Source organism: Burkholderia sp. MSMB1826, assembly GCF_001526325.1.
Classification (GTDB): Bacteria; Pseudomonadota; Gammaproteobacteria; order Burkholderiales; family Burkholderiaceae; genus Burkholderia.
Window position 1 is genome coordinate 55,560 of sequence record NZ_LOYN01000055.1, and the last position, 55,466, is coordinate 111,025.

At 66.7% G+C, this 55,466-nt stretch carries 56 protein-coding genes, 1 tRNA gene and 1 riboswitch (1 of these 58 only partly in view); of the genes, 50 read left to right on the top strand and 7 right to left on the bottom strand.

The annotated features are described in order from the left end of the window. From WS95_RS29405 to ugpQ, 9 genes are all read left to right on the top strand, one after another. Positions 1-675: the 3' portion of a type IV pilus secretin PilQ gene (locus WS95_RS29405; RefSeq protein WP_059827561.1), read on the top strand. It extends 957 nt beyond the left edge of the window; 675 of the gene's 1,632 nt are visible here — the last part of the coding sequence; its start codon lies beyond the left edge, outside the window; the stop codon is at positions 673-675. Between the two features lie 40 nt (positions 676-715). Further along, positions 716-1,270: a shikimate kinase gene (locus WS95_RS29410; protein WP_059827562.1), complete on the top strand. Its 555-nt coding sequence runs from the start codon at positions 716-718 to the stop codon at positions 1,268-1,270. After that, positions 1,267-2,346: a 3-dehydroquinate synthase gene (aroB, locus tag WS95_RS29415; protein WP_034209749.1), complete on the top strand. Its 1,080-nt coding sequence runs from the start codon at positions 1,267-1,269 to the stop codon at positions 2,344-2,346. Before WS95_RS29410 ends, aroB begins: the two co-directional genes overlap by 4 nt. A 40-nt stretch (positions 2,347-2,386) precedes the next feature. Continuing rightward, positions 2,387-3,595 (top strand): deoxyguanosinetriphosphate triphosphohydrolase, encoded by a 1,209-nt coding sequence (locus WS95_RS29420; protein WP_059827564.1) that lies wholly within the window; start codon positions 2,387-2,389, stop codon positions 3,593-3,595. An 88-nt stretch (positions 3,596-3,683) separates the two neighbouring features. Further along, positions 3,684-5,018, top strand: coding sequence for a sn-glycerol-3-phosphate ABC transporter substrate-binding protein UgpB (gene ugpB / locus WS95_RS29425; RefSeq protein ID WP_059827566.1), 1,335 nt, complete (start codon positions 3,684-3,686; stop codon positions 5,016-5,018). A gap of 97 nt (positions 5,019-5,115) precedes the next feature. Then, on the top strand, positions 5,116-6,000 hold the full coding sequence (gene ugpA / locus WS95_RS29430; protein WP_034209752.1) for a sn-glycerol-3-phosphate ABC transporter permease UgpA: 885 nt from the start codon (positions 5,116-5,118) through the stop codon (positions 5,998-6,000). Next, positions 5,997-6,842, top strand: a complete 846-nt coding sequence (gene ugpE / locus WS95_RS29435; protein WP_034209753.1) for a sn-glycerol-3-phosphate ABC transporter permease UgpE — start codon at positions 5,997-5,999, stop codon at positions 6,840-6,842. The genes ugpA and ugpE overlap by 4 nt, the downstream gene beginning before the upstream one ends. A gap of 32 nt (positions 6,843-6,874) precedes the next feature. Next, positions 6,875-7,960, top strand: coding sequence for a sn-glycerol-3-phosphate import ATP-binding protein UgpC (locus tag WS95_RS29440; protein WP_034209754.1), 1,086 nt, complete (start codon positions 6,875-6,877; stop codon positions 7,958-7,960). 27 nt (positions 7,961-7,987) lie between these two features. Beyond that, the gene (gene ugpQ / locus WS95_RS29445; protein ID WP_059827568.1) at positions 7,988-8,758 is read left to right on the top strand and encodes a glycerophosphodiester phosphodiesterase; all 771 of its coding nucleotides are present in this window, start codon (positions 7,988-7,990) and stop codon (positions 8,756-8,758) included. A gap of 188 nt (positions 8,759-8,946) precedes the next feature. Here ugpQ and WS95_RS29450 read toward each other — a convergent pair whose 3' ends face one another. Continuing rightward, positions 8,947-9,678, bottom strand: coding sequence for an OmpW/AlkL family protein (locus WS95_RS29450; RefSeq protein WP_034209756.1), 732 nt, complete (start codon positions 9,676-9,678; stop codon positions 8,947-8,949). 193 nt (positions 9,679-9,871) lie between these two features. Between WS95_RS29450 and WS95_RS29455 the strand changes: the two genes are divergently transcribed. The 3 genes from WS95_RS29455 to WS95_RS29465 all read left to right on the top strand — a co-directional run bounded on the left by WS95_RS29455 (position 9,872) and on the right by WS95_RS29465 (position 17,129). Beyond that, positions 9,872-10,585, top strand: coding sequence for a transposase (locus WS95_RS29455; RefSeq protein WP_027783329.1), 714 nt, complete (start codon positions 9,872-9,874; stop codon positions 10,583-10,585). A 288-nt stretch (positions 10,586-10,873) separates the two neighbouring features. Then, complete coding sequence (locus tag WS95_RS29460; protein WP_034209757.1) at positions 10,874-15,577, top strand: glutamate synthase-related protein; 4,704 nt, start codon at positions 10,874-10,876, stop codon at positions 15,575-15,577. A gap of 85 nt (positions 15,578-15,662) precedes the next feature. Continuing rightward, positions 15,663-17,129, top strand: coding sequence for a glutamate synthase subunit beta (locus WS95_RS29465; RefSeq protein WP_034209758.1), 1,467 nt, complete (start codon positions 15,663-15,665; stop codon positions 17,127-17,129). 123 nt (positions 17,130-17,252) lie between these two features. Here WS95_RS29465 and WS95_RS29470 read toward each other — a convergent pair whose 3' ends face one another. After that, positions 17,253-17,627: a hypothetical protein gene (locus tag WS95_RS29470; RefSeq protein WP_059827569.1), complete on the bottom strand. Its 375-nt coding sequence runs from the start codon at positions 17,625-17,627 to the stop codon at positions 17,253-17,255. A gap of 889 nt (positions 17,628-18,516) precedes the next feature. On the opposite strand from WS95_RS29470, the gene WS95_RS29475 reads away from it, so the two are divergent. Beyond that, entirely contained in the window at positions 18,517-20,007 is a 1,491-nt protein-coding gene (locus tag WS95_RS29475) for an alanine/glycine:cation symporter family protein (RefSeq protein ID WP_059827571.1), read from the top strand. Then, positions 20,004-20,570: an RNA 2',3'-cyclic phosphodiesterase gene (gene thpR / locus WS95_RS29480; RefSeq protein ID WP_059780312.1), complete on the top strand. Its 567-nt coding sequence runs from the start codon at positions 20,004-20,006 to the stop codon at positions 20,568-20,570. The genes WS95_RS29475 and thpR overlap by 4 nt, the downstream gene beginning before the upstream one ends. A gap of 105 nt (positions 20,571-20,675) precedes the next feature. Here thpR and WS95_RS29485 read toward each other — a convergent pair whose 3' ends face one another. The 4 genes from WS95_RS29485 to WS95_RS29500 form a co-directional block, all read right to left on the bottom strand. Beyond that, positions 20,676-22,064: a D-amino acid dehydrogenase gene (locus tag WS95_RS29485; RefSeq protein WP_059827573.1), complete on the bottom strand. Its 1,389-nt coding sequence runs from the start codon at positions 22,062-22,064 to the stop codon at positions 20,676-20,678. Positions 22,065-22,089: 25 nt separating this feature from the next. Continuing rightward, a complete protein-coding gene (locus WS95_RS29490; RefSeq protein ID WP_059827575.1) occupies positions 22,090-23,352 on the bottom strand; it encodes an MFS transporter in 1,263 nt (420 codons plus the stop codon). A gap of 213 nt (positions 23,353-23,565) precedes the next feature. Continuing rightward, positions 23,566-24,342 carry an SDR family NAD(P)-dependent oxidoreductase gene (locus WS95_RS29495; RefSeq protein ID WP_059827577.1) on the bottom strand — a complete coding sequence of 259 codons (777 nt, stop codon included), beginning with the start codon at positions 24,340-24,342 and terminating at the stop codon, positions 23,566-23,568. Then, positions 24,339-26,108, bottom strand: a complete 1,770-nt coding sequence (locus WS95_RS29500) for an ABC transporter ATP-binding protein/permease (protein WP_034209765.1) — start codon at positions 26,106-26,108, stop codon at positions 24,339-24,341. The genes WS95_RS29495 and WS95_RS29500 overlap by 4 nt, the downstream gene beginning before the upstream one ends. Positions 26,109-26,378: 270 nt before the next feature. Beyond that, positions 26,379-26,502, top strand: a riboswitch (TPP riboswitch). A gap of 224 nt (positions 26,503-26,726) precedes the next feature. Here WS95_RS29500 and WS95_RS29505 point away from each other — a divergent pair. From WS95_RS29505 to tatC, 29 genes are all read left to right on the top strand, one after another. Then, complete coding sequence (locus WS95_RS29505) at positions 26,727-27,863, top strand: FAD-dependent oxidoreductase (RefSeq protein WP_059827648.1); 1,137 nt, start codon at positions 26,727-26,729, stop codon at positions 27,861-27,863. Between the two features lie 32 nt (positions 27,864-27,895). Next, complete coding sequence (gene thiS, locus WS95_RS29510) at positions 27,896-28,093, top strand: sulfur carrier protein ThiS (protein WP_006488534.1); 198 nt, start codon at positions 27,896-27,898, stop codon at positions 28,091-28,093. A 37-nt stretch (positions 28,094-28,130) separates the two neighbouring features. Beyond that, positions 28,131-28,946 carry a thiazole synthase gene (locus WS95_RS29515; protein ID WP_059499745.1) on the top strand — a complete coding sequence of 272 codons (816 nt, stop codon included), beginning with the start codon at positions 28,131-28,133 and terminating at the stop codon, positions 28,944-28,946. Continuing rightward, the gene (thiE, locus tag WS95_RS34365) at positions 28,943-30,067 is read left to right on the top strand and encodes a thiamine phosphate synthase (protein WP_082747028.1); all 1,125 of its coding nucleotides are present in this window, start codon (positions 28,943-28,945) and stop codon (positions 30,065-30,067) included. Before WS95_RS29515 ends, thiE begins: the two co-directional genes overlap by 4 nt. Before the next feature lie 84 nt (positions 30,068-30,151). Further along, on the top strand, positions 30,152-30,973 hold the full coding sequence (locus WS95_RS29525) for an ABC transporter ATP-binding protein (RefSeq protein WP_006477138.1): 822 nt from the start codon (positions 30,152-30,154) through the stop codon (positions 30,971-30,973). Beyond that, on the top strand, positions 30,970-31,737 hold the full coding sequence (gene mlaE / locus WS95_RS29530; protein WP_034209767.1) for a lipid asymmetry maintenance ABC transporter permease subunit MlaE: 768 nt from the start codon (positions 30,970-30,972) through the stop codon (positions 31,735-31,737). The genes WS95_RS29525 and mlaE overlap by 4 nt, the downstream gene beginning before the upstream one ends. A 24-nt stretch (positions 31,738-31,761) precedes the next feature. Further along, entirely contained in the window at positions 31,762-32,349 is a 588-nt protein-coding gene (mlaD, locus tag WS95_RS29535; RefSeq protein ID WP_059827580.1) for an outer membrane lipid asymmetry maintenance protein MlaD, read from the top strand. Between the two features lie 30 nt (positions 32,350-32,379). Then, on the top strand, positions 32,380-33,342 hold the full coding sequence (locus tag WS95_RS29540; protein ID WP_034209769.1) for an MlaA family lipoprotein: 963 nt from the start codon (positions 32,380-32,382) through the stop codon (positions 33,340-33,342). Between the two features lie 111 nt (positions 33,343-33,453). Beyond that, complete coding sequence (locus WS95_RS29545; RefSeq protein ID WP_034209874.1) at positions 33,454-34,083, top strand: MlaC/ttg2D family ABC transporter substrate-binding protein; 630 nt, start codon at positions 33,454-33,456, stop codon at positions 34,081-34,083. Beyond that, complete coding sequence (locus WS95_RS29550; protein WP_034209770.1) at positions 34,080-34,355, top strand: STAS domain-containing protein; 276 nt, start codon at positions 34,080-34,082, stop codon at positions 34,353-34,355. Before WS95_RS29545 ends, WS95_RS29550 begins: the two co-directional genes overlap by 4 nt. A gap of 192 nt (positions 34,356-34,547) precedes the next feature. Continuing rightward, positions 34,548-35,474, top strand: a complete 927-nt coding sequence (locus WS95_RS29555; RefSeq protein ID WP_034209771.1) for an ABC transporter ATP-binding protein — start codon at positions 34,548-34,550, stop codon at positions 35,472-35,474. After that, positions 35,471-36,292 carry an ABC transporter permease gene (locus WS95_RS29560; protein WP_230624984.1) on the top strand — a complete coding sequence of 274 codons (822 nt, stop codon included), beginning with the start codon at positions 35,471-35,473 and terminating at the stop codon, positions 36,290-36,292. Before WS95_RS29555 ends, WS95_RS29560 begins: the two co-directional genes overlap by 4 nt. A gap of 55 nt (positions 36,293-36,347) precedes the next feature. Next, positions 36,348-36,587, top strand: coding sequence for a BolA family protein (locus WS95_RS29565; protein WP_006477131.1), 240 nt, complete (start codon positions 36,348-36,350; stop codon positions 36,585-36,587). A 14-nt stretch (positions 36,588-36,601) separates the two neighbouring features. Continuing rightward, positions 36,602-37,951, top strand: coding sequence for a UDP-N-acetylglucosamine 1-carboxyvinyltransferase (gene murA, locus WS95_RS29570; protein WP_059827582.1), 1,350 nt, complete (start codon positions 36,602-36,604; stop codon positions 37,949-37,951). Next, positions 37,948-38,601 (top strand): ATP phosphoribosyltransferase, encoded by a 654-nt coding sequence (gene hisG / locus WS95_RS29575; protein ID WP_006477129.1) that lies wholly within the window; start codon positions 37,948-37,950, stop codon positions 38,599-38,601. Before murA ends, hisG begins: the two co-directional genes overlap by 4 nt. 24 nt (positions 38,602-38,625) lie before the next feature. Continuing rightward, positions 38,626-39,942 (top strand): histidinol dehydrogenase, encoded by a 1,317-nt coding sequence (hisD, locus tag WS95_RS29580; protein WP_034209774.1) that lies wholly within the window; start codon positions 38,626-38,628, stop codon positions 39,940-39,942. Positions 39,943-40,083: 141 nt separating this feature from the next. Continuing rightward, the gene (gene hisC, locus WS95_RS29585) at positions 40,084-41,157 is read left to right on the top strand and encodes a histidinol-phosphate transaminase (protein WP_034209775.1); all 1,074 of its coding nucleotides are present in this window, start codon (positions 40,084-40,086) and stop codon (positions 41,155-41,157) included. 65 nt (positions 41,158-41,222) lie between these two features. Next, positions 41,223-41,810, top strand: coding sequence for an imidazoleglycerol-phosphate dehydratase HisB (gene hisB / locus WS95_RS29590; protein WP_011546606.1), 588 nt, complete (start codon positions 41,223-41,225; stop codon positions 41,808-41,810). Positions 41,811-41,871: 61 nt separating this feature from the next. Next, complete coding sequence (locus WS95_RS29595; protein WP_034209776.1) at positions 41,872-42,492, top strand: YchE family NAAT transporter; 621 nt, start codon at positions 41,872-41,874, stop codon at positions 42,490-42,492. Then, on the top strand, positions 42,489-43,130 hold the full coding sequence (gene hisH / locus WS95_RS29600) for an imidazole glycerol phosphate synthase subunit HisH (RefSeq protein WP_027783354.1): 642 nt from the start codon (positions 42,489-42,491) through the stop codon (positions 43,128-43,130). Before WS95_RS29595 ends, hisH begins: the two co-directional genes overlap by 4 nt. 163 nt (positions 43,131-43,293) lie before the next feature. Next, the gene (gene hisA, locus WS95_RS29605; protein ID WP_059827584.1) at positions 43,294-44,049 is read left to right on the top strand and encodes a 1-(5-phosphoribosyl)-5-[(5-phosphoribosylamino)methylideneamino]imidazole-4-carboxamide isomerase; all 756 of its coding nucleotides are present in this window, start codon (positions 43,294-43,296) and stop codon (positions 44,047-44,049) included. 106 nt (positions 44,050-44,155) lie between these two features. Next, a complete protein-coding gene (gene hisF / locus WS95_RS29610; RefSeq protein WP_059499735.1) occupies positions 44,156-44,929 on the top strand; it encodes an imidazole glycerol phosphate synthase subunit HisF in 774 nt (257 codons plus the stop codon). Beyond that, positions 44,929-45,345: a phosphoribosyl-AMP cyclohydrolase gene (gene hisI, locus WS95_RS29615; protein WP_011546604.1), complete on the top strand. Its 417-nt coding sequence runs from the start codon at positions 44,929-44,931 to the stop codon at positions 45,343-45,345. The genes hisF and hisI overlap by 1 nt, the downstream gene beginning before the upstream one ends. Continuing rightward, complete coding sequence (locus WS95_RS29620) at positions 45,342-45,707, top strand: phosphoribosyl-ATP diphosphatase (RefSeq protein ID WP_011546603.1); 366 nt, start codon at positions 45,342-45,344, stop codon at positions 45,705-45,707. Before hisI ends, WS95_RS29620 begins: the two co-directional genes overlap by 4 nt. 70 nt (positions 45,708-45,777) lie before the next feature. After that, the gene (locus tag WS95_RS29625; protein ID WP_034209778.1) at positions 45,778-46,170 is read left to right on the top strand and encodes a DUF4870 family protein; all 393 of its coding nucleotides are present in this window, start codon (positions 45,778-45,780) and stop codon (positions 46,168-46,170) included. A gap of 31 nt (positions 46,171-46,201) precedes the next feature. Next, the gene (locus tag WS95_RS29630) at positions 46,202-46,567 is read left to right on the top strand and encodes a histidine triad nucleotide-binding protein (protein ID WP_059827586.1); all 366 of its coding nucleotides are present in this window, start codon (positions 46,202-46,204) and stop codon (positions 46,565-46,567) included. Between the two features lie 94 nt (positions 46,568-46,661). Beyond that, a complete protein-coding gene (tatA, locus tag WS95_RS29635; protein ID WP_034209780.1) occupies positions 46,662-46,892 on the top strand; it encodes a Sec-independent protein translocase subunit TatA in 231 nt (76 codons plus the stop codon). Between the two features lie 26 nt (positions 46,893-46,918). After that, positions 46,919-47,452 (top strand): Sec-independent protein translocase protein TatB, encoded by a 534-nt coding sequence (tatB, locus tag WS95_RS29640; protein ID WP_059780300.1) that lies wholly within the window; start codon positions 46,919-46,921, stop codon positions 47,450-47,452. Between the two features lie 41 nt (positions 47,453-47,493). After that, positions 47,494-48,282, top strand: a complete 789-nt coding sequence (gene tatC / locus WS95_RS29645) for a twin-arginine translocase subunit TatC (RefSeq protein WP_034209782.1) — start codon at positions 47,494-47,496, stop codon at positions 48,280-48,282. A 207-nt stretch (positions 48,283-48,489) separates the two neighbouring features. Here tatC and WS95_RS29650 read toward each other — a convergent pair whose 3' ends face one another. Further along, a complete protein-coding gene (locus WS95_RS29650; protein ID WP_034209783.1) occupies positions 48,490-49,695 on the bottom strand; it encodes a Do family serine endopeptidase in 1,206 nt (401 codons plus the stop codon). A gap of 21 nt (positions 49,696-49,716) precedes the next feature. On the opposite strand from WS95_RS29650, the gene WS95_RS29655 reads away from it, so the two are divergent. The 7 genes from WS95_RS29655 to WS95_RS29685 all read left to right on the top strand — a co-directional run bounded on the left by WS95_RS29655 (position 49,717) and on the right by WS95_RS29685 (position 54,857). Next, a complete protein-coding gene (locus WS95_RS29655; protein WP_034209784.1) occupies positions 49,717-50,463 on the top strand; it encodes a Nif3-like dinuclear metal center hexameric protein in 747 nt (248 codons plus the stop codon). A gap of 218 nt (positions 50,464-50,681) precedes the next feature. Then, the gene (petA, locus tag WS95_RS29660; protein ID WP_034209785.1) at positions 50,682-51,302 is read left to right on the top strand and encodes a ubiquinol-cytochrome c reductase iron-sulfur subunit; all 621 of its coding nucleotides are present in this window, start codon (positions 50,682-50,684) and stop codon (positions 51,300-51,302) included. Continuing rightward, positions 51,302-52,684 (top strand): cytochrome b, encoded by a 1,383-nt coding sequence (locus tag WS95_RS29665; protein WP_034209786.1) that lies wholly within the window; start codon positions 51,302-51,304, stop codon positions 52,682-52,684. Before petA ends, WS95_RS29665 begins: the two co-directional genes overlap by 1 nt. A 21-nt stretch (positions 52,685-52,705) precedes the next feature. Then, positions 52,706-53,464 (top strand): cytochrome c1, encoded by a 759-nt coding sequence (locus WS95_RS29670; RefSeq protein ID WP_034209787.1) that lies wholly within the window; start codon positions 52,706-52,708, stop codon positions 53,462-53,464. Positions 53,465-53,558: 94 nt separating this feature from the next. Continuing rightward, a complete protein-coding gene (locus WS95_RS29675; protein ID WP_006400565.1) occupies positions 53,559-54,170 on the top strand; it encodes a glutathione S-transferase N-terminal domain-containing protein in 612 nt (203 codons plus the stop codon). A gap of 71 nt (positions 54,171-54,241) precedes the next feature. After that, complete coding sequence (locus tag WS95_RS29680) at positions 54,242-54,763, top strand: ClpXP protease specificity-enhancing factor (RefSeq protein WP_027809263.1); 522 nt, start codon at positions 54,242-54,244, stop codon at positions 54,761-54,763. Between the two features lie 18 nt (positions 54,764-54,781). Then, positions 54,782-54,857 (top strand) — tRNA-Thr (locus tag WS95_RS29685). Positions 54,858-55,466 lie beyond the last annotated feature (609 nt).

Here is a 55,466-nt window from a genome sequence, read left to right on the forward strand (position 1 = left end):
AACGCGCTGGATCTCGCCGCGCGGCCGCTCGGCGGTTTCGACGCGGCGACTGCCGGCTTCACGCTGTTCGCCGCGCCGCTCAGCCGCGTACTCGACATCGAACTGAGTGCGCTCGAGGCACAGGGTCGGGGCCAGATCGTTTCGCGTCCGCGGGTGGTGACGGCGGACCGCGTCAAGGCCATCGTCGAACAGGGCTCCGAGCTGCCGTACCAGGCGAAGGTCGGCAATGGCATGAGCGGCGTGCAGTTCCGTCGCGCGACGCTCAAGCTGGAGGTCGAGCCGCAGATCACGCCGGACGGGCGCGTGGTGCTCGATCTCGACGTGACCAAGGACAGCGTCGGCGAGCCGACCGCGGCCGGCCCCGCCATCCATACGAAGCACGTGCAGACGCGAGTCGAGGTCGAGAATGGCGGGACGGTCGCGATCGGCGGCATCTATGAACAACTGAACCGGAACGATGTGACGCGCGTGCCGCTCTTGGGCAAAATACCGTTTCTGGGCGCGCTTTTCCGGCACCGCGCGCAGCGTGACCAGCGCAACGAACTGGTCGTCTTCATCACGCCGACCGTCGTCGACGCGCGTTGCGGCGCATCCGACATGGGTGACGTGGACGCCGAGAAAACGGGGCCGGAAGCCGCCGGCGCAGGCTCGACAAGGCAGCCGCTTTGCCAGTAAGCTGCGCCACACACCAGCAAGATTGAAGCAGAGGAAGCCGTTGCAAGCGCGGGACCCACATGCAAACGTATTTTTCGTCGGCCTTATGGGAGCGGGTAAGACCACCGTGGGCCGTGCGGTCGCGCGTCGTCTCGACAGGACGTTCTTCGACTCCGACCACGAAATCGAGGCCCGTACGGGCGCGCGCATTCCGGTGATCTTCGAGCTGGAGGGCGAGGCCGGGTTTCGCGATCGCGAAACGCAGGTCATCGCCGATCTCGCGCAGCGCGAGAACATCGTGCTCGCGACGGGCGGCGGCGCGGTGCTGCGTCCGGAAAATCGCGTCAGCCTGAAATCCCACGGCATCGTCGTCTACCTGCGCGCCAATCCGCACGATCTGTGGCTGCGCACGCGCAAGGACAAGAACCGCCCGCTGTTGCAGACGGAAGATCCGAAGGGGCGTCTCGAAGCGTTGTACGAAGTGCGCGACCCGCTGTACCGCGAATGCGCGGATTTCGTCATCGAGACCGGCCGTCCGTCGGTCAACGGTCTCGTCAACATGGTGCTGATGCAACTCGAACTGGCCGGCGTGATCGCCAAGCCGCTACAAGCATGATTACTGTCAACGTCGATCTGGGCGACCGCGCCTATCCGATTCATATTGGCGCCGGCCTGATCGGCCGCACCGAGCTGTTCGCTCCCCACATCAACGGTTCGTCCGTCACGATCGTCACGAACACGACGGTCGATCCGCTCTATGGCGACGCGCTGCGCGCGGCGCTCGCGCCGCTCGGCAAGCGCGTGTCGACGGTCGTGCTGCCGGACGGCGAGGCGTACAAGAACTGGGAAACGCTGAACCTGATCTTCGACGGCCTGCTCACCGATCACGCGGATCGCAAGACGACGCTCGTCGCGCTCGGCGGCGGCGTGGTCGGCGACATGACGGGCTTTGCCGCCGCGTGCTACATGCGCGGCGTGCCGTTCATCCAGGTGCCGACGACGCTGCTGTCGCAGGTCGATTCGTCGGTCGGCGGCAAGACGGGCATCAATCACCCGCTCGGCAAGAACATGATCGGCGCGTTCTACCAGCCGCAGGCCGTGATCGCGGACATCGGCGCGCTGACGACGCTGCCCGATCGCGAACTGGCGGCGGGCGTCGCCGAAGTCATCAAGACGGGCGCGATCGCCGATGCCGAGTTCTTCGACTGGATCGAGGCGAACGTCGGTGCGCTGAACCGTCGCGAGCCGGCTGCACTCGCGCATGCGGTGAAGCGTTCGTGCGAGATCAAGGCGAGCGTCGTCGCGGCCGACGAGCGCGAAGGCGGCCTGCGCGCGATCCTGAATTTCGGCCACACGTTCGGCCATGCGATCGAAGCCGGGCTCGGCTACGGCGAATGGCTGCACGGCGAGGCGGTCGGCTGCGGGATGGTGATGGCGGGCGACCTGTCGGTGCGGCTCGGTCTCTTCGACGAAGCGTCGCGGCAGCGCCTCGATGCGGTGATCGCGGCCGCGCATCTGCCGACCCGCGGGCCCGCGCTCGGCGACGCGCGCTACATGGATCTGATGCGCGTCGACAAGAAGGCCGAGGCCGGCGCGATCAAGTTCATCCTGCTGAAGCGATTCGGCGATACGCTGATCACGCAGGCGCCGGACGAAGCGGTATTCGCTACACTGGCGCAGACGACCCACTAACGGCGGCGCGGATGTGCCGGCGCCCTGACATGGAGGAGACGTGAGCGAGACATCCAGCCGCACACTGCCCGAAGCCGGCCGCGCATCCGCCGCGCCGGTGGCCGAGCCGCCGACGCTGGCGGCGCTGGAAGCCCATCTCGCTCCGTATGCCGCGCACGCGTCGCAGTCGCGCGGCCGCCGCCATCCGGAAACCCCGCCGGCGGCGCGCACCGAATTCCAGCGTGATCGCGACCGCATCGTCCATTCGACCGCGTTTCGCCGGCTCGAATACAAGACGCAGGTCTTCGTCAATCACGAAGGCGACCTGTTCCGCACACGTCTCACGCACAGCCTCGAGGTCGCGCAGATCGCGCGCTCGGTCGCGCGCAACCTGCGCCTGAACGAGGATCTCGTCGAAGCGATCTCGCTCGCGCACGATCTCGGCCATACGCCGTTCGGCCATGCCGGGCAGGACGCGTTGAATGCGTGCATGCGCGAGCACGGCGGCTTCGAGCACAACCTGCAAAGCCTCGCCGTGGTCGACGAGCTCGAGGAGCACTACGGCGCGTTCAACGGATTGAACCTGTGCTTCGAGACGCGCGAAGGCATCCTGAAGCACTGCTCGCGCGAGAACGCGCGCAAGCTCGGCGCGCTCGGCGAGCGCTTCCTGCAGGGCCGCCAGCCGTCGCTCGAAGCGCAGCTCGCGAACATCGCCGATGAAATCGCGTACAACAACCACGACGTCGACGACGGCCTGCGCTCCGGCCTGATCACGATCGAGCAGCTCGCGGAAGTCGAGCTGTGGCAGCGTCACTACGAAGCGGCGCTCGCCGAATTCCCGCATCTCGAAGGCCGTCGTCTCGTGCACGAGACGGTGCGCCGCATCATCAACACGCTGATCGTCGACCTGATCGACGAGACGACGCGCAATCTCGTGCGCGTCGCGCCCGCGTCGCTCGACGACGTGCGCGACGCACCGCCGCTCGTGTCGCACAGCCCCGAGGTCGCCGCGCAGGCAGCGGCCCTCAAGCGCTTCCTCTTCAAGAACCTGTATCGCCACTACAAGGTGATGCGCATGGCGAGCAAGGCGCAGCGCGTGGTCACGGGCTTGTTCGACGCGTTCATCGACGATCCGCGCCTGCTGCCGCCGCCATACCAGTCCGACGACGTGGCGCAGCAGCCGCGTCTCGTCGCGCACTACATCGCCGGCATGACCGACCGCTTCGCGCTGAAGGAATACCAGCGCCTGTTCGTCATCAACGACAACTGACTGTCACAAACGATCACTAGACTTCGCCGGTTCAATGGCGACGGGAATGTTGCACACGCTGTTGGTAACGTTTTCATAGGAGAGGTCGATGAAGAAGAAGCCTGCGGGGACACTGGTTCGGTCGATCGCGCTCGGCGGCGCGTTGATGTTCGGGGCGCAGCACGTCGCGCTCGCCGCGACGGAAATCCAGTTCTGGCATGCGATGGAGGCCGCGCTCGGCGAGCGGGTCAATGCGATCGCCGACCAGTTCAACGCGTCGCAAAGCGACTACAAGATCGTGCCGGTCTTCAAGGGCACCTACGACCAGGCGCTCGCGGCCGGCATCGCGGCCTATCGCAGCGGCAACGCGCCGGCGATCCTGCAGGTGTACGAAGTCGGCACGGCGACGATGATGCAGGCGAAGAAGGCGGTCGTGCCCGTCTACGACGTGTTCAAGCAGGCCGGCGTGACGCTCGACGAAAAGGCGTTCGTGCCGACCATCGCGAGCTACTACAGCGACGCGAAGACGGGCCACCTGGTCTCGATGCCGTTCAACAGCTCGACGCCGGTGCTGTACTACAACAAGGACGCGTTCAAGAAGGCGGGCCTCGATCCGAACCAGCCGCCGAAGACGTGGGCCGACGTGAAGGCGGATGCCGAGAAGCTGCGCAAGTCGGGGATGGCCTGCGGCTTCACGACCGGCTGGCAGGGCTGGATCCAGCTGGAAAACTACAGCGCGTGGCACGGGCTGCCGTTCGCGAGCCGCAACAACGGCTTCGACGGTACGGACGCCGTGCTCGAGTTCAACAAGCCGCAGCAGATCGCCCATATCGCGTTCCTGCAGCAGATGGCGAAGGACGGCACGTTCACGTACGCGGGCCGCAAGGATGAAGCGTCGGCGAAGTTCTACAGCGGCGACTGCGGGATCCTGACGACGTCGTCGGGGGCGCTCGCGAACGTGCAGAAATTCGCGAAGTTCAGCTACGGCACGGGGATGCTGCCGTACGACGCGGACGTGAAGGGTGCGCCGCAGAACGCGATCATCGGCGGCGCGAGCCTGTGGGTGCTGGCCGGCAAGGATCCGGCGACCTACAAGGGCGTCGCGAAATTCCTCGCGTACCTGGCAACGCCTGCCGTCGCCGCGAAGTGGCACCAGGATACGGGCTACCTGCCGGTGACGACCGCCGCGTACGACCTGATGCGCCAGCAGGGCTTCTACGCGAAGAACCCGAGCGCCGAAACCGCGATCAAGCAGATGTTGAACAAGCCGCCGCTGCCGTACACGAAGGGGCTGCGGCTGGGCAACATGCCGCAGATCCGCACGATCGTCGACGAGGAGTTCGAACAGGTCTGGGCGCAGAAGAAGTCGCCGAAGGACGCGCTCGACTCGGCCGCCTCGCGCGGCGACGAACTGCTGCGCCGCTTCGAGAAGTCGGGCGGCTGAGCGCGCATCGCGTTCGTGCCGCCGGCGGCGCCGCGCGTCAGCGCGTGCCGTCCGGCGGCGCGGTTCCCCTTCCGTTTCGCCTGACCGGACACCCGCGATGCAATCCCGTTCCCGTTTCGGTACGAGCCCGGTGCCGTACCTGCTGATCGCGCCGCAGCTCGCGATCACCGCCGTGTTCTTCCTGTGGCCGGCCGGCGTCGCGCTGTGGCAGTCGACGCAGACGCAGGACGCGTTCGGCACGTCGAGCGAGTTCGTCGGCTTCGCGAACTTCGCGCACCTGTTCGCCGATCCGCTGTATCTCGATTCGTTTCGCACGACACTCGTGTTCAGCTCGCTCGTCACGGTGAGCGGGCTCGTCGTGTCGCTGCTGCTCGCCGCATGCGCCGACCGCGTGATCCGCGGCGCGCGCGCGTACCGCACGCTGCTGATCTGGCCGTACGCGGTCGCGCCGACGATCGCGGCCGTGCTGTGGGCGTTCCTGTTCAACCCGAGCATCGGCCTGATCACGTACGCGCTCGCGAAGGGCGGCATCGTATGGAACCACGCGCTGAACGGCGGTCAGGCGATGTTTCTCGTCGTGCTGGCGTCGGTATGGAAGCAGGTGAGCTACAACTTCCTGTTCTTCTACGCGGGGCTGCAGGCGATTCCGCGCTCGCTGATCGAGGCGGCGGCGATCGACGGCGCGGGGCCGGTGCGGCGCTTCTTCAACATCGTGCTGCCGCTGCTGTCGCCGACGAGTTTCTTCCTGCTGGTCGTGAACCTCGTCTACGCGTTCTTCGACACCTTCCCGGTGATCGACGCGGCCACCGGCGGCGGCCCGGCGCAGAGCACCAGGACGCTGATCTACAAGATCTTCGCGGAAGGCTTCCAGGGGCTCGACATCGGCAGCTCGGGTGCGCAGTCGGTCGTGCTGATGATCATCGTCGTGGGGCTCACGGTGATCCAGTTCCGCTTCGTCGAACGCAGGGTGCAATACGCATGATCGAGAATCGCAAGGGCTTCGACCTGTTCTGCCACGCGGTGCTGATCGCCGGCGTCGTCCTGATCGTGTTTCCCGTCTACGTCGCGTTCTGCGCGGCGACGATGAACGCGCAGGAAGTGTTCACGGTGCCGCTATCGCTCGTGCCGAGCACGCACCTGTTCGAGAACGTCGCGTACATCTGGGGGCACGGCAGCGGCGGCACGACGGCGCCGTTCGGCCGCCTGCTCGTGAACAGCTTCGCGATGGCGCTCGGGATCGCGGTCGGCAAGATCGCGGTGTCGATCCTGTCCGCGTACGCGATCGTCTATTTCCGCTTCCCGTTTCGCAACACGGCGTTCTGGCTGATCTTCGTCACGCTGATGCTGCCGGTGGAAGTGCGGATCTTCCCGACCGTGCAGGTCGTGTCGACGCTGCATCTGACGAACACCTATGCGGGGCTCGCGATGCCGCTGATCGCGTCGGCGACCGCGACGTTCCTGTTCCGTCAGTTCTTCATGACGCTGCCCGACGAACTGATGGATGCGGCGCGCATCGACGGCGCGGGCCCGCTGCGCTTCTTCTGGGACGTCGTGCTGCCGCTGTCGAAGACGAGCATCGCCGCGCTGTTCGTGATCACGTTCATCTACGGCTGGAACCAGTATCTGTGGCCGATCCTGATCACGACGGAAGCGTCGCTGTCGACGGCGGTGGTCGGCATCAAGACGATGATCGCGAGCGGCGACGCCGCGACCGAGTGGCAATACGTGATGGCGGCGACGCTGCTGGCGATGATCCCGCCGCTCGTCGTCGTGCTGGCGATGCAGCGCTGGTTCGTGCGCGGCCTCGTCGATTCCGAGAAATGAACGACCGACGGTAACCGGGAGAAGGACCAGGTATGGCTGCACTGAGCTTGAAGGGCGTCAGGAAATCCTACGATGGCAAGCAGCACGTGCTGCACGGCATCGACGTGGAGATCGCCGACGGCGAATTCATCGTGCTGGTCGGCCCGTCGGGCTGCGGCAAGTCGACGTTGCTGCGGATGATCGCGGGGCTCGAGTCGGTGACGGACGGCGAGATCGCGATCGGCGACCGGGTCGTCAACACGCTGGAGCCGAAGGATCGCGACATCGCGATGGTGTTCCAGAACTACGCGCTGTATCCGCACATGACGGTCGCGCAGAACATGGGCTACGGGCTGAAGATCCGCGGCATCGAGCGCGCGACGATCGATGCGCGGGTGGCCGCGGCCGCGAAGATTCTCGAGCTCGAGCCGCTGCTCGCGCGGCGGCCGCGCGAGTTGTCGGGCGGCCAGCGGCAGCGCGTCGCGATGGGGCGCGCGATCGTGCGCGAGCCGTCGGTGTTCCTGTTCGACGAGCCGTTGTCGAACCTCGACGCGAAGCTGCGCGTGCAGATGCGGCTCGAGATCCAGCGGCTGCACGCGCGGCTCGCGACGACGAGCGTGTACGTGACGCACGACCAGATCGAGGCGATGACGCTCGCGCAGCGCGTGATCGTGATGAACCGCGGTTACGCGGAACAGATCGGCGCGCCGGTCGACGTGTACGAAAAGCCGGCGACGGTGTTCGTCGCGGGCTTCATCGGCTCGCCGGCGATGAACCTGCTGCACGGCCGGCTGTCGGAAGACGGCGCGACCTTCACGGTCGCGGGCGGCGGCCCCGCGCTGCCGGTCGCCGGCGCGCCGGGCATCGGCCGCGAAATCGCCGCCGGGCGCGACTGGGTGCTCGGCGTGCGTCCGGAACACATGACGCCGCAGCCGGGCGTCGCGCAGGCGACGCTGCCGGTCGATTCGTGCGAGCTGCTCGGCGCGGACAATCTCGCGCACGGCCGCTGGGGCGATCACGACGTCGCGGTGCGCCTGCCGCACGCGGACCGTCCCGCGCGTGGCACCGCGCTGGCGGCGGCGTTGCCCGCGCACCGGCTGCATTTCTTCGATCCCGAAACCGGCAAGCGCGCCGGCTGAAACCGTCCGACTGCCGGGAGACCGACGATGACGATCCGCACCGACTGGCCCTATCCGCGCGTCGTCGCCCATCGCGGCGGTGGCACGCTCGCGCCGGAGAACACGCTTGCCGCGCTCGACGAAGGCGCGCGGCGCGGTCACCGGATGGTCGAGTTCGACGCGAAGCTGTCGGCCGACGACGTGACGTTCCTGCTGCACGACGATACCGTCGACCGGACGTCGAACGGCCACGGCGCGGCGGCGGGTATGCGTTATGCGGCGCTGGCCGCGCTCGACGCGGGCGCGTGGCGCGATGCGCGCTTCGCGGGCGAACGGATGCCGACGCTCGAGGCCGCGGCGGCGCGCTGCATCGCGCACGGGCTGGCCGCGAACGTCGAGATCAAGCCGTGCCCGGGGCGCGAGCGCGAAACGGGGCGGCGCGTGGCGGCCGACGCGGCCGCGTACTGGCGCGATGCCGCGGTGGCGCCGCTGCTGTCGTCGTTCTCGTTCGACGCACTGCAACAGGCGCGCGCGTCCGCGCCGGCGCTGCCGCGCGGAATGCTCTACGAAGTCGTGCCGGACGACTGGCATGCGCAGGTCGTCGACGCGCTCGGCTGCGTGTCGTTGCATGCAGACCACACCCGCCTCGACGAACCGCTCGTGCGCGCGATCAAGGCCGCCGGGCTGCGCATCCTGGTTTACACGGTGAACGACCTCGAACGGGCGCGCGAACTCGCGCGCTGGGGCGTCGACGCGGTCTGCACCGACCGCATCGACCTGATCGCGCCCGATGCGCTGGACGACATCGACGTCGTCTGACGGCCACGGCCGCGGCCCCGACCGCGGCGGCGTCCGGTAAAACCCTTGCCCGGAACGTGCCCGACGCGAAAAAACGACGCCCCGACGGGAGGCCCGCCGGGGCGTTTTGCATCGTGGAGACGTTACGCCACGAAAAATCCGCTACAAATTGCAGCAGGATTAACCATTCCCCAAATATTCGACTACGCTTAGAAACGGTAGCCGACGTTCAGGTACGTGACGATCGGGTTCAGCGAGATGTGGGCCTTCGACGTTTCCGTCAGCGTCCCGACCGGCGTCCGGCGGGCCGTCGTGAAGGTCGCGGTCACGCTGACGGGGATGTACGAGAGCGACAGGCCCGCGAACCAGTGTTTCGTGAAGTTGTACGTGAACCCAGCGTTGAAGACGGGGGCCCACTGGTTGCTCGTCGTCGCGCTGGTGGGGCCGCCGAGCACGCCGTTCTCGAAGCTGCCGTTCGTGATTTTCGCGCCGGTGAACCAGACATACGTCGCGCCGATGCCGACGTACGGACGGAACTTCGCGTTGGCGTCGTTGAAGTGGTAGCGGAGCAGTACGGCGGGGCTCCACTGGTACGCGCGGCCGAGTACGCCGAATCTTTCGAACTGACCCTTGCCGGTAATGTCGAACTTCGGCGGTATCCCCATAACGAGCTCGGTGGAGATATGGTCGGTGATGAAGTAGCCGGTTGCGAGCCCAAGCGTGTCGGCGTCGCTGATACCGGCGCCGGTGTTGGGAATCGACTGGTTGATGGGCGTACCGCCTACGCCGTAGACGAACAGCGGGTCGCTGCTGTCCTGCGGCGAAAGGTGGAACCAGCCGGTGCTGACGTAGAAATCACCCGCGGATTGTGCGTGTGCCGTGCCGCCCGCGAACGCGAATGCGAGCGCTGCGGCCCCCGTAATGGCCAGTTTTCGTTTCATTGTGTCTCCTCCGATCAAAGGCGTGCTCATTATGACGACTGCGTTTAAAACCAAACAAGCTCGTAAGTTAGAGTTTTCTCCCTAGGATTCGCACGACCGTACGCTTACGCGCGCCGCTGGGACGGGCATTCTACGCAGGTGCGCAATTTCGGACCTCCGGGTATTTCCTAACGCGTTCAAACGGACATTCAGCATGGCACGGTTAGCACGACTCTACGTTCCCGACCAGCCGCAGCACGTAATACTGCGCGGCCTGGATCAGCAACCCGCGTTCGTCGACGACCAGGACTACGAACTCTTCATCGACTGCCTGAAGGCCGCCGCACGCGATCATCACCTGTCGGTGCATGCCTACGTGCTGCTGCCGCGCCAGGTGCAACTTCTCGTGACGCCGAGCGACGAGGCGAGTCTGCCGAAGGCGATGCAAGCCGTCGGCCGCCGCTACGTCGCGCATTTCAACCGGCGCTATTCGCGGCGCGGCACCCTGTGGGAAGGCCGCTATCGCGCGACGGTGATCGAAGGCGAACGCTATTTCCTGCTCGCGAGCCGCGTGGTCGAGATGAGCCCGGTGCGCTCGCAGCTCGTCGCGACGCCCGAGGCGTATCGGTGGTCGAGCTACCGGCATCACGTCGGGCTCACCGTCGACAGCCTGATCACCGACCATCCGCTTTACTGGGCGCTCGGCAATACGCCGTTCGACCGCCAGCGCGCGTACAAGGAGCTGTGCGAGCAACCGCTCGACGAGCGGCAGGCCGACCAGCTGCAGCAGGCGACGCTGAAAGGCTGGGTGCTCGGCGGCGAGAATTACCGCGAGTGGGCGGCGCGCACCGCGAACCGGCGCGTTTCGCCGTTGCCGCGCGGACGCCCCAGAAAGGTGCGCGAGAACACGCCGCCGATCCAGCAATAAGGCCGGAAAGGCGGGCCAGAAGCGGCGCTGCGGGCGCCGCTTCTTTTTGCACCAAATCGATACGTCCCCAATAAAACGGCACCATATCAAGGCATTCGTTTAATTGGGGTTGGATCAAGCGGTTTTTGTTGCTATTCCCTTGATTCGTCGCGTATATTCCGAATTCCGGTGGCCCGGGCGAAGCTTGCCCAACCACTGTCGGCCGCGCCGTCTCCCGTCGGGAGCGGGATCGATGGCAACAAGAAAACGGTTCAACGGCCTCCAGGCCCCCTTTACGACGGTGTCCCCATGAACGACCACCAGCAGCCGCTCGCCGCGGTGCCCGCCGCACAAGGTCTGTACGACCCGCAAAACGAACACGACGCCTGCGGCGTCGGCTTCGTCGCTCACATCAAGGGCAAGAAGAGCCACGAGATCATTCAGCAGGGTCTGAAGATCCTCGAGAACCTCGATCACCGCGGCGCGGTCGGCGCCGATCCGCTGATGGGCGACGGTGCGGGCATCCTGATCCAGATTCCGGACGCGTTCTATCGCGAGGAAATGGCGAAGCAGGGCGTGAACCTGCCGCCGGCCGGCGAATACGGGGTCGGGATGATCTTCCTGCCGAAGGAGAACGCATCGCGTCTCGCGTGCGAGCAGGAGCTCGAGCGTACGGTGAAGGCCGAAGGCCAGGTCGTGCTCGGCTGGCGCGACGTGCCGGTCGACCATGCGATGCCGATCTCGCCGACGGTGAAGGCGAGCGAGCCGCTGATCCGCCAGATCTTCATCGGCCGCGGCAAGGACATCATGGTGACGGACGCGCTCGAGCGGAAGCTGTACGTGATCCGCAAGACGGCGAGCCACCGCATCCAGGCGCTGAAGCTCAAGCACGGCAAGGAATACTTCGTGCCGTCGATGTCGGCGCGCACGGTCGTCTACAAGGGGCTGCTGCTGGCGGGCCAGGTCGGCGTGTACTACCGCGACCTGCAGGACCCGCGCGTCGTGTCGGCGCTCGCGCTCGTGCACCAGCGCTTCTCGACCAACACGTTCCCGGCGTGGGAGCTGGCTCACCCGTACCGGATGATCGCGCACAACGGCGAGATCAACACCGTGAAGGGCAACGTGAACTGGCTGAACGCGCGTACCGGCGCGATCGCGTCGCACGTGCTCGCCGACGATCTGCCGAAGCTGTGGCCGCTGATTTACCCGGGCCAGTCGGATACCGCCTCGTTCGACAACTGTCTCGAACTGCTGGTGATGGCCGGCTACCCGCTCGTGCACGCGGTGATGATGATGATCCCGGAAGCGTGGGAACAGCACACGCTGATGGACGAGAACCGCCGCGCGTTCTACGAATACCACGCCGCGATGATGGAGCCGTGGGACGGCCCGGCCGCGATCGCGTTCACCGACGGCCGCCAGATCGGCGCGACGCTCGACCGTAACGGGCTGCGCCCCGCGCGCTACATCGTGACCGACGACGACCTCGTCATCATGGCGTCGGAAGCCGGCACGCTGCCGATCCCCGAATCGAAGATCGTCAAGAAGTGGCGCCTGCAGCCGGGCAAGATGTTCCTGATCGACATGGAACACGGCCGCATCATCGACGACAAGGAACTGAAGGACAACCTCGCGAACGCGAAGCCGTACAAGAGCTGGATCGACGCGGTGCGCATCAAGCTCGACGAGATCGAGCCGAAGGCCGAGGAAGTCGCGGCCGGCCGCACGCAGGGCGCCGCGCTGCTCGATCGCCAGCAGGCGTTCGGCTATACGCAGGAGGACCTGAAGTTCCTGATGGCGCCGATGGCGCAGCAGGGCGAAGAGGCCGTCGGCTCGATGGGCAACGACTCGCCGCTCGCGGTGATGTCGAACAAGAACAAGACGCTCTATCACTACTTCAAGCAGCTGTTCGCGCAGGTCACGAACCCGCCGATCGACCCGATCCGCGAGAACATGGTGATGTCGCTCGTGTCGTTCATCGGCCCGAAGCCGAACCTGCTCGACACGAACAACATCAACCCGCCGATGCGTCTCGAAGTGTCGCAGCCGGTGCTCGATTTCAAGGACATCGCGAAGATCCGCGCGATCGACCAGTACACGGGCGGCAAGTTCAGCGCGTACGAACTGAACATCTGCTACCCGGTCGCGTGGGGCAAGGAAGGCATCGAGGCGCGCCTCGCGTCGCTGTGCGCGGAAGCCGTCGACGCGGTGAAGTCGGGCTACAACATCCTGATCGTGTCGGACCGCAAGACCGACGCCGAGCACGTCGCGATTCCGGCGCTGCTCGCCACGTCGGCGATCCACACGCACCTCGTCCAGCAAGGGCTGCGCACGAGCACGGGCCTCGTCGTCGAGACGGGCTCCGCGCGCGAGACGCACCACTTCGCGCTGCTCGCGGGCTACGGCGCGGAAGCCGTGCACCCGTACCTCGCGATGGAAACGCTCGCGAAGATGGCCGAAGGCCTGCCGGGCGACCTGTCGCCGGAGAAGGCCGTCTACAACTTCACGAAGGCGGTCGGCAAGGGCCTGCAGAAGGTGATGTCGAAGATGGGCATCTCGACGTACATGTCGTACACCGGCGCGCAGATCTTCGAAGCGCTCGGTCTGTCGAGCGACCTCGTCGAGAAGTACTTCAAGGGCACGGCGTCGAAGGTCGGCGGCATCGGCCTGTTCGAAGTCGCGGAAGAAGCGATCCGCCTGCACCGCGACGCGTTCGGCGACAGCCCGGTCCTGCGCGACATGCTCGACGCGGGCGGCGAGTACGCGTACCGCGTGCGCGGCGAAGACCACATGTGGACGCCGGATTCGATCGCGAAGCTGCAGCACGCGACGCGCAGCAACTCGTACCAGACGTACAAGGAATACGCGCACCTGATCAACGACCAGACCAAGCGTCACATGACGTTCCGCGGCCTGTTCGAGTTCAAGGTCGAGCCGACCAAGGCGATCCCGATCGACGACGTCGAGCCGGCGAAGGAGATCGTCAAGCGTTTCGCGACGGGCGCGATGTCGCTCGGTTCGATCAGCACCGAAGCGCACGCGACGCTCGCGGTCGCGATGAACCGGATCGGCGGCAAGTCGAACACCGGCGAAGGCGGCGAGGACCAGAAGCGCTACCGCAACGAACTGCGCGGCATTCCGATCAAGTCGGGCGAGACGCTGAAGTCGGTGATCGGCGACGAGATCGTCAGCGACATTCCGCTGAAGGACGGCGACTCGCTGCGCTCGAAGATCAAGCAGGTCGCGTCGGGCCGCTTCGGCGTCACCGCCGAGTACCTCGCCTCGGCCGACCAGATCCAGATCAAGATGGCGCAGGGCGCGAAGCCGGGCGAAGGCGGCCAGCTGCCGGGCCACAAGGTGTCCGACTACATCGGCAAGCTGCGTTACTCGGTGCCGGGCGTCGGCCTGATCTCGCCGCCGCCGCACCACGACATCTACTCGATCGAGGATCTGGCGCAACTGATCCACGACCTGAAGAACGTGAACCCGGTGGCGAGCATTTCGGTGAAGCTCGTGTCGGAAGTGGGCGTGGGCACGGTCGCGGCCGGTGTCGCGAAGGCGAAGGCCGACCACGTCGTGATCGCCGGCCACGACGGCGGCACGGGCGCGTCGCCGCTGTCGTCGGTGAAGCACGCGGGCACGCCGTGGGAACTCGGCCTCGCCGAAACGCAGCAGACGCTGGTGCTGAACCGCTTGCGCGGCCGCATCCGCGTGCAGGCCGACGGCCAGATGAAGACGGGCCGCGACGTCGTGATCGGCGCGCTGCTCGGCGCGGACGAATTCGGCTTCGCGACGGCGCCGCTCGTCGTCGAAGGCTGCATCATGATGCGCAAGTGCCACCTGAACACGTGCCCGGTCGGCGTCGCGACGCAGGATCCGGTGCTGCGTGCGAAGTTCAAGGGCCAGCCCGAGCACGTCGTGAACTACTTCTTCTTCGTCGCCGAGGAAGTGCGCGAAATCATGGCGCAGCTCGGCATCGCGAAGTTCGACGACCTGATCGGCCGCGCCGACCTGCTCGATACGCGCAAGGGCATCGAGCACTGGAAGGCGAAGGGCCTCGACTTCTCGCGCGTGTTCTACCAGCCGGAAGAATGCGAGGACGTCGCACGGCGTCACGTCGACGTGCAGGATCACGGCCTCGAGCGCGCGCTCGACCACGTGCTGATCGAGAAGGCGAAGGCCGCGATCGAGAACGGCGAGCATGTGTCGTTCATCCAGCCGGTGCGCAACGTGAACCGGACGGTTGGCGCGATGCTGTCGGGCGTGATCGCGAAGAAGCACGGCCACGACGGCCTGGCCGACGACGCGGTGCACATCCAGCTGAAGGGCACGGCCGGCCAGAGCTTCGGTGCGTTCCTCGCGAAGGGCGTGACGCTCGACCTCGTCGGCGACGGCAACGACTACGTCGGCAAGGGGCTGTCGGGCGGCCGGATCATCATCCGTCCGACCAACGACTTCCGCGGCAAGTCCGAGGAAAACATCATCTGCGGCAACACGGTGATGTACGGCGCGATCGAAGGCGAAGCCTTCTTCCGCGGCGTGGCGGGCGAGCGCTTCTGCGTGCGCAACTCGGGCGCGACGGCGGTCGTCGAAGGCACGGGCGACCACGGCTGCGAATACATGACGGGCGGCACGGTCGTCGTGCTCGGCGAGACCGGGCGCAACTTCGCGGCCGGCATGTCGGGCGGTCTCGCGTACATCTACGATCCGGAAGGCACGTTCGCGGCCAAGTGCAACAAGTCGATGGTCGCGCTCGAGCCGGTGCTGCAGCAGGCCGAGCAGGAGCGCACGGTCGACCGCGCGCTCTGGCACGAGGGCACGACCGACGAAGCGCTGCTCAAGGGGCTCGTCGAGCGTCATTTCCAGTTCACGGGTTCGCCGCGCGCGAAGTCGCTGCTGGAAAACTGGGACGCGGCGCGCCGCCAGTTCGTGAAGGTGTTCCCGCACGAATACAAGCGCGCGCTGGGCGAGATCGGTGCGAAGAAGGCGGCGAAGGAAGTGCTGGCCGCCTGAGCGACGAACGACATAGCGAATGCCGCGCGCGCTTGACTGCCGCGCGCGGCTCCCCCACCCGATACACCGAACAGAAGAGCACCTTATGGGCAAGGCAACCGGTTTTCTGGAGTTCGAACGCCGCCACGAGGCGTACGAAGCACCGCTCACGCGCGTGAAGCACTACAAGGAATTCGTCGCGGCGCTGACCGACGCGGACGCGAAGATCCAGGGCGCGCGCTGCATGGATTGCGGCATCCCGTTCTGCAACAACGGGTGCCCGGTCAACAACATCATCCCGGACTTCAACGATCTCGTTTATCGCCAGGACTGGCAGCAGGCGATCGAAGTCCTGCATTCGACCAACAACTTCCCCGAGTTCACGGGCCGCATCTGCCCGGCGCCGTGCGAGGCGGCCTGCACGCTCGGGATCAACGACGACCCGGTCGGCATCAAGTCGATCGAGCACGCGATCATCGACAAGGCCTGGGCGGAAGGTTGGGTGAAGCCGCTGCCGGCCGAGCACAAGACCGGCAAGAAGGTCGCGATCGTCGGTTCGGGCCCCGCGGGCCTCGCGGCCGCGCAGCAGCTCGCGCGCGCGGGCCACGACGTGACGGTGTTCGAGAAGAACGACCGCATCGGCGGCCTGCTGCGTTACGGGATCCCCGATTTCAAGCTCGAGAAGTGGCTGATCGACCGACGCATGCGCCAGATGGAAGCGGAAGGCGTGACGTTCCGCACGAGCGTGTTCATCGGCAAGGACCCGCTGCCCGAGTCGATCGGCAGCCTCGCGAAGGAAACCATTTCGCCGGACACGCTGAAGGAAGAATTCGACGCGGTCGTGATCGCCGGCGGTTCGGAAACGCCGCGCGATTTGCCGGTGCCGGGCCGCGAGCTCGCGGGCGTTCATTTCGCGATGGACTTCCTGCCGCAGCAGAACCGCGTGAATGCGGGCGACAAGCTGGTCGACCAACTGCTCGCGAAGGGCAAGCACGTGATCGTGATCGGCGGCGGCGATACGGGTTCGGACTGCGTCGGCACGTCGAACCGTCACGGCGCGAAGCAGGTCACGCAGTTCGAACTGCTGCCGCAGCCGCCGGAAGAGGAGAACAAGCCGCTCGTGTGGCCGTACTGGCCGATCAAGCTGCGCACGTCGTCGTCGCACGAGGAAGGCTGCGAGCGCGACTGGGCGGTCGCGACGAAGCGTCTCGAAGGCAAGAACGGCAAGGTCGAGAAGCTGATCGCGGTGCGTGTCGAGTGGAAGGACGGCAAGATGCAGGAAGTGCCGGGTTCCGAATTCGAAATGAAGGCCGATCTCGTGCTGCTCGCGATGGGCTTCACGCAGCCGGCCGCGCCGGTGCTCGACGCATTCGGCGTCGCGAAGGATGCGCGCGGCAATGCGCGTGCGGCGACCGAAGGCGATCGTTCGTACTACACGTCGGTCGACAAGGTGTTCGCGGCAGGCGACATGCGACGCGGCCAGTCGCTCGTGGTGTGGGCGATCCGCGAAGGCCGCCAGTGCGCGCGCTCGGTCGATGCGTATCTGATGGGGCATTCGGAATTGCCGCGCTGAGCATCGGCGCGAGCGCGTTTCGATGCAAAACGGGCGTCCGAAAGGGCGCCCGTTTTTTTGCGACAGTCGGCGGCGAGGCTGCCGAGCCGACGGCATACGCCCAAGGCGTGCGGTCAAGCGATGTCATTGTGTCGGCTTCGCCGATTCCAAGGGAAGCTTCTGAATTTTCCCGAAACCCGTGATGCGACGGTCGCAATCGATCGATGCCACGTAGTTTCCGTCGCGCGACTTTAGGTCGAATGCCCACCAGCCCAGCTTGTCCGCATAATAGCGGGGCTTGCCGACGAATTCGACTTCATCCATCTCTACGCCTTGTTCTTTGGCGAATGCGAGAATTTTGGCCTCGAGCTCTTCGGCCGGAGCATCTGGGCAACTGCCTTCGTCCCTCTCGTATCTGGCAATCCCGACGATGACAAGAAATAACAAGACTAGGGCGACGGCTGTCGCGATAAGACCAAGCATGATGCGAACGATGTAGCGAGTGACTCTTGCGATCATGATCGTTTCGGGCAGATTTGATAGTCGGTATGACCAAGCGTTGAGCCGATTTCTCGCAAAATGGTAGTCATCCGTTCTTGCGGGAACAGAAATCGTCGCCTACCTCGATGACGCCGTGTTTGGGCAATGTGCTCCAGTATTTTCAGCTGATGGCGAATCTCGATCTCGTTCCATTCTTGAGTGTTTGAAATAATTCGTTATACGAATCACCAAACATCATTCTTTACCGCGTTCTGCGGAGTGGGTATCCATCGTTGTAGCGATGACCGTGATGCAGCTTGCGCCGCACCCCGCGGCCCGCGTGCTATCGACAAGTTTTCGAGAACAAATGCGGCGGATCTGCAGCAGGGGGAGGAAATGGTTCGCTTGCCGGAGGGCCTTTTGCAGAAAGGCACGGCGACCCGCTCGCCGGAGAGCTGGCGGCAATTGGTCACGGGAAGCGAGAAACGGACGAGCGAAGCAAGGGGGCGAATATGGAGACACCGCTAGTGGGTCAATATCGCCATTAGCAACGTTTCGGAATGTCAAAGAGGGAGATTCGTTAGCAATAGTGTCGTCATTTTTGCGGATCACTCGGGCAGGCCGGCACGCGCGCCATCTTGTAATCGTCGGCCGCGTCACGTTGGTCATGTCGCCGATAAGACGCGTCGACGCGCGTGGCAGGTGATCCGACGCTCATGGCGTCGCCGCCCTCCGGTGTTCTGCCCATGCCGTTCTTCCCCCGAATTTTTCGCCAAGCATCGTCTAACCTGATGGCATTCGCCGGGATCTCCTGCTATCTCGAATCTTTCGTTTTGTAATAATCCTTGAAAACTGTCATATCATGTCGCCCCTCGGGGCCGCGTTTGCGGCCGTCGCACATGACTGACGCTATTTACAAGGACTCTGGATGGAAGCACTCGTGCAAGGGCTGGTCGACGCCGTCAACGGCGTGTTGTGGAATTACGTGCTGATCGCACTGCTGCTCGGCGTGGGCATGTGGTTCACGCTGCGATTCCGGATGATCCAGCTGAAGGCGCTGTTCCTCAGCATGAAACTGGTCGGCAGCAAGGGCGAACCGGGCAGCATTTCGTCGTTCCAGGCGTTCGCGACCGGGCTCGCGAGCCGCGTCGGCACCGGCAACATCGCGGGCGTCGCGGTCGCGCTGACGGTCGGCGGGCCGGGCGCGATCTTCTGGATGTGGATGACGGCGCTCGTCGGGATGTCGTCCGCGTTCGTCGAGGCGACGCTCGCGCAGATCTTCAAGGTGTCGCACGCGGACGGCAGTTATCGCGGCGGCCCCGCGTACTACATCCAGACGGGCCTGCGCTCGCGCGGCTTCGGCGTGCTGTTCTCGCTGTCGCTGATCCTCGCGTTCGGCTTCGTGTTCAACGCGGTGCAGGCCAATGCGATCGCCGACGCGTTCGACACGTCGTTCGGCTGGAGCCGCGCGAGCGTCGGTCTCGGGCTCGTGCTGCTGACCGCGCCGATCATCTTCGGCGGCATCCGCCGGATCGCGGCGGTCGCGCAGGTGATCGTGCCCGTGATGGCGATCGGTTATCTCGCGCTCGCGGTCTATGCGGTCGCGACGCACATCGCGCTGGTGCCGGGCGTGATCGCGCTGATCGTGAAAAGCGCGTTCGGCCTCGAGCAGGCCGCGGGCGGGCTGACGGGCTATGCCGTCAGCCAGGCGGTCGCGATGGGCGTGAAGCGCGGGCTGTTCTCGAACGAGGCCGGCATGGGCAGCGCACCGAATGCGGCGGCGACCGCCAGCACGCGCCATCCGGTGGTGCAGGGGTTGATCCAGATGCTCGGCGTGTTCGTCGACACGATCGTGATCTGCAGCGCGACCGCGTTCGTGATCCTGCTGTCGGGCCAGTACGAGCTCGGTACCGGCATGGAAGGCGCGGCGCTCACGCAGCGCTCGATCGCGAGCCACGTGGGCGACTGGGGCGGCATCTACATGGCATTCGCGATTTTCTTCTTCGCGTATTCGTCGGTGATCGGCAACTACGCGTATGCGGAAGGCAACGTCGAATTCATCACGAAGCGGCGCGGCGTGCTGCCGCTGTTCCGCGTCGCGGTGCTCGGCATGGTGATGTTCGGCAGCGTCGGGCAACTGCCGCTCGTATGGGCGATGGCCGATACGAGCATGGGGCTGATGGCGATCATCAACCTGATCGCGATCCTCGCGCTCGGCAAGTACGCGCACGCCGCGTGGGCCGACTATCGCCGCCAGCGCGCGGCGGGCGTCGCCGACCCGGTGTTCACGCGCAACACGATTCCCGAACTCGCGAACGTGCTGCCCGGCGACGTGTGGGGCGAGCACGGCCCGCTGCCGCAGCGTCCGGCGTCGGCCGACGCATCGAACGCGCCGCGCGCCGCCGTGAGCGAGTCATGAACGGCGACCGGCTCCGTGCGTTCGTCGCGCTGATGCCCGATACGGCGTCGCGCGACGCGCTGCACGCGTTGCCGGTCACCCGTGGCGCGCGGCGCACGCTGCCCGCGCAACTGCACGTGACGCTCGCGTTCGTCGGCGCGATCGAGCGGGAGCGGTGCGACGCGCTGGCCGCGCATCTGCCCGCGCTCGCGGCCGCGCACGCGTTGCCGTCGTTGCCGGTCGAGCGGATCGCGTGGTGGCCGAGCCCGCCGCGCGCGAGACTGATCGTTGCGGAACTCGCGGCCGACGCCGCTTGCGTCGCGCTGAATGCAGGGCTCGCGGCGCTGCTGCGCGAGCTCGGCGTGCCGGCCGATCGGCGGCCGTTCCGCCCGCACGTGACGCTCGCGCGGCTGCCGCACGACGCGGTCGGCCAGCCGGCGCACGGCGGTGCGGTGGGGCGTGCCGTCGCACTGCGGTTCGACGCGCTCACGCTGTTCGAAAGCCGGTTGTCGCACGAAGGCGTGTCGCACCGGCCGATCGTGTCGGTGCCGATTGCGCGGGCGGACGACGCGGCGGTGCGTTGAGCGGTCCCGGCGCGTCCGGCGAATCGTTGAAGGCTGCCCTCCCGATCGTTTCGGATGCCGACGTGCCGCTCTGCATCGTGCCGCGCACGTCGCCCGGCGTCCTGCCTAGCGCTCGTAGCGCGCGAGCGTCAGCCCCGACAAATCGATCTCCGGTTCCCGCCCCGTGACGAGATCCGCCAGCACCTTCCCCGATCCCATCGACATCGCCCAGCCGGTCGACCCGTGACCGACGTTCAGCCACAGTCCGTCGATGCGGCTCGCCCCCAGCAGCGGCGGCCCGTCGGGCGTCATCGGGCGGCGGCCGACCCAGAAGCGCGCGGATGCGCGCTCGGCCGCGTGCGGAAACCAGTCGTCGAGCACCTTCATCAGCGTATCGAGCGCCTGCTGCCGCAGCGCCGCGTGCCGGTTGCCGAGTTCCGCGGTGCCCGCGACGCGCAGCGTCGGGCCGAAGCGCGTGATCGCGGTCTTCAGCGATTCGTCCATCAGCGCGGCGCGCGGCGCCTTTTCGTCGTCGACGACCGCGAGCGTCGCCGAGTAGCCTTTCACCGGATACAGCGGCACGTCGATGCCATGCGGCCGCAGCAGGGCGGTACTGTCGACGCCGAGCGCGACCACGATCGCGTCGGCCGCAAGCAGCATGTCGCGCGGCGGGGCTCCGGTCGATCCGGCGCGGCCCGGCGCCGGGCGGCTGAGCGGCCTCCCGCCACGCAAGCCGGTGCCCGTGGTGTCGATGTCCGCGCTTTCATCGTACGGAGAGCGGCCATCCGTTCCGGCCGCCCGTACCCGCACGCCGCGCACCTTGCCGCCCGCGACGTCGAGCGCATGAATCGCGGTGCGGAATCGGAACGTCACGCCGTTCGCTTCGCACAGCGCCCGCAGTTCGCGCGTGAAGCGCGCGCAGTCACCGGCTTCGTCGTCGGGCAGGTAGATGCCGCCGACGGGCGCCTGTCGCGCCCAGCGCAAGCCGGGCTCGATCGCGGTGCAGCCGGCGGCGTCGAGTTCGCGAAACGCGATGCCGGCGTCGCGCAGCACCTTCAGCGCCGGCTGCACCATCTCGACGTCGAATGCGCCGCGCAGCAACTGCAGGTAGCCGCGGCTCGCACCATAGTCGAACGGATGACGCTCGCGAAACGCATGCAGGCACGCGCGGCTGTAATACGCGATGCGCTGCATCCGCTGCTTGTTCACGCGGAACCGCTCGAACTCGCATTCGCGTAGCCAGCGCGCGATCCAGCGCCACTGCGCGGCATCGAGCGTCGGCCGGAAGATCAGCGGCGACGCGGGCTTGAACAGGTATTTGAGAATCTTGCCGGGCATCCCGGGCGCGGCCCACGGCGTCACGTAGCCGGGCGCGATCACGCCCGCGTTGCCGAGGCTCGTCGCCTGCGCGACATCGGCCTCGCGTTCGATCACGGTGACGTCGCAGCCTGCTTCGCGCAGGTGCCAGGCAGTGGTGACGCCGATCACGCCGGCGCCGAGAACGATCACGTGCATGCGGGTTCCCGAACGGGCAAGGTGCTCACGATGCGACGGCCGGATCGTCGGCGAGCGACTTGCCGCGCGTTTCCGGCAGCACGAGCGCGGCGACGATCACCAGCAGGTAGCCACCGCCCGCGACGAGGCCGATCGCCTTCACGAGCGACATCGACTGCGACAGCGAGCCGACCAGGATCGGGAAGAACGAGCCGAGCCCGCGGCCGAGGTTGTAGCAGAAGCCCTGACCCGAGCCGCGGATCGCGCCCGGATACAGCTCCGACAGATACGCGCCGACGCCCGCGAAGATGCCCTGCACGACGATGCCGAGCGGGAAGCCGAGCAGCAGCATCGCGGTATCGGTGATCGGCAGCATCGTGTACGCCATGCCGAGCGAGAACGAGCCGATCGCGAACAGGATGAACGACGCGCGGCGGCCGAGCCGGTCGGACAGGATCGCGCCGACCACGTAGCCGACGAACGAGCCGACGATCAGCACGACGAGATAGCCGCTCGTGTTGAACACCGACAGGTGGCGCACGGTTTTCAGGTAGGTGGGCAGCCACGTCGTGATCGCGTAGTAGCCGCCGAGCATGCCGGTGCACAGCGCACTGCCGAACAGCGTCGCGCGCAGGTGCGCCGGCGCGAAGATCTCGAGGAAGTGGCCCGACACGCGGCCTTCGTCGCGGGCGCGGCGCGTGGCCGTGTAGATGTCGGGATCGCTGACGTTGCGGCGGATGTACAGGATCCACAGCGCGGGCGCGATGCCGATCCAGAAGCACGCGCGCCACGCGAGCTGCTCGGGCAGCAGCGCGAAGAACGCCCAGTACAGGATCGCGGCCGCGCCCCAGCCGAACGACCAGCTGCTCTGCACGGTGCCGACGGCCTTCGCGCGGTGCTCGGGCGAGCGGATCGTCTCGGCCATCATGATCGTCACGACCGACCATTCGCCGCCGAAGCCGAAGCCCTGCAGCGTGCGCGTCGCCAGGAGCTGCCAGAACGAATGTGTGAAACCGGACAGGCACGTGAACAGCGCGAACGTCGCGATCGTCCACTGCAGCACGCGCACGCGGCCGTAGCGGTCGGCGAGGATGCCGGCGACCCAGCCGCCGATCGCCGACGAGATCAGCGAACTCGTCGCGATCATCCCGGCCTCGCTCTTCGTCATGCCCCAGGTGGCGATCAGCGTCGGAATCAGGAACGAATAGATCATGAAGTCGAACGCATCGACCGCATAGCCGCCGAATCCGGCGTACAGCGTCCGGCGCTCGCGCGTCGACAATTCGTTGAACCACTGGAATGCCTGCATGCGTGCCGCCCCCTCTTGTGTCGTCTCTCGTATCGCGCTGCCGTACGGCGACTATTTTACGGGCGGGATGAAGGGCGCCAAAAACGTGCGTGCGGGTGCTAGCGCGGCGGCGCGGGGATGGGCGTTCGGCCGGGAGCGACGCTCGATCGTGCGTGAGCGCCATGCGGGCGCCGGCGGCGACCTGCGCGCCGGCACGGCCGGCACGCGCTCGCGTCAGAGCGTCAGGCCGCCGTCCACATGGATGACCTGGCCGGTGATCTGCCGCGCCGCGTCCGACAGCAGGAACGCGATCAGCGCGGCGACGTCGTCGGGTTCGGCGATCCGGCCGAGCGGCGTCGCCTGTTCGGCGCGGGCCCAAGCGGCCGCATTGTCCGCGCTCGGGCCGTGGTCCTTGCGCGTGAAGCCGGGCGCGACCGCATTGACGGTGATGCCGCACGCGGCGAACTCGGCTGCCGCCGAGCGCACCAGCGATTCGAGCGCGGCTTTCGCGGCCGCGGTCGCCGCGAATGGGGCGTCCGCCCGGTAGCGGTGCGCGACGAACGAGCTGACCGCGACGATGCGCGGCGCCGTCGACGCTTCGAGCAGCGGCCGAGCGCGGGCCGCGAGCGCGGAGAACGCGCCGGGCATCGTCGCGAAGGCGGATGCGAGCGCGTCCGCGCAGAGGTCGGAAAAGGATTGCCGCGCGGCGAAGCCGGCGTTGGCGACGAGCTGGTCGAGCCCGCCGAAGCGGGCGGCAGTGGCGTCGACGAGCGCGGTGGCGACGCCCGCCTCGGCGAGATCGCCGGTGAGCGTCACGCATTGCGCGCCCGCTGCCGTACATCGGTCGGCGACTTCGGCGACGCGTGCGCGGGCTGCCGGGTCCGCGCCGCGCGCATGCAGCGCCAGCGCGACGCCGGGCGCCGCGAGTCGACGCGCGAGCGCCGCGCCGATCCCCGAACCTGCGCCGGTGATCAGCGCGATCCGCGCGATGTGCGCGGCGCGTGCGCTCACGCGGCGACCTTGTCGTCGCTGTTCGCGCGTTCGACGTTGATCGTGCCGCCGTGGAACGCGGCCAGCGATTCGCGGTGCGCGATGCTGACGATCGCGGCCTTCGGCAGCCGTTCGGCGAACAGGTGATAGAGGCGGGCTTCGTTGTCGGCGTCGAGCGCGCTGGTCGCTTCGTCGAGGAACAGGAAGTCGGGCTTGTGCAGCAGCACGCGGGCGCCGGCCAGGCGCTGTTGCTCGCCGGGCGACAGCACGCGGGTCCAGTGCGCGGTTTCGTCGAGGCGCTCGACGTAATCCTCGAGGCGGCACGCGCGCAGCGCATCGCGGCACGCTTCGTCGCTGAACGTGTCGGGTGTCGCCGGGTAGGTGAGCGCGGCCTTCAGCGTGCCGATCGGCAAATAGCTCGTCTGCGGCACGAACATCATCCGCGCGCCGACCGGCGCATCGATCGCGCCGTCGCCGAACGGCCACAGGCCCGCGAGCGCACGCATGAACGTGCTCTTGCCGGATCCGGACTTGCCGACCACGAGCCAGCGCGAGCCGGGTTCGATCGTGACGTCGCCGATGTTCGCGAGTGCGTTGCCGTTCGGCAGCGCGAGCTTGAGCGACGACGTGGACAGCTTCGCCGCGTCGATGTAGTGCAGGTTGATGCCGCCGCGCTCGGTCGCGGGCGACAGGCTTTCCTTCAGGTGCGACGTGCCCATCACGCGCTTGAATTCACGCAGACGGTTGACGGTGGCGCGCCATTCGACGAGGGTCGAGTAACTGTTGATGAACCACGAGAACGAATCGCTGACGGTGCCGAACGCGGACGATATCTGCATCAGCACGCCGAACGAGAACGCGCCCGCAAAGTAGCGCGGTGCGGCGACGACGAGCGGGAAGATGATCGCGATCTGACCGTAGAAGCTCAGCACGAACGTGAGCCGCTTCGTGTACTTCATCACGCGCCACCAGTTGTCGCGGATGCGCATGAAAAGCGTCTGCGCGTTGCCGGTCTCGGTCTTCTCGCCGTCGTAGAACGCGATCTGCTCGGCGTTCTCGCGCACGCGGATCAGCCCGAAGCGGAAATCGGCCTCGACGCGCTGCTGCTGGTAGTTGATCGACACGAGCGGATGGCCGACCTTCTGGATGATCAGCGAGCCGACCACCGCGTACAGCGCGGCCGCCCACACCATGTAGCCGGGAATCGCGATCGGCGTCGCGCCGAGCGTGAACGTCAGCGCGCCGGCGAGCGACCACAGGATCGTGATGAACGACACGAGCGTGACGACCGTCGACAGCAGGTCGAGCGACAGCGCGAGCGTCGTGGTCGCGAACGACTGGAGGTCGTCGGTGATCCGCTGGTCGGGGTTGTCCGCGAGGCGGTCGCGCTCGATCCGGTAGAACGCGCGATCGCCGAGCCACTGGCCGAGAAAGCGGTCGGTGAGCCACTGGCGCCAGCGAAAGCCGAGCATCTGCCGCAGGTAGCGGCCGTACACGGCGAGGATGATGAACCCGAAGGCGAGCGCGGAGAACTGCATCAGCAGATTCGGGAAGTCGTGGACGTCCTTCGACTGCAGCGCGTTGTAGAACTGCGCGTTCCACTTGTTCAGCCGGACGTTGATCCAGACCACGCAGAGGTTGATCGCGATGATCGTGACCAGCAGCCCCCACGCGATTTTCCATTCGGACGATACCCAGTAGGGCTTGATGAGGCTCCATGCGGATACCGGGCGCTCGTCCTGCGGCGCGTCGGAGGCGGAGCGGACGGGATCGATCGATTGGGTCATGTGCTTCCTGATGATGAGCCGGCGCGCGGGCCGGGCGAAACCGGGCGCGCGCCGCGATACGGCATGCCGGGGCGCGGCGCCGACTGACGGCGGGCGTCCGGATGGTCGCCCGTGCGTCTTAAACGGCACTTAAAAACCGGCGGTGACGCGGCAACCGGCCGCTCGCGCGGCCGGCCTGCGGGCATTGTGCCAGAGCGGCGCGGCGCGCCGGCGAATTTGCCGCAAGGGGGACAGTTTGCGGCGCTTTCCGCTTTTATGGTCTAATGACCGACGACGAAACAGGGGTGCTTCGTGGCGCGGCCGGCAGATGTTCCGGGCAGCGCGGCGAGGCTGAGAAAGACCCTTCGCACCCGATCCGGGTAATACCGGCGAGGGAAGTTTCTGATCCCGCCGGGCCGCGCTGGCCGCCATCCCACATGGTCAGCGCCCGAGTCCCGCCCGGCCGGCCTTTGCTGCCGGTTTCGTCCTTTGGGTACGCGCATTGCGCGTTACGGAAGGAATGATGACCGCACAATCCTCAGTCTTTTGCATGGTTCCCGGCCCGATGTCGCGTGCGTTCGCATGCGGCGGCGCGTGCGCGTCGGCGTCCGTCGCGCGTGGCCGCGCGGAGGGCGCGCGATGAACGTCCGCGATGCACGGCCCGATTTCGCGGTGCTCGGCGGCGGCCTCGTCGGCCGCCTGATCGCGTGGCGGCTCGCGGGCGACGGGCATCGCGTCGCGCTCTACGAGCGCGGCGGCCCGGACGGCGAGCAGTCGGCCGCGTGGATCGCGGCCGCGATGCTCGCGCCGCTCGCGGAAGCGGCGAGCGCGGAACGGCTGATCACCGAGCTCGGCGTCGCATCGCTCGCGCGCTGGCCGCAGTGGCTCGCGGAACTGCCCGAACCCGTCTTTTTCCAGCATCGCGGCACGCTCGTCGTCTGGCATCACGCGGACCGCGCGGAGGCGCCGCTGTTCGAGCGGCGCGTCCGCGCGAACGCGCCGGCCGAGCTGTTCGACGGCGGCTTCATGACGCTCGCCGGCGCGCAGGTCGACGCGGCCGAACCCGCGCTCGCGGGCCGCTTCGCGCGCGGGCTGATGCTGCCGCGCGAAGGGCAGCTCGACAACCGCCAGGCGCTGCGCGCGCTCGCCGCGGGCCTCGCCGAGCGCGGCGTCGCGCTGCACTGGCACGCGTCGGTCGACGACGCGAACCGGCCTGCCGCGCATGTCACGATCGATTGCCGCGGGCTCGGCGCGAAATCCGCGCTGCCCGCGCTGCGCGGCATCCGCGGCGAAGTCGCGCGCGTGCATGCGCCGGGCATCGGGCTCGCGCGGCCCGTGCGGTTGCTGCATCCGCGTTACCCGCTGTACATCGCGCCGAAGCAGGACGATCTCTACGTGATCGGCGCGACCGAGGTGGAGGGCGAGGACATGTCGCCCGTCAGCGTGCGCTCGGCGCTCGAACTGCTGAGCGCGGCGTTTTCCGTGCATCCGGCGTTCGGCGAGGCACGCATTCTCGAACTCAACGCGCAGTGCCGGCCGACGCTGCCCGATCATCGCCCGGCGCTGATCTGGGACGGCGCATCGACGCTCGCCGTCAACGGCCTGTACCGGCACGGCTTCATGATCGCGCCGGAAGTCGCGCAGGCGGCCGTCGCATTCGCGCAGGCCGCGCTCGGCGGCTCGCTCGGCGATGCCGACGCGTTCGCCGCATGGCGCGACGCCGCACGCTGGCCGACGCTGCTCCATCACCGCAACGACGCGCGCCAGCCGGCCTGACGCGCGCCGCCGACCGAATCCGACCCAGCCTCATGGATATCCAGATCAATCAACAGACCCTGACGTTGCCCGACGGCGCGACGGTGGCCGACGCGCTTGCCGCGTACGGCGCGCGTCCGCCGTACGCGGTGGCGCTGAACGGCAACTTCGTCGCGCGCACGCAGCATGCGGCGCGCGCACTCGCGGCGGGCGACAGGCTCGACGTCGTGCACCCCGTCGCAGGCGGCTGAGCGCCGCCGTTTCGCCCCGCTCTTCCAGGAAAACGACATGACGTCCCACACCTCCGCCGACGCGCTCACGCTATACGGCGCCACTTTCGCCAGCCGCGTGCTGCTCGGCACGTCGCGCTATCCGTCGCTGCAGTCGCTGTCCGATTCGATCGCCGCGTCGCGCCCCGGGATGGTGACGGTCGCGCTGCGCCGCCAGATGACGGGCGGCACGGCCGAAGCCGGCTTCTTCGACCTGCTCAAGCGCCACGCGGTGCCGCTGCTGCCGAACACGGCCGGGTGCCAGACCGTCGCCGAAGCCGTGACGACCGCGCACATGGCGCGCGAGGTATTCGACACCGACTGGATCAAGCTCGAACTGATCGGCGACGACTACACGCTGCAACCCGACCCGGTCGGACTGATCGAAGCCGCCGCGCAACTGATCAAGGACGGCTTCAAGGTGCTGCCGTACTGCACCGAGGATCTCGTGATCGGCCGGCGCCTGCTCGACGTCGGCTGCGAGGCGCTGATGCCGTGGGGCGCGCCGATCGGCACCGGCAAGGGCGTCGTGAATCCGTACGGCCTGCGCGTGCTGCGCGAGCGGCTGCCGGACGTGCCGCTGATCGTCGACGCGGGGCTCGGCGTGCCGTCGCACGCGTGCCAAGTGATGGAGTGGGGTTTCGACGGCGTGCTGCTGAATACGGCCGTCTCGCAGGCCACGCACCCGGAGATCATGGCGCGCGCGTTTGCGCAGGGCGTCGAGGCCGGCCGCGCCGCGTATCTCGCCGGTCCGATGGACGCGCGCGAAACCGCGCACGCGAGCACGCCGGTCGTCGGGATGCCGTTCTGGCACCAGGACGGGGGCGGCGCATGAGCGCGCGCTTCGCCGATGCGTTCTGGCCGCCGGCCGACGAACTGGCCGAAGCGGCCGAGCGGATTCGCGCGCGGCTCGGCGACTGGCCGGACGGCACGGCGCCGTGGCGGCTCTGCGTGGCGGCGCCCGACGTGCCGGCCGACGGCGACGTGCTGATCGTGTCGGCCGGCGATCGCGCCGCGCAGGCGCGTGCGTCGGCCGTGTCGCGGCCGGCGTCGCCGGCGGCGGTGGCGGTCGAATTCGACGAGCGGGGCGCCGTGCTGCATGCGGCCGGCGTGCGCTACGCGCTCGACGCCGCGCATCCGCTCGCGGACGACTGGATCGCGGCGCTCGCCGCGTTCCTCGATTGCGGCTTCGCGCCGGTCGACGCGCTGGTGCTCGCGCTGGCGTGGCGCGACGGCGACGAGACGCGCGCCGTCGACGCGTGGCCGGTCGATGCCGCGCAATTCCCGCGCGTCGCCGGGCTGCCGCCGGCGCCGGCGCCCGCGTTCGCGGCGTGCCCCGCGCAGCTCGGCCTCTATCCGGTCGTGCCGAGCGCCGAATGGGTCGAGCGCGTGCTCGACGGCGGCGCGCGAACCGTGCAATTGCGCGTGAAAGACGCGACGCCGGACGCGCTGCGCCGCGAAATCGCGCGAGCGGTCGCTGCGGGGCGCCGTTATCCCGATGCGCGCGTGTTCATCAACGATCACTGGCAGATCGCCGTAGAAGAGGGGGCGTACGGTGTACATCTCGGCCAGGAGGACCTCGAAACGGCCGATCTGGCCGCGATCGCGCGCGCGGGCCTGCGGCTCGGACTTTCGAGCCACGGTTACTACGAGATATTGCGGGCACTGCACGAGCGGCCGAGCTACCTCGCGCTCGGCCCCGTGTACGCGACCGCGACCAAGGCGGTCGCCGCGCCGCCGCAGGGTCTCGCGCGTATCGCCCGCTACGCGCGCCTCGCGGGCGCGCGGGCGCCGCTCGTCGCGATCGGCGGGGTCGGGATCGACACGCTGCCGGCCGTGCTGGCGACGGGCGTCGGCAGCGTCGCCGTGGTCAGCGCGGTTACGGGCGCGGCCGACTATCGGACGGCGCTTATTGCACTGCAGCAGTGCTTTGCCGGACAATTTGACAATCATTGACCGCGGGGTCCGGAACGGCGTCACGACATCATTCCAATGCAGGCCCTATAATTCGGCGTTCTGCGTAAAAGGACTGTCAGCTCCGTGAGCCCCACTCCTACCGAGACCCTGCTGGAACTTCGCGACGTCGACTTCGGCTACGGCGATCGCCTCGTCCTGTCCAACCTGAACCTGCGCTTCGGGCGTGGGCAGGTCGTCGCGGTCATGGGCGGCTCGGGTTGCGGCAAGACCACCGTGCTGCGCCTGATCGGCGGCCTCGTGCGTGCGCGCCGCGGCCAGGTGCTGTTCGACGGCGCCGACGTCGGCGCGCAAACGCGCGACGGCCTGTATGCGCTGCGCCGCAAGATGGGCATGCTGTTCCAGTTCGGCGCGCTGTTCACCGACATGTCGGTGTTCGAGAACGTCGCGTTCGCGCTGCGCGAGCATACCGACCTGCCCGAAGACCTGATCCGCGATCTGGTGCTGATGAAGCTGAACGCGGTCGGGCTGCGCGGCGCGCGCGACCTGATGCCGTCCGAGGTGTCGGGCGGGATGGCGCGCCGCATCGCGCTGGCGCGCGCGATCGCGCTCGATCCGCAGCTCATCATGTACGACGAGCCGTTCGCAGGCCTCGATCCGATCTCGCTCGGCATCACCGCCAACCTGATCCGCACGCTGAACCAGGCGCTCGGCGCGACGTCGATCCTCGTCACGCACGACGTGCCGGAATCGTTCGCGATCGCCGACTACGTGTATTTTCTGGCCAATGGCGGCGTGCTCGCGCAGGGCACGCCCGACGAGCTGCGCGCGTCGACCGATCCGAGCGTGCGGCAATTCATCGACGGCGCGCCGGACGGCCCGTTCAAATTTCACTACACGAGCCCGCCGCTGGCGGCGGATTTCGGGCTCGGCGGAGGGCGCGCATGATCAGCGCGATCGGACGTTACGTCATCGGCGGCCTCGAGCGGGCGGGCTACGGCACGCGCCTGTTCGTGCGCCTCGTGCTGGAATTCTTCCCGCTGCTGCGTCGGCCGCGGCTGGTCACGAAGCAGATCCACTTCCTCGGCAACTATTCGTTCGTGATCATCGCCGTGTCGGGGCTGTTCGTCGGCTTCGTGCTCGGCCTGCAGGGGTATTACACGCTGAACCGCTACGGGTCCGAGCAGGCGCTTGGCCTGCTGGTCGCGCTGTCGCTCGTGCGCGAGCTCGGGCCCGTCGTCACCGCGCTGCTGTTCGCGGGCCGCGCGGGCACGTCGCTCACGGCCGAGATCGGCCTGATGAAGGCCGGCGAGCAGCTCACCGCGCTCGAGATGATGGCCGTCGACCCGATCAAGAACGTGATCGCGCCGCGCATGTGGGCGGGCATCATCGCGATGCCGCTGCTCGCCGCGATCTTCAACGCGGTCGGCGTGCTCGGCGGCTACTTCGTCGGCGTCGTGCTGATCGGCGTCGATCCGGGCGCGTTCTGGTCGCAGATGCAGGGCGGCGTCCAGGTCTGGGCCGACGTCGGCAACGGCGTGCTGAAAAGCATCGTGTTCGGCTTCGCCGTGACCTTCATTGCACTGTTTCAGGGGTATGAAGCGAAGCCCACGCCCGAAGGCGTGTCGCGCGCGACCACCAAGACGGTCGTGTTCGCGTCGCTCGCCGTACTCGGCCTCGATTTCCTGCTGACCGCGCTGATGTTCAGCTAAGCCTCAGCCAAGCCAAATTTTGGGATGACGATGAAAAAGACTGCTCTCGACTTCTGGGTCGGCCTGTTCGTGGTGGTGGGCTTCCTTGCGGTGCTGTTCCTGGCGCTGAAGGTCGGCAACATGAGCTCGCTGTCGTTTCAGCCGACCTACTCGGTGAGGATGAAATTCGACAATATCGGCGGGTTGAAGCCGCGCGCGGCCGTGAAGAGCGCCGGCGTCGTGGTCGGCCGCGTGAAGTCGATCGGCTTCGACACGAACACCTACCAGGCGCTCGTCACGATCGACATCGACGGCCAGTACCAGTTTCCGAAGGATTCGTCGGCGAAGATCCTGACGTCGGGCCTGCTCGGCGAGCAATATATCGGTCTCGATCCGGGCGGCGACACCGAAATGCTGAAGGCCGGCGACACGATCACGATGACGCAGTCGGCGATCGTGCTCGAGAACCTGATCGGCCAGTTCCTGTACAGCAAGGCAGCCGACGCGGGCGGTGCGAAGCCGGCAGCCGGCGCATCGGCTGCTCCGGCCGCTCCGGCCGCTCCCGCCGCGCCCGCCGCGCCGGCGCCGGTGGCGGTGCCGGCGTCGGCGGTGTCCGGTTCGGCCGGCCAATAACCACACGAGAGAAAACAAGAGGGTAATGACATGCACACGATCCGCATCAGGCACGCCGCGCTGGCGGTAGCGGCAGTCGCCGCGTTGAGCGGCTGCGCGACCGTGCAGACGCCGACCAAGGGCGATCCGCTCGAAGGCTTCAACCGGACGATGTACAAGTTCAACGACACGGTCGATACGTACGCGCTGAAGCCGGTCGCGAAGGGCTACCAGTACGTGGTGCCGCAGCCGGTGCGCGACAGCGTGACGAACTTCTTCTCGAACATCGGCGACGTCTACATCGCGGCGAACAACATCGTGCAGCTGCGGATCGCGGACGGCGTCGGCGACATCATGCGCGTCGTGATCAACACGGTGTTCGGCGTCGGCGGCCTGTTCGATGTCGCGACGATCGCGAAGCTGCCGAAGCACACGGCCGACTTCGGGATCACGATGGGCCGCTACGGCATGCCGTCGGGGCCGTACCTCGTGCTGCCGCTGCTCGGCCCGAGCACGCTGCGCGACACGGCCGGCCTGGGCGTCGACTACGTCGGCAACCCGCTCACCTACGTGAAACCGGACGGCCTGAGCTGGGGCCTGTTCGGCGTGAACCTGGTCAACACGCGTGCGAACCTGCTGGGCGCGGGCGACGTGCTCGATGCCGCGGCGCTCGACAAGTATTCGTTCGTACGCAATGCGTACCTGCAGCGTCGCCAGATGCTGATCAACAACGCGCGCGGCGAAGCCGCCACGACGTCGAGCAACGACGCGCTGCCGAAGTACGACCTGCCGGACGACGGTGCGGCGCCGGCGGCAGCCGGCGCGGCCGGTACGGCGGGCGCGGCCGCGGTGGGCGGCGCCGCGCCGGCGGGCGCATCGGGCGCGGCGGTTGCTGCGCCGGCGTCGGGTGCGGCCGAAGCACCCAACCCGGCGAGCGAAACGAACGTGCCGGCCATGCAGGTGGCGCCGCCGTCGCCGGGCGGGTTCCGGTTCCCGAGCATCCGGCTGCACTGACGGATTTACATTCGTTACAGCCGGAAACGATTCAGTCGGTAGCGTATGCGAACTTGCGCGTAAGCTACCTGCTCCAACCTTCGCATCGACTCATTCATGCAGGCCACTATGATGAAAAAACTGTTCCTGATCCCCGTTTTCGCGGCGCTGTTCTCGTTCGGCAGCGCAGCTCACGCGCAAGTCGACCAGTCGAACCCGCAGGCGCTGATCAAGACGGCGACGCAGCAGGTGCTCGACGAAGTCAAGCAGCAGACGATCAAGCAGGGCGACACCAACCGCATCATCACGATCGTCAACAAGGACATCCTGCCGTACACCGATTTCCGCCGCACCACGCAGCTGGCGATGGGCCGCAACTGGCGCACGGCGACGGCCGAGCAGCAGCAGCAGGTTCAGGAGCAGTTCAAGCTGCTGCTGATCCGCACGTATTCGGGTGCGCTCGCCCAACTGAAGCCGGACCAGCAGATCCAGTACCCGCCGTTCCGCGCCGATCCGGCCGATACCGACGTCGTGGTCAAGACGGTCGCGATGAACAACGGCCAGCCGGTCCAGATCGACTATCGCCTGTACAAGACGGCGAACGGCTGGAAGGTGTATGACCTGAACGTGCTCGGCGCATGGCTGATCCAGACGTACCAGCAACAGTTCAACGAGAAGATCCAGCAAAGCGGCGTGGACGGCCTGATCAAGTTCCTGTCGCAGCGCAACCAGGAACTTGCCGCGGGCAAGCAAGCGTCGTGAGCGGCTTCGCAGCCGGTTCCTCGCTGACCGTCGCGAGCGCGAAGTCCGCGCTCGCGGACGGTCTTGCGCGCATCGGCGCCGGCGCGACCGCCGTCGATTGCGCGGCGCTGACGCAGTTCGACTCGTCCGCGCTCGCCGTGCTGCTCGCATGGCAACGTGCCGCCAAAGCGCGCGGCGCAACCCTCGACATCCTCAATCTCCCTCCGAAGCTCGCCAGCCTCGCGCGCGCCTACGGCGTCGACGCGCTCATCGACGGCACCGGGCGACATTGACCCTGTCCGACCGAAGCCTGCCGCGCCAGCCGGCGCGCGCACGCTTCAGGCCGCGCGCCGCCGGCGCCGGCTCCCCCAGCCGGTTTGCCCTATAATCAAGCGTTTTGCGGGGCAGCCAATCGGCGTCCGGCCCCCATTTTCTTTCGCAGCAAGCACAGAATAGGCGTCGCGGCCCTGGCGTCGCGCACAGTCATGTCAGCCATAGAAATCCGTCACGTCAAGAAGCGCTACAAGTCGCTTCAGGCGCTCAAGGGCGTCAGCCTGTCGGTCGAGGAAGGCGAGTTTTTCGGTCTGCTCGGTCCCAACGGCGCAGGCAAGACCACGCTCATCAGCATCCTCGCCGGGCTCGCCCGGGCCGACGAAGGCAGTATCTCGGTGCTCGGTCACGACGTCGTCCAGGACTTCCGCAGCGCGCGCCGCGCACTCGGCGTCGTTCCGCAGGAGCTCGTTTTCGACCCGTTCTTCACCGTTCGCGAGACGCTGCGGATCCAGTCCGGCTATTTCGGGCTGCGCCGCAACGACGACTGGATCGATGAAGTGATGGCCAATCTCGATCTCACCGAGAAAGCCGACGCGAACATGCGCGCGCTGTCGGGCGGGATGAAGCGCCGCGTGCTCGTCGCGCAGGCGCTCGTGCACCGGCCGCCCGTGATCGTGCTCGACGAGCCGACCGCCGGCGTCGACGTCGAATTGCGCCAGACGCTGTGGAAATTCATCTCGCGCCTGAATCGCGAGGGTCACACGATCGTGCTGACCACCCATTACCTCGAGGAAGCCGAGTCGCTGTGCGACCGCATCGCGATGTTGCGTCGCGGCGAAGTCGTCGCGCTCGACCGCACCGATGCGCTGCTGCGCCGCTTCGCGGGCCTGCAGCTGTACCTGCGGTTCGCGACGGGCGCGCTGCCGGCCGAGCTGCGCGGACTGGAAACCGACCCGGCCGCGCGCGCGCCGGGCGAGCACCTGCTGCGCCTCGCGAGTTACGACGAGGTCGAACGCATCCTCGCGCAATGCCGCGCGGCGGGCTGCACGTTCGACGAGATCGAGGTCCGCAAGGCCGACCTCGAGGACGTGTTCGTCCAGGTGATGAACGGGGCCGAGGTGATCGAGGGTCTGGCATGAATCAACACTCCCCACGCGAACTGCGTTCGCTGTCGTCCGAGGGGACGGCCCGGCGCGTGCCGGGAAGCGGGTTCCGCACGCTGTTCTACAAGGAACTGCTGCGTTTCTGGAAGGTGTCGTTCCAGACGGTGCTCGCGCCGATCGTCACCGCGCTGCTGTATCTGACGATCTTCGGCCATGCGCTGTCGGGCCGCGTCGAGGTCTATCCCGGTGTCGAATACGTGAGCTTTCTCGTGCCGGGCCTCGTGATGATGAGCGTGCTGCAGAACGCGTTCGCGAACAGCTCGTCGTCGCTGATCCAGTCGAAGATCACCGGCAACCTCGTGTTCATGCTGCTGCCGCCGCTGTCGTATCGCGACATCTTCGGCGCGTACGTGCTCGCGTCCGTCGTGCGCGGGCTCGCGGTCGGCGCGGGCGTGTTCGTCGTGACGATCTGGTTTATCCCGATGCACTTCGCGGCGCCGCTGTTCATCATTGCGTTCGCGCTGCTCGGCTCGGCGATCCTCGGCACGCTCGGCCTGATCGCCGGGATCTGGGCCGAGAAGTTCGACCAGCTCGCCGCGTTCCAGAACTTCCTGATCATGCCGCTGACGTTTCTGTCCGGCGTGTTCTATTCGACGCACTCGCTGCCGCCCGTGTGGCGTGAAGTGTCGCGTCTCAACCCGTTTTTCTACATGATCGACGGCTTCCGTTTCGGGTTCTTCGGCGCGTCCGACATCAACCCGTTCGCAAGCCTCGCGATCGTCACCGGTTTCTTCGTGCTGCTCGCGCTGATCGCGATGCGGCTGCTCGCGACCGGCTACAAACTGCGTCATTGATATCGACAGGCCGCGGCCGCCCTTGGGCGGCGCGCGCCGACAGGAGCCTTACACCATGTTGCCGACTCCCGAACAGGTCAAGCAATACATCGCCGGCGGTCTCGCCTGCACGCATCTGGAAGTCGAAGGCGACGGCCAGCATTTCTTCGCGACGATCGTGTCGGCGGCCTTCGAAGGCAAGCGGCCGATCCAGCGGCACCAGCTCGTCTATGCGGCGCTCGGCGATCGCATGAAGCAGGAAATTCACGCGCTCAGCATGAAGACGCTGACGCCCGCCGAATGGCAGAACGCATAAACGGAAATCACTGAGTGCAAGTCACCGTCAACGAGCGCGACGCCGTCCAGAGCGTCGCCACGGCACACCCGGCCGCCAACGGGGAATCGCAGGGACAGGGGATGGACAGGCTCGTGATCGAAGGCGGTCGTCGCCTGTCCGGCGAGATCGTCGTGTCGGGCGCGAAGAACGCCGCGTTGCCGATCCTGTGCGCGGGGCTGCTCAGCGCCGAGCCGGTCGAGCTCGACAACGTGCCGAACCTGAAGGACGTGCGCACCACGCTGAAGGTGCTGAACCAGATGGGCGTGAAGAGCGAGACCGACGGCTGCCGCGTGCAGCTCGACGCGTCGCGCGTCGACAACCTCGTCGCGCCGTACGAACTCGTGAAGACGATGCGCGCGTCGATCCTCGTGCTCGGGCCGCTGCTCGCGCGCTTCGGCGAGGCGAAGGTGTCGCTGCCGGGCGGCTGCGCGATCGGCGCGCGGCCGGTCGACCAGCACATCAAGGGCCTGCAGGCGATGGGCGCCGAGATCAGCATCGAGCACGGCTTCATCGAAGCGCGCGCGAAGCGCCTGAAGGGCGCGCGCATCGTCACTGACATGATCACGGTGACGGGGACCGAAAACCTGCTGATGGCCGCGACGCTCGCCGACGGCGAGACGGTGATCGAAAACGCCGCGCGCGAGCCGGAAGTGAGCGATCTCGCACACTTGCTGGTCGCGATGGGCGCGAAAATCGACGGCATCGGCACCGACCGCCTCATGATCCAGGGCGTCGAGCGGCTGCACGGCGCGCGCCATTCGGTGATCCCCGACCGCATCGAGGCCGGCACGTTTCTGTGCGCGGTCGCGGCGGCCGGCGGCGACGTGACGCTGACGGGCGTGCGCCCGCACATCCTCGACGCAGTGATCGACAAGCTGCGCGAAGCGGGCGTGTCGATCGAGGAAGGCGACAGCTGGCTGCGCGTGAAGATGGACCGCCGCCCGTCGGCGGTGACGATCCGCACGTCGGAATACCCGGCGTTCCCGACCGACATGCAGGCGCAGTTCATGGCCCTCAATACGGTCGCGACGGGCACCGCGCAGGTCGTCGAAACCATTTTCGAGAACCGCTTCATGCATGTGCAGGAGCTGAACCGGCTCGGCGCGAACATCACGATCGACGGCAACACGGCGCTCGTGACGGGTGTCGAGAAGCTGTCGGGCGCGAACGTGATGGCGACCGACCTGCGTGCGTCGGCGAGCCTCGTGATCGCCGGGCTGCGCGCCGACGGCGAAACGCTCGTCGACCGCATCTATCACCTGGACCGCGGCTACGACCGCATGGAAACCAAACTGACCGCCGTCGGCGCGAACGTGCGCCGCCTCTCCGGGAGCCAAGCATGACCGCGCCGCTGACCCTCGCCCTGTCGAAGGGCCGGATTTTCGAGGAAACCCTGCCGTTGCTGGCCGCCGCCGGCGTGCAGGTGGCCGAGGATCCGGAAACGTCGCGCAAGCTGATCCTGCCGACGACCGATCCGAACCTGCGCGTGATCATCGTGCGCGCGAGCGACGTGCCGACCTACGTCGAATACGGCGCGGCCGATTTCGGCGTGGCCGGCAAGGACGTGCTGGTCGAGCACGGCGGCTCGGGCCTGTACCAGCCGATCGATCTGAACATTGCGCGCTGCCGGATGTCGGTGGCCGTGCCGGCCGGTTTCGACTACGCGAACGCGGTGCGCCAGGGCGCGCGCCTGCGGGTCGCGACCAAATACGTCGAAACGGCGCGCGAACACTTTGCCGCGAAGGGCGTGCACGTCGATCTGATCAAGCTGTACGGCTCGATGGAGCTGGCGCCGCTGGTCGGGCTGGCCGATGCGATCGTCGACCTCGTCAGCTCGGGCGGCACGCTGAAGGCGAACAATCTGGTCGAGGTCGAGGAGATCATGGCGATCTCGTCGCGCCTCGTCGTGAACCAGGCCGCGCTGAAGCTGAAGCGCGCGGCGCTCAAGCCGATCCTCGACGCGTTCGAACGCGCGTCGCAGAATGGCGGTTGAGCGCATCACCGTAACGGAACTCCCATGTCCATCACCATCCGCAAGCTCGATTCGACGAACGAAGACTTCGGCGCCGCGCTGCGCGCCGTGCTCGCGTTCGAGGCGAGCGAAGACGAAGCGATCGAGCAATCGGTCGCGCAGATCCTCGCCGACGTGAAGTCGCGCGGCGACGCCGCGGTGCTCGAGTACACGAACCGCTTCGACCGGCTGAGCGCGGACAGCGTCGCCGCGCTCGAACTGCCGCAGGACGCGCTGCAGACGGCGCTCGACGGCCTCGCGCCGAAGGCGCGCGCGGCGCTGGAAGCCGCCGCGGCGCGGGTGCGCGCGTACCACGAGAAGCAGAAGATCGAGTGCGGCACGCATAGCTGGCAGTACACGGAAAGCGACGGCACGGTGCTCGGCCAGAAGGTCACGCCGCTCGACCGCGTCGGCCTGTACGTGCCGGGCGGCAAGGCCGCGTATCCGTCGTCGGTGCTGATGAACGCGATTCCCGCGCGCGTCGCGGGGGTCGGCGAGATCGTGATGGTCGTGCCGACGCCGGACGGCGTGAAGAACGACCTCGTGCTCGCCGCGGCGCTGCTCGGCGGCGTCGATCGCGTGTTCACGATCGGCGGCGCGCAGGCGGTCGGTGCGCTCGCGTACGGCACGGCGACGGTGCCGGCCGTCGACAAGATCTGCGGCCCCGGCAACGCGTACGTCGCGTCGGCGAAGCGCCGCGTATTCGGCACGGTCGGCATCGACATGATCGCCGGGCCGTCGGAAATCCTCGTGCTGTGCGACGGCACGACCGATCCGAATTGGGTCGCGATGGACCTGTTCTCGCAGGCCGAGCACGACGAACTCGCGCAGTCGATCCTGCTGTGCCCGGACGGTGCGTTCCTCGATCGCGTCGAGAAGGCGATCGACGAGCTGCTGCCGACCATGCCGCGCCAGGACGTGATCCGTGCGTCGCTCGAGGGGCGCGGCGCGCTGATCAAGGTGCGCGACATGGCCGAGGCGTGCCGGATCGCGAACGACATCGCGCCGGAACACCTCGAGATCTCGGCGCTGGAGCCGCAGCAATGGGGCCAGCAGATCCGCCATGCGGGCGCGATCTTCCTCGGCCGCTATACGAGCGAAAGCCTCGGCGACTACTGCGCGGGGCCGAACCACGTGCTGCCGACGTCGCGCACCGCGCGCTTCTCGTCGCCGCTCGGCGTGTACGACTTCATCAAGCGCTCGAGCCTGATCGAGGTCAGCGCGGAAGGCGCGCAGACGCTCGGCGAGATCGCGTCCGAGCTTGCGTACGGCGAAGGGCTGCAGGCGCATGCGAGGAGCGCAGAGTTCCGGATGAAGGGCTGACCGCGCATGGTGCGCGGGGCCGGGCGGGCGCGCAGGCGCCGACACCGGCGGCCCCGGATCGACGCAGGAGACGAGTGCAGGGCGGCAGCCGCCGCCTTGCCGACCATTTGACGCCGGCGCGACGCACGCCGGCTTGAGACCATGACGACGCCACAAGACATCATTCGCCGCGACGTGCTCGCGATGACGAGCTACCCGGTTCCCGACGCGAGCGGATTCGTGAAGCTCGACGCGATGGAGAACCCGTATCCGCTGCCGGCGCCGCTCGCCGCGGCGCTTGGCGAGCGGCTCGCGCAGGTCGCGCTGAACCGCTACCCGGCGCCGCGCCCGGCCGCGCTGCTCGACAAGCTGCGCCACGCGATGCGCGTGCCGGCCGGTTGCGACGTGCTGCTCGGCAACGGTTCCGACGAAATCATCAGCATGATCGCGGTCGCGTGCGCGCGGCCGGGCGCGAAGGTGCTCGCGCCGGTGCCGGGCTTCGTGATGTACGAGCTTTCGGCGAAGCTCGCGCAGCTCGAATTCGTCGGCGTGCCGCTGAAGGCCGACCTGACGCTCGACGTCGACGCGATGCTTGCGGCGATCGAGGAGCACCGGCCGGCGATCGTCTATCTCGCGTATCCGAACAACCCCACCGGCACGCTGTACGACGATGCCGACGTCGAGCGGATCGTCGCGGCCGCGCGGCACAGCCTGATCGTGATCGACGAGGCGTACCAGCCGTTCGCGGAGCGCTCGTGGCTGCCGCGTGCCGCCGAGTTCGACAACGTCGTCGTGATGCGCACGGTGTCGAAGCTCGGCCTCGCGGGTATCCGCCTCGGCTATCTCGTCGGTTCGCCCGCGTGGCTGAACGAATTCGACAAGGTGCGCCCGCCGTACAACATCAACGTGCTGACCCAGGCGACCGCCGATTTCCTGCTCGATCACCTCGACGTGCTCGATGCGCAGGCGGCGCAATTGCGTGCGGAGCGCGCGCGCCTCGCGCAGGCGGTGGCCGCGCTGCCGGGCGCGACGGTGTTCCCGAGCGCCGGCAATTTCCTGCTGGTGCGCGTGCCGGACGCGGCTGCCGTGTTCGATGCGCTGCTCACCGAGCGGGTGCTGGTCAAAAACGTGAGTAAAATGCATCCATTACTGGCCGAATGCGTGCGGCTGACCGTCGGTTCTCCCGACGAAAACGCCCGCCTGCTGGCCGCCTTGAAACTCGCGCTGCCCGGTTGAGCCCAGGGCGCGGCGGCGCGCGACGATCAATCCCCATTTACATCAGACTCGATCAAGGAATTGCCATGCGTGTGGCGGAAGTCGTTCGCAATACCAGCGAAACGCAGATCCGTGTGAAGCTCGATCTCGACGGCACCGGCCGGCAGAAGCTGGCCACCGGCGTGCCGTTTCTCGACCATATGCTCGACCAGATCGCGCGACACGGTCTGGTCGATCTCGAGGTCGAAGCGCATGGCGACACGCATATCGACGATCACCACACGGTCGAGGACGTCGGCATCACGCTTGGCCAGGCCGTCGCGAAGGCGATCGGCGATCGCAAGGGCATCCGCCGCTACGGCCATTCGTACGTGCCGCTCGACGAGGCGCTGTCGCGCGTCGTGATCGACTTCTCGGGCCGGCCCGGCCTCGAATTCCACGTGCCGTTCACGCGCGCACGGATCGGCACGTTCGACGTCGACCTGTCGATCGAGTTCTTCCGCGGCTTCGTGAACCACGCGGGCGTCACGCTGCACATCGACAACCTGCGCGGGATCAACGCGCACCATCAGCTCGAGACGGTGTTCAAGGCCTTCGGCCGCGCGCTGCGCGCGGCGGTGGAGCTCGACGAGCGCGCGGCGGGGCAGATTCCGTCGACGAAAGGAAGCCTCTGAACGTCCGAACGGACTGCGCTCGGGACAACCTCACGGCTTCGGCGCGCGGCGCCGGCTTGCGATGGATCTGCTCAAATCGTTCATTTCGCTGCTCGCGCTGATCAATCCGGTCGGCGCGGTGCCGTTCTTCCTGAGCCTGACGGCGCAGCAGACGGAAGCCGAGCGGCGGCGCACGATCCGGATCGCGTCGGTGTCGGTGTTCTGCGTGATGACGGTGACCGCGCTGCTCGGGCAGCAGATCATCCACTTCTTCGGCATTTCGGTCGGGTCGCTCGAAGTCGGCGGCGGGATCATCATGCTGCTGATGGCGATCAACATGCTCAACGCGCAGATCGGCAACACGCGATCGACGCCCGAGGAGCGCGACGAAGCCGAGCTGAAGGACAACATCGCGGTCGTGCCGCTGGCGATTCCGCTGCTCACGGGCCCCGGCTCGATCAGCACGGTGATCGTCTATGCGGCGAGCGCGCATCACTGGTATGAGCGGGCCGGGCTGGTCGCGATCGGCGCGGCCCTGGCTTTTCTGTGTTTCGTCGCGATGCGGCTCGCCGAGCCGATCGCGAACTGGATCGGCCGCACCGGCATCAACATCGCCACGCGGCTGATGGGTCTGATGCTGTCGGCGCTGGCGGTGGAATTCATCGTCAATGGACTGAGGGCGCTACTGCCTGCACTGAGATGAAAACTTCGATTGCGATTGTGGATTATGGGATGGGCAACCTGCGCTCGGTCGCGCAGGCGCTCAAGAAGGCCGAACCGGCCGCCGACGTGGCGATCGTCGACACGCCGGCCGCGATTCGCGCGGCCGACCGCGTCGTGCTGCCCGGCCAGGGCGCGATGCCGGACTGCATGCGCTGCCTCGGCGAATCGGGGCTGCAGGAAGCGGTGATCGAAGCGTCGCGCACGAAGCCGCTGCTCGGCGTGTGCGTCGGCGAGCAGATGCTGTTCGACTGGAGCGCGGAAGGCGACACGAAGGGCCTCGGGCTGCTGCCCGGCAAGGTCGTGCGCTTCGAGCTCGACGGCCGGCTGCAGGACGACGGCTCGCGCTTCAAGGTGCCGCAGATGGGCTGGAACCGCGTGCGCCAGGCGCAGCCGCACCCGCTGTGGGACGGCGTGCCCGACGACGCGTATTTCTACTTCGTGCACAGCTATTACGTGACGCCGGACAACCCGGCGCACACGGTCGGCGAAACGGCCTACGGCGCGCCGTTTACGTCCGCGGTCGCGCGGGACAATCTCTTCGCGACCCAATTCCACCCCGAGAAAAGCGCGGAGGTCGGGTTGCGTCTGTATCGCAACTTCGTACACTGGAAACCGTAAACGTGGTGCGCGAGCCACAGTCGATCCGGCCGAACGGCCTGTCGCGCGGGGCTTGCCCGCTTAAGCGCCGATAGAGTTGTACTAAACTAGCGAGACGGCGCGGCACCGGTTTGGCCGGTACGCGCCGGATTCTTTTCATTTTCCACGACGACACCCGATTGCTATGTTGCTGATTCCGGCCATCGACCTCAAAGACGGTCAGTGTGTGCGCCTCAAACAGGGCGATATGGACCAGGCCACGATTTTCTCCGAGGACCCGGCGGCGATGGCCCGCAAGTGGGTCGATCTCGGCGCCCGGCGGCTCCATCTCGTCGACCTGAACGGCGCATTCGCCGGCAAGCCGAAGAATCTCGAGGCGATCGAAGCGATCCTCGACGAAGTCGGCGACGAAATCCCGGTGCAGCTCGGCGGCGGCATCCGCAGCCTCGAGACGATCGAGAAGTATCTCGACGCCGGCCTGTCCTATGTGATCATCGGCACGGCCGCCGTGAAGAATCCGGGCTTTCTGCAGGACGCATGCACCGCGTTCGCGGGCAACATCATCGTCGGGCTGGACGCGAAGGACGGCAAGGTCGCGACCGACGGCTGGAGCAAGCTGACCGGCCACGAAGTGATCGATCTCGCGAAGAAGTTCGAGGACTACGGCGTCGAATCGATCGTCTACACGGACATCGGCCGCGACGGGATGCTGCAGGGCATCAACATCGACGCGACCGTGAAGCTCGCGCAGGCGGTCGGCATCCCGGTGATCGCGAGCGGCGGCCTGTCGAACCTCACGGACATCGAGAGCCTGTGCGAAGTGGAAGAGCACGGCGTCGAAGGCGTGATCTGCGGCCGTGCGATCTACTCCGGCGATCTCGATTTCGCGGCCGCGCAAAAGCGCGCGGACGAACTGAACGGCGAACTCGACAACGCGTAACCGCGGTCGTCGCGTTCGCCGGGGCTGCCCGCGAGCAGCCCCGACCGGAAGCCTCGCGCGAGGCTTCCGCAACCGGCCGTCCCAGCGCGGCATTTGGCGCAACATCATGGCTCTAGCTAAACGCATCATCCCCTGCCTGGACGTGACTGCCGGGCGTGTCGTCAAGGGCGTCAATTTCGTCGAGCTGCGCGACGCCGGCGACCCCGTCGAAATCGCCCGCCGCTACGACGAGCAGGGTGCCGACGAACTGACTTTCCTCGACATCACCGCGACGTCCGACCAGCGCGACCTGATCCTGCCGATCATCGAAGCCGTTGCGTCGCAGGTGTTCATTCCGCTGACCGTCGGCGGCGGCGTGCGTGCCGTCGAGGACGTACGGCGCCTGCTGAACGCGGGTGCGGACAAGGTCAGCATGAATTCGTCGGCGGTCGCGAATCCGCAGCTCGTGCGCGACGCGGCCGACAAGTACGGCTCGCAGTGCATCGTCGTCGCGATCGACGCGAAGCGCGTATCGGCGGACGGCGAGACGCCGCGCTGGGAAGTGTTCACGCACGGCGGCCGCAAGAACACGGGCCTCGACGCGATCGAATGGGCGCGCAAGATGGCCGAGCTCGGCGCGGGCGAGATCCTGCTCACGAGCATGGACCGCGACGGCACGAAGTCGGGCTTCGACCTCGCGCTCACGCGCGGCGTGTCGGACGCGGTGCCGGTGCCGGTGATCGCGTCGGGCGGCGTCGGCTGCCTGCAGGATCTCGCGGACGGCATCAAGGACGGTCGCGCCGACGCGGTGCTGGCCGCGAGCATCTTCCACTACGGCGAGCACACGGTCGGCGAGGCGAAGCGTTTCATGTCCGACCAGGGCATCCCGGTGAGGCTGTGATGAATACCGAAACGAAATCCCTGCCCGCGTGGCTCGACAAAGTCCGCTGGGACGACAACGGCCTCGTGCCGGTGATCGCGCAGGAAGCGTCGACGAACGACGTGCTGATGTTCGCGTGGATGAATCGCGAGGCGCTCGCGAAGACGATCGAGACGCAGCGCGCGGTCTATTATTCGCGGTCGCGCAAGCGCCTGTGGTTCAAGGGCGAGGAGTCGGGCCACGTGCAGCACGTGCACGAGGTGCGGCTCGACTGCGACGAGGACGTCGTGCTGCTGAAGGTCGAGCAGGTGTCGGGCATCGCGTGCCACACCGGCCGGCATTCGTGCTTCTTCCAGAAATTCGAAGGCACCGTGGACGGCGGCGACTGGGTCGCGGTCGAGCCGGTGCTGAAAGACCCCGAACACATCTACAAATGACGCAATCGACCGAAGACACGCTGCTGCGCCTCGCGGCCGTGATCGATAGCCGCAAGGGCGGCGATCCCGATCAATCGTACGTGTCGCGCCTGTTCCACAAGGGCGACGACGCGGTGCTGAAGAAGATCGGCGAAGAGGCGACGGAAGTCGTGCTGGCCGCGAAGGACGTGCGCCAGGGCGGCGCGCCGAGCGCGCTCGTCGGCGAGGTGGCCGACCTGTGGTTCCACTGCCTCGTGATGCTGTCGCATTTCGACCTGAGCCCGGCCGACGTGATCGCCGAACTCGAGCGCCGCGAAGGCTTGTCGGGCATCGAGGAAAAAGCGCTGCGCAAGCGCCGCGAGCGCGAGGAAAACGGCGGGTGACGCACAGGCCCCGCCGCGGTGGCAACAGTGCGGTAAGCTGTAAGAATTGTCATCTGACGGGGGTAGCATCATGAACGAAACGTCGAACCAGTTTCCGACGCCGGCGGTGCCGGGAGCAGCCGATGCCGAACGCCTGAACGGGCTGCGCACGCTGACCCACGTGCTGTACGGCCTCTATGCGATTCACTGGCTGACGGGCGGTGTCACCGGCATCGTCGCGATCATCATCAACTACGTGAAGCGCGGCGACGTGGCCGGCACGCCGTACGCCGATCACTTCGAGTGGCAGATCCGCACGTTCTGGCGCGCGCTGATCGCTTACGCGATCGGGATCGCGCTGCTGTTCGTCGCGGTCGGATTCGTCGTGATGTTTGTCACATGGATTTGGACGCTGTACCGTATCATCAAGGGTTGGCTGTACCTGAACGACAACAAGACGCTCGATCCGCAGGCGTGGTTCTGACCGGCCGCGCGCGGGCGTTTGCAGGAGCAACATGAGTCACGATCCGAATTGCCTGTTCTGCAAGATCGCGGCAGGCGAGATCCCGAGCACGAAGGTGCACGAGGACGACGAATTCGTCGCGTTCCGCGACATCCGCCCGGCGGCCGAGACGCACGTGCTCGTGATTCCGCGCCGGCACGTGCCGACGCTGTCGGCGGTGAGCGACGCCGATGCGCCGATGCTCGGCCGGCTGATGCTGCTCGTCGCGCGTCTGGCCGACCAGCTCGGGGTCGCGTATACGGGCGGCGAAACCGGTTTTCGCACGGTGATCAACACGGGCCCGGGCGGCGGGCAGGAGGTCTACCACCTGCACGCGCATATCCTGGCCGGCCCGCGCCCGTGGCAACGGATGGGTTGACGACGCGGGGCGTTTCCCCGCATCCGATAGTCGAAGCCGGCGCGTCGCCGGCGATTTGCGCCGCATCGCGGCGTGGTTGAGGAGAGGTTTCATCATGGGTGGATTGAGCATTTGGCACTGGCTGATCGTGCTGCTGATCGTCGCGCTGGTTTTCGGTACGAAGAAGCTGCGCAACATCGGCAACGACCTCGGCAGCGCCGTGAAGGGTTTCAAGGACGGCATGAAGGAAGGCGAAACGCCGGCGGACGCGCAGCAATTGCCGCGTTCGGGCACGGTCGACGTCAACGCGAAGGAAACGACGCGTTCCGATTCGAACAAGGCGTAACGCCGGCACGCTGACAGGCATTCGCGATGCTGGATCTCGGTCTTTCGAAGATGGCGCTGATCGGCGTCGTCGCGCTCGTGGTGCTCGGCCCCGAGCGCCTGCCGCGCGTCGCGCGTACGGCAGGCGCGCTGTTCGGCCGCGCGCAGCGGTACATCAACGACGTGAAGGCCGAGGTCTCGCGCGAAATCGAACTCGACGCGCTGCGGACGATGAAGACCGATTTCGAATCGGCCGCGCGCAATGTCGAGACGACGATTCACGACAACCTGCGCGAGCACGAGAAGGCGCTGAACGACACGTGGCATTCCGCGGTCGGCGGTGTCAACGAAGGCTCGGTCGATGCCGGCACGTACGGTAGCGACACGCCCGCGGCGCCGTCGTGGCGTGGCGGCAGTTCGGCCGCGCTTGCGCCGAAGCGTCGCAACTGGCGCATCAAGCAGGCGGCGACGCCTGTCTGGTACAAGCGCGCGACGACCCGCCGCACCCACGTGCAGTCGGGCGCCGCACGCGTCGCGCGCCACCAGCCGGCCAGCCTGCGCCGGCCGACGCGCTTCTTCTGAGTCGAGCGCATGCTCGCTCGTCAATCCTACCGAGGGCCGGTGTGAGCGACCCCCAGCAGAACCCGGGCGACGCCCCGGAAGAAACCTTCATTTCCCATCTCGTCGAGCTTCGCGATCGCATCATTCGCGCGGGGCTGGCCGTGATCGTCGTGTTCCTCGGGCTCGTCTACTGGGCGCCCGACATCTTCAGGCTGCTCGCGCGGCCGTTGATGGAGAACCTGCCGAAAGACGGCAAGATGATCGTCACCGACGTCACCGGCTCGTTCTTCGTGCCGATGAAGGTCACGATGCTCGTCGCGCTCGTGATCGCGCTGCCGATCGTGCTGTACCAGATCTGGGCGTTCGTCGCGCCGGGGCTGTACCAGCACGAGAAGAAGCTCGTCACGCCGCTCGTCGGCAGCAGCTACGTGCTGTTTCTGTGCGGGATGGCATTCGCGTACTTCCTCGTGTTTCCGACGATCTTCCGCGTGATGGCGCACTACAACGCGCCGCTCGGGGCCGAGATGACGACCGACATCGACAACTACCTGAGCTTCGTGCTCGGGATGTTCATCGCGTTCGGCGTCACGTTCGAGGTGCCGATCGTCGTCGTGCTGCTCGTCCGGATGGGCGTGCTGTCCCTGAAGAAGCTGAAGGAAATGCGACCGTACGTGATCGTCGGCGCATTCGTGGTCGCGGCGGTCGTCACGCCGCCGGACGTGTTCTCGCAACTGATGCTGGCGCTGCCGCTCGTCGTGCTGTTCGAGATCGGGCTGCTGGCCGCGCGGTTCTTCGTGCCGAAGAAGCCGGCGGAAGAGGGCGAGGCGGGGAACGGCGAAGCCGCGGGTTGACGGCGCGGCGCCGGGCGGCTTTTCCGGTCAGGCCGGAGGGGCCGGTACCCGTGATCGGCCGCCAGCCAGCACATGCCAACGCGGCCTTTCCGGCACCGGACATCGTTCGAAGCAAAGCAAAAGGGCAGCCAGCCGGCTGCCCCTTTTCATTTCCGCGCCGCATCAAATCGCATCGCGAACGGCAAGCGGCGTGCCGCCCGCCGCGCCTCATTCGGTGTCGCTGTCCTGCTCGTCGAGCGTCTGCTTCGGCGGCGGCGGACGCTTGCCGATCACGACGTTCACGTCGAACTGCTTGCCCTTGCGGACGACGTGCACCTTGGTCGGCGTGCCCGGCTTGATTTGCGCGACGACGTTCAGCAGCTTCGTCGTGTCGGTGATGTCCTCGCCGTTGACGCTCACCAGGATGTCGCCCGGCTTGATGCCGGCCTTGTCGGCGGGGCCGCCCTGCAGCACGCCCGCGACGATCGCGCCCGATTTCTGCTGGAGCCCGAACGACTCGGCGATTTCCGGCGTGACGTCCTGCGGCTCGACGCCGATCCAGCCGCGCGTGACCGAGCCGGTCGTGATGATGCTTTCGAGCACCGTGCGCGCGGTCGACACCGGAATCGCGAAGCCGATGCCGAGCGAGCCGCCCGAGCGCGAGTAGATCGCCGTGTTGATGCCGAGCAGGTTGCCGTTCACGTCGACCAGTGCGCCGCCGGAATTGCCGGGGTTGATCGGCGCGTCGGTCTGGATGAAGTTCTCGAACGTGTTGATGCCGAGGTGGTTGCGGCCGAGCGCGCTGATGATCCCCATCGTCACCGTCTGGCCGACGCCGAACGGGTTGCCGATCGCGAGCACGACGTCGCCGACGCGCGACTGGTCGGAGCGGCCGAGCGTGATCGTCGGCAGGTTCGTCATGTTGATCTTCAGCACCGCGAGATCGGTTTCGGGATCGCTGCCGATCACTTTCGCGGTGGCCGTGCGGCCGTCGGCGAGCGCGACTTCGATCTGGTCGGCGCCGTCCACGACGTGCTGGTTCGTTAGAATGTAACCTTCAGGGCTCACGATGACGCCGGAGCCGAGGTTGGCGGCCGGCTCGTCCTGCTGCTTGCGGGCGTTGCGGTCGCCGAAGAAGTAACGGAACAGCGGATCCTTTGCGCGCGGGTCGGGCGGCAGCGAGCCGTCCTTGCTGGAGAACACGTTGACGACGGCCGGCATCGCCTTCTGCGCGGCTTCGGCATACGACGTGGTCGCCGGTGCGCCGCCGATGCCCGGCGCGACTTCGCGCAGCGCGACGATCGGCGTGGCGAGCTGCTTGCCGAGCTGTCCTTGCCGTTGCAGCCATTGCGGCTTGAGCGTCACGACGATGAACATCAGCGCGAGCAGTACGGTCACCGCTTGCGCGAAGAACAGCCAGAAGCGTCTAAGCATCTGAATGGATTAGAGGTTTATATGGATCGGATCGAACTTGAATTGTACTTGAACAATACCCTTGAAACCGCGCGCTTCAAGGACTATTGCCCGAACGGCCTCCAGGTCGAGGGGCGCCGCAAGATCGAGAAGATCGCCACCGGCGTGACGGCGTCGGTCGCGCTCCTCGAAGCCGCGCTCGAATGGGGGGCGGATGCCGTGCTCGTTCATCACGGCTATTTCTGGCGCAACGAGGCGCCGCAGATCACCGGCCGCAAGTATCAGCGCCTGAAGCTGCTGCTCGCGAACGACCTGAACCTGTTCGCGTTTCACCTGCCGCTGGACGCGCATCCCGAGTTCGGCAACAACGCGCAGCTCGGCGAAAAGCTCGGCCTGATCGGCGAGCAGCGTTTCGGCGAAGGCGACCTGGGCTGGATGGCGACGCTGCCGATGCCGGTCACGCTCGAGCACTTCGTCGCGAAGGTGGAGCGCACGCTCGGCCGCACGCCGCTCGTGCTCGGCGACCCGGACACGCAACTGCGCCGTATCGCGTGGTGCACGGGCGCCGCGCAAAGCTATTTCGACGCGGCGATCGATGCCGGCGCGGACGTGTTCCTGACCGGCGAGGTGTCCGAATCGACCACGCACGCGGCGGCGGAGAGCGGTGTCGCGTTCGTTGCGGCGGGGCACCATGCGACCGAGCGCTACGGAATTCAGGCGCTGGGACGCCACTTGTCCGAAGAATTCGATCTCGAACACCTTTTTATCGATATTCATAATCCGGTCTGAGCGACGGATTTGCGGCAGCGCACCGAAATTTCGCAATGTAGCACTCGCTTAAAAGCGAAATGATTTAATCGCTCCGATAGTGGGGGATAACCCTTAACTATCAATCACTTCGAAGGGATTTTCATCGCCGGGCCTTGTAAATGGCGACTCCATTCGCGCAAACTAGCGGCGGAATGAAAAGTCGTGACGGAAAATCCAACTCAGAAGTGGGGCGTGTGATGCGAGACAAGGAAGAGAAACGCGTCGACAGCGGCCGCCGTACCTGGCTGATTGCGACATCCGTAGCAGGTGGCGTAGGAGGCGTAGCCACCGTCATACCTTTCGCGGCGTCGCTCGCGCCGTCCGCGAAAGCGAAAGCGGCCGGTGCACCGGTCGAGGTCGATATCAGCGGCCTGAAGCCCGGCGAAATGGTGACCGTGCCGTGGCGCGGCAAACCCGTCTGGATCCTGAATCGCACCGATTCGATGCTGGCCGACGTGGTCAAGGCCGACAAGGAAGTGGCCGATCCGACCACGAAATCCCCGTATTCGATGCCGTTGCCCGCGTATTGCGCGAACGAATATCGCGCGCGAGCCGATCGCAAGAACATTCTCGTCGTGATGGCCGTGTGCACGCACCTCGGCTGCACGCCTAGCCAACGCTTCACGCCGGGTCCGCAGCCGAACCTGCCGGACGACTGGCCGGGCGGTTTCCTGTGCCCGTGTCACGGTTCGACCTACGACCTCGCCGGCCGCGTGTTCAAGAACAAGCCGGCGCCTCAGAATCTCGACATCCCGCCCTACATGTTCACGTCGGCGACGACCCTCGTGATCGGCAAGGACGAGAAAGGAGAAGCGTGATGGCCGTCGACAACAAGGAAGTCTCCACGACAGGTTTCACCGGCTGGATCGATCAGCGCTTCCCGCTCACGTCCACCTGGAAGAAGCACGTATCCGAATACTACGCGCCGAAGAACTTCAACTTCTGGTACTTCTTCGGCTCCCTCGCGCTGCTGGTGCTCGTCAACCAGATCGTCACGGGCATCTTCCTGACGATGAACTACAAGCCCGACTCGACGCTCGCGTTCGCATCGGTCGAGTACATCATGCGCGAGGTGCCGTGGGGCTGGCTGATCCGCTACATGCACTCGACCGGTGCATCGATGTTCTTCGTGGTCGTCTACCTGCACATGTTCCGCGGGCTGCTGTACGGGTCGTACCGCAAGCCGCGCGAGCTCGTGTGGATCTTCGGCTGCGCGATCTTCCTGTGCCTGATGGCCGAGGCGTTCTTCGGCTATCTGCTGCCGTGGGGCCAGATGTCGTTCTGGGGCGCGCAGGTGATCGTGAACCTGTTCTCGGCGATCCCGTTCGTCGGCCCGGACCTGTCGCTGTGGATTCGCGGCGACTACGTCGTGTCCGACGTCACGCTGAACCGCTTCTTCGCGTTCCACGTGATCGCGATTCCGCTCGTGCTGGTCGGGCTCGTCGTCGCGCACCTCGTTGCGTTGCACGAAGTCGGGTCGAACAACCCGGACGGCATCGAGATCAAGGCGAAGAAGGACGAGAACGGCATCCCGCTCGACGGCATTCCGTTCCACCCGTACTACTCGGTGCACGACTTCCTCGGCGTGTGCGTGTTCCTGATGGTGTTCGCGCTGATCGTGTTCTTCTCGCCGGAGATGGGCGGCTACTTCCTCGAGGCGAACAACTTCGTCCCGGCGAACCCGCTGCAGACGCCGCCCGAGATCGCGCCGGTCTGGTACTTCACCGCGTTCTACGCGATGCTGCGCGCGACCACCGACCCGTTCAAGATCGTGCTGATGATCGTGATCGCGCTGCTCGGCGTGCTCGCGCTGATCCGCGCGCGCGGCAAGTGGAAGGTCGGGTTGCCGGTGCTCGCCGCCGCGATCGTCGTGTTCATGTACCTGACGGAGTCGAAGTTCTGGGGCGTCGTCGTGATGGGCTCGGCGGTGATCACGCTGTTCTTCCTGCCGTGGCTCGACCGCAGCCCGGTGAAGTCGATCCGCTACCGGCCGCTGTTCCACAAGGTGTTCCTCGGGATCTTCGTCGCGGCGTTCCTGACCCTCGCGTTCCTCGGCACGCGCCCGCCGTCGCCGGCGGCGACGCTGATCGCGCAGGCCTGTGCGTTGATCTACTTCGCGTTCTTCCTCGGCATGCCCGTCTGGACGCCGCTTGGCACGTTCAAGCAGCCGCCGGAACGGGTGCGCTTCAAGCCCCATTAACGTGAGCGAGGAGAGAACGACATGAAGAAACTGCTTTCGACGCTCGCGCTGATCGGGGCGACCGCCTGTGCGTTGCTGGCGGTGCCGGCCGCGCGGGCGGAGGGTAATTTTCCGCTCGACCGGGCGCCCGATAACACGGAAAATCTCGTTTCGCTTCAGCACGGCGCGCAATTGTTTGTAAACTATTGCCTGAACTGCCACAGCGCGAACCTGATGCGCTACAACCGTCTGACGGATCTGGGCATATCCCAGAAGGAGATCGAAAAGAATCTCCTGTTCACGACCGACAAGGTCGGGAACACGATGTCCGTCGCGATGCGGCCCGACGACGCGAAGAACTGGCTCGGCACCACGCCGCCCGACCTGTCGGTCGAGGAGCGCGCGCGCGGCCGCGACTGGCTGTACACGTATCTGCGCAGCTTCTACCGCGACGATACGCGGCCGACCGGCTGGAACAACGCGGTGTTCGAAAACGTCGGCATGCCCCATGTGTTGTGGCAACTGCAGGGGCAACGCGTAGCCAAATTCGAAGACAAGACGGACGAGGAGACGGGCGAGAAGGTCCACACGCTCGTCGGCTTCCAGCAGGTCACGCCGGGGACGCTGTCGTCGCCCGACTACGATGCTGCGGTGGCCGACCTGGTGGCCTATATGACGTGGATGTCCGAGCCGGCCCAGCAGACCCGCAAGCGCCTCGGCGTGTGGGTGCTGATCTTTCTCGGTGTCCTGACTTTCCTGGCCTGGCGGCTGAATGCCGCGTACTGGAAAGATATCAAGTAAACACGCCTGACCGGCGTGGGGCCGGCGCAAGGCGGAACCCGTGAAAGGGGTTTCGCCGCGTGCCGGCCCTCGGCTTTTTTGAGGAAACGCAAATATGATGGTTCTGTATTCCGGCACAACTTGCCCGTTCTCCCAGCGTTGCCGGCTGGTGCTGTTCGAGAAGGGCATGGACTTCGAAATCCGTGACGTCGACCTGTTCAACAAGCCGGAAGACATTTCGGTGATGAACCCGTACGGTCAGGTGCCGATCCTGGTCGAGCGCGACCTGATCCTGTACGAATCGAACATCATCAACGAGTACATCGACGAGCGCTTCCCGCACCCGCAACTGATGCCGGCCGACCCGGTGCAGCGCGCGCGTGCGCGCCTGTTCCTGCTCAACTTCGAGAAGGAGCTGTTCGTCCACGTCAGCACGCTCGAGAACGAGAAGGGCAAGGCGGCGGAGAAGAATCACGAGAAGGCCCGCCTCGCGATCCGCGATCGCCTGACGCAGCTCGCGCCGATCTTCGTGAAGAACAAGTACATGCTCGGCGAGGAGTTCTCGATGCTCGACGTCGCGATCGCACCGCTGCTGTGGCGCCTGGATCACTACGGCATCGAGCTGTCGAAGAACGCCGCGCCGCTGATGAAGTATGCCGAGCGGATCTTCAGCCGTCCGGCCTACATCGAAGCACTGACGCCGTCCGAAAAGGTCATGCGTCGTTAACGTTGCAATGAAGGCATGACGGAGGGGGCGGCGCGGCGTGCCGCGTGCCCGCTCCGGGTTCGAGGATTGTGATGCAAGAGATTTCAACGAAGCCTTATCTGCTGCGCGCGTTGTACGAGTGGTGCACCGATAACGGTTACACGCCGCATATCGCGGTGAGGGTCGACAACTCGACGCGCGTGCCGCGTCAGTTCGTGCGTGACGGCGAGATCGTGCTCAACATCAGCTTCGAGGCGACGAGCCAGTTGCAGATGGGCAACGAGTGGATCGAGTTCACGGCCCGGTTCTCCGGGAAGGCGCACAAGATCGAGATTCCGGTTGCCAACGTGCTCGCGATCTATGCGCGCGAGAACGGGCAGGGCATGGCGTTCCAGGTCGATGCGGTGGCAGGCGAAGGCGAGGATTCGGGCGCGTTCGACGATGACGCCGTGCCGGCCGATGACGCGCAGCGCGACGAGTCCGTCTCGCCGTTGGCGCCGGTCGCCGACAGCGGCGCGAACGAGGAGCCGTCCGAAGGGGCCGACGAACCGCCGAAAACCGACGGCGACGGCTCGAAAGGCGGCAGCAGACCTCGCCTCAAGATCGTGAAATGAGGTAGAATCTCGCGCTACGCCGGCTTAGCTCATCTGGTAGAGCAGTTGATTTGTAATCATCAGGTGGCGGGTTCGAGTCCTGCAGCCGGCACCACATTGAACGAAGGGCCGGGAGATTTGTTCTCCCGGCCCTTCGTCTTTTCTGGCGCACTTCTCGCGTCTCGAGAGAATCAATTCGGCTGCACTATTGCGTCTGACCAACGCATGCAGAAGAGCAAGTAGGGTTCTCGGATGTCCAGGATTGCGTTGTCGTTGTCCGATTCGAACAGAACTTTGGGTTGCCCATCGCTCGCGCATCGGGCTATGTGACGACAAGCTCTCGACGTGCTCGAACCCGACGGCGTCAAACCTACGCCAATGCGTCCGATGCGGTTGAGCAATTGCGAAAGGCAAAGCGAAGCCGGGGCGGCTCCACGAACAGTTCACGCAGGACTGACGCAGTTTTTCGATTCTGCTCGAAGTCCATGCTCGACGTGCGACCACGCATATCAGTTGCAGCACGCACCCTGCGGTGGCCGGCCGCCGCCGTTTCGCCCCCGTTTCGCTGTCACGCCCGCGTCACGGTGCACCCCTAACGTTACGTTCCCGTCGCTGCGACCTTGCCCGATCGCGACCGCGCACCTGCAGGCGACGACGTGCCCGCGTCGCCGGCAGACCACCGGGATCTCGCTCCCGGCGCCGCAGCGATCATGCATCGCGCCAT

What these genes read in the sequence shown, in the direction of transcription:
- WS95_RS29665 (WP_034209786.1), top strand. Translation starts at nt 51,302, where the DNA reads ATGGCCGTCGACAACAAGGAAGTCTCCACGACAGGTTTCACCGGCTGG.
- tatB (WP_059780300.1), top strand. Translation starts at nt 46,919, where the DNA reads ATGCTGGATCTCGGTCTTTCGAAGATGGCGCTGATCGGCGTCGTCGCG.
- WS95_RS29560 (WP_230624984.1), top strand. Translation starts at nt 35,471, where the DNA reads ATGAATCAACACTCCCCACGCGAACTGCGTTCGCTGTCGTCCGAGGGG.
- WS95_RS29540 (WP_034209769.1), top strand. Translation starts at nt 32,380, where the DNA reads ATGCACACGATCCGCATCAGGCACGCCGCGCTGGCGGTAGCGGCAGTC.
- WS95_RS29465 (WP_034209758.1), top strand. Translation starts at nt 15,663, where the DNA reads ATGGGCAAGGCAACCGGTTTTCTGGAGTTCGAACGCCGCCACGAGGCG.
- WS95_RS29680 (WP_027809263.1), top strand. Translation starts at nt 54,242, where the DNA reads ATGCAAGAGATTTCAACGAAGCCTTATCTGCTGCGCGCGTTGTACGAG.
- WS95_RS29460 (WP_034209757.1), top strand. Translation starts at nt 10,874, where the DNA reads ATGAACGACCACCAGCAGCCGCTCGCCGCGGTGCCCGCCGCACAAGGT.
- WS95_RS29545 (WP_034209874.1), top strand. Translation starts at nt 33,454, where the DNA reads ATGAAAAAACTGTTCCTGATCCCCGTTTTCGCGGCGCTGTTCTCGTTC.
- WS95_RS29440 (WP_034209754.1), top strand. Translation starts at nt 6,875, where the DNA reads ATGGCTGCACTGAGCTTGAAGGGCGTCAGGAAATCCTACGATGGCAAG.
- mlaD (WP_059827580.1), top strand. Translation starts at nt 31,762, where the DNA reads ATGACGATGAAAAAGACTGCTCTCGACTTCTGGGTCGGCCTGTTCGTG.
- tatA (WP_034209780.1), top strand. Translation starts at nt 46,662, where the DNA reads ATGGGTGGATTGAGCATTTGGCACTGGCTGATCGTGCTGCTGATCGTC.
- WS95_RS29470 (WP_059827569.1), bottom strand. Translation starts at nt 17,627, where the DNA reads ATGATCGCAAGAGTCACTCGCTACATCGTTCGCATCATGCTTGGTCTT.
- WS95_RS29630 (WP_059827586.1), top strand. Translation starts at nt 46,202, where the DNA reads ATGAGTCACGATCCGAATTGCCTGTTCTGCAAGATCGCGGCAGGCGAG.
- WS95_RS29455 (WP_027783329.1), top strand. Translation starts at nt 9,872, where the DNA reads ATGGCACGGTTAGCACGACTCTACGTTCCCGACCAGCCGCAGCACGTA.
- WS95_RS29620 (WP_011546603.1), top strand. Translation starts at nt 45,342, where the DNA reads ATGACGCAATCGACCGAAGACACGCTGCTGCGCCTCGCGGCCGTGATC.
- WS95_RS29485 (WP_059827573.1), bottom strand. Translation starts at nt 22,064, where the DNA reads ATGCACGTGATCGTTCTCGGCGCCGGCGTGATCGGCGTCACCACTGCC.
- hisF (WP_059499735.1), top strand. Translation starts at nt 44,156, where the DNA reads ATGGCTCTAGCTAAACGCATCATCCCCTGCCTGGACGTGACTGCCGGG.
- WS95_RS29650 (WP_034209783.1), bottom strand. Translation starts at nt 49,695, where the DNA reads ATGCTTAGACGCTTCTGGCTGTTCTTCGCGCAAGCGGTGACCGTACTG.
- WS95_RS29625 (WP_034209778.1), top strand. Translation starts at nt 45,778, where the DNA reads ATGAACGAAACGTCGAACCAGTTTCCGACGCCGGCGGTGCCGGGAGCA.
- WS95_RS29515 (WP_059499745.1), top strand. Translation starts at nt 28,131, where the DNA reads ATGACGTCCCACACCTCCGCCGACGCGCTCACGCTATACGGCGCCACT.
- WS95_RS29675 (WP_006400565.1), top strand. Translation starts at nt 53,559, where the DNA reads ATGATGGTTCTGTATTCCGGCACAACTTGCCCGTTCTCCCAGCGTTGC.
- hisG (WP_006477129.1), top strand. Translation starts at nt 37,948, where the DNA reads ATGACCGCGCCGCTGACCCTCGCCCTGTCGAAGGGCCGGATTTTCGAG.
- petA (WP_034209785.1), top strand. Translation starts at nt 50,682, where the DNA reads ATGCGAGACAAGGAAGAGAAACGCGTCGACAGCGGCCGCCGTACCTGG.
- WS95_RS29655 (WP_034209784.1), top strand. Translation starts at nt 49,717, where the DNA reads ATGGATCGGATCGAACTTGAATTGTACTTGAACAATACCCTTGAAACC.
- WS95_RS29595 (WP_034209776.1), top strand. Translation starts at nt 41,872, where the DNA reads ATGGATCTGCTCAAATCGTTCATTTCGCTGCTCGCGCTGATCAATCCG.
- ugpB (WP_059827566.1), top strand. Translation starts at nt 3,684, where the DNA reads ATGAAGAAGAAGCCTGCGGGGACACTGGTTCGGTCGATCGCGCTCGGC.
- thpR (WP_059780312.1), top strand. Translation starts at nt 20,004, where the DNA reads ATGAACGGCGACCGGCTCCGTGCGTTCGTCGCGCTGATGCCCGATACG.
- hisD (WP_034209774.1), top strand. Translation starts at nt 38,626, where the DNA reads ATGTCCATCACCATCCGCAAGCTCGATTCGACGAACGAAGACTTCGGC.
- ugpE (WP_034209753.1), top strand. Translation starts at nt 5,997, where the DNA reads ATGATCGAGAATCGCAAGGGCTTCGACCTGTTCTGCCACGCGGTGCTG.
- WS95_RS29475 (WP_059827571.1), top strand. Translation starts at nt 18,517, where the DNA reads ATGGAAGCACTCGTGCAAGGGCTGGTCGACGCCGTCAACGGCGTGTTG.
- ugpA (WP_034209752.1), top strand. Translation starts at nt 5,116, where the DNA reads ATGCAATCCCGTTCCCGTTTCGGTACGAGCCCGGTGCCGTACCTGCTG.
- ugpQ (WP_059827568.1), top strand. Translation starts at nt 7,988, where the DNA reads ATGACGATCCGCACCGACTGGCCCTATCCGCGCGTCGTCGCCCATCGC.
- aroB (WP_034209749.1), top strand. Translation starts at nt 1,267, where the DNA reads ATGATTACTGTCAACGTCGATCTGGGCGACCGCGCCTATCCGATTCAT.
- hisC (WP_034209775.1), top strand. Translation starts at nt 40,084, where the DNA reads ATGACGACGCCACAAGACATCATTCGCCGCGACGTGCTCGCGATGACG.
- WS95_RS29670 (WP_034209787.1), top strand. Translation starts at nt 52,706, where the DNA reads ATGAAGAAACTGCTTTCGACGCTCGCGCTGATCGGGGCGACCGCCTGT.
- thiE (WP_082747028.1), top strand. Translation starts at nt 28,943, where the DNA reads ATGAGCGCGCGCTTCGCCGATGCGTTCTGGCCGCCGGCCGACGAACTG.
- hisA (WP_059827584.1), top strand. Translation starts at nt 43,294, where the DNA reads ATGTTGCTGATTCCGGCCATCGACCTCAAAGACGGTCAGTGTGTGCGC.
- WS95_RS29505 (WP_059827648.1), top strand. Translation starts at nt 26,727, where the DNA reads ATGAACGTCCGCGATGCACGGCCCGATTTCGCGGTGCTCGGCGGCGGC.
- WS95_RS29450 (WP_034209756.1), bottom strand. Translation starts at nt 9,678, where the DNA reads ATGAAACGAAAACTGGCCATTACGGGGGCCGCAGCGCTCGCATTCGCG.
- WS95_RS29555 (WP_034209771.1), top strand. Translation starts at nt 34,548, where the DNA reads ATGTCAGCCATAGAAATCCGTCACGTCAAGAAGCGCTACAAGTCGCTT.
- thiS (WP_006488534.1), top strand. Translation starts at nt 27,896, where the DNA reads ATGGATATCCAGATCAATCAACAGACCCTGACGTTGCCCGACGGCGCG.
- hisB (WP_011546606.1), top strand. Translation starts at nt 41,223, where the DNA reads ATGCGTGTGGCGGAAGTCGTTCGCAATACCAGCGAAACGCAGATCCGT.
- WS95_RS29500 (WP_034209765.1), bottom strand. Translation starts at nt 26,108, where the DNA reads ATGACCCAATCGATCGATCCCGTCCGCTCCGCCTCCGACGCGCCGCAG.
- WS95_RS29490 (WP_059827575.1), bottom strand. Translation starts at nt 23,352, where the DNA reads ATGCAGGCATTCCAGTGGTTCAACGAATTGTCGACGCGCGAGCGCCGG.
- mlaE (WP_034209767.1), top strand. Translation starts at nt 30,970, where the DNA reads ATGATCAGCGCGATCGGACGTTACGTCATCGGCGGCCTCGAGCGGGCG.
- hisH (WP_027783354.1), top strand. Translation starts at nt 42,489, where the DNA reads ATGAAAACTTCGATTGCGATTGTGGATTATGGGATGGGCAACCTGCGC.
- WS95_RS29565 (WP_006477131.1), top strand. Translation starts at nt 36,348, where the DNA reads ATGTTGCCGACTCCCGAACAGGTCAAGCAATACATCGCCGGCGGTCTC.
- hisI (WP_011546604.1), top strand. Translation starts at nt 44,929, where the DNA reads ATGAATACCGAAACGAAATCCCTGCCCGCGTGGCTCGACAAAGTCCGC.